The sequence below is a fragment of the Acinetobacter sp. YH12227 genome, from assembly GCF_013417785.1.
Taxonomy (GTDB): Bacteria; Pseudomonadota; Gammaproteobacteria; order Pseudomonadales; family Moraxellaceae; genus Acinetobacter; species Acinetobacter gandensis.
Genome location: NZ_VPDH01000010.1, coordinates 1 through 57671 on the forward strand (window position 1 = coordinate 1; position 57671 = coordinate 57671).

The 57671-nt window shown below is 39.4% G+C and carries 55 protein-coding genes (1 of these 55 running past the window's edge); 25 read left to right on the top strand and 30 right to left on the bottom strand.

Annotated features, from left to right (window positions below):
- Positions 1-85: 85 nt before the first annotated feature.
- From xseB to FTV09_RS03550, 4 genes are all read right to left on the bottom strand, one after another.
- Positions 86-304 (bottom strand): exodeoxyribonuclease VII small subunit, encoded by a 219-nt coding sequence (xseB, locus tag FTV09_RS03535; RefSeq protein ID WP_180056767.1) that lies wholly within the window; start codon positions 302-304, stop codon positions 86-88.
- The gene (gene xseA / locus FTV09_RS03540; protein ID WP_180056814.1) at positions 297-1577 is read right to left on the bottom strand and encodes an exodeoxyribonuclease VII large subunit; all 1281 of its coding nucleotides are present in this window, start codon (positions 1575-1577) and stop codon (positions 297-299) included. The genes xseB and xseA overlap by 8 nt, the downstream gene beginning before the upstream one ends.
- 146 nt (positions 1578-1723) lie before the next feature.
- Positions 1724-3019: a Y-family DNA polymerase gene (locus tag FTV09_RS03545; RefSeq protein ID WP_180056769.1), complete on the bottom strand. Its 1296-nt coding sequence runs from the start codon at positions 3017-3019 to the stop codon at positions 1724-1726.
- Between the two features lie 15 nt (positions 3020-3034).
- The gene (locus FTV09_RS03550) at positions 3035-3673 is read right to left on the bottom strand and encodes a LexA family transcriptional regulator (protein WP_180056771.1); all 639 of its coding nucleotides are present in this window, start codon (positions 3671-3673) and stop codon (positions 3035-3037) included.
- 391 nt (positions 3674-4064) lie between these two features.
- Here FTV09_RS03550 and FTV09_RS03555 point away from each other — a divergent pair, with 391 nt between their 5' ends.
- From FTV09_RS03555 to gltS, 6 genes are all read left to right on the top strand, one after another.
- Positions 4065-4424: a hypothetical protein gene (locus FTV09_RS03555; RefSeq protein ID WP_067767203.1), complete on the top strand. Its 360-nt coding sequence runs from the start codon at positions 4065-4067 to the stop codon at positions 4422-4424.
- Between the two features lie 167 nt (positions 4425-4591).
- Positions 4592-4861, top strand: a complete 270-nt coding sequence (locus FTV09_RS03560) for a hypothetical protein (RefSeq protein ID WP_180056773.1) — start codon at positions 4592-4594, stop codon at positions 4859-4861.
- 297 nt (positions 4862-5158) lie between these two features.
- The gene (locus FTV09_RS03565; protein WP_180056775.1) at positions 5159-7798 is read left to right on the top strand and encodes a bifunctional aconitate hydratase 2/2-methylisocitrate dehydratase; all 2640 of its coding nucleotides are present in this window, start codon (positions 5159-5161) and stop codon (positions 7796-7798) included.
- A 73-nt stretch (positions 7799-7871) separates the two neighbouring features.
- On the top strand, positions 7872-9113 hold the full coding sequence (locus FTV09_RS03570) for a PD-(D/E)XK nuclease family protein (RefSeq protein ID WP_016659079.1): 1242 nt from the start codon (positions 7872-7874) through the stop codon (positions 9111-9113).
- A gap of 396 nt (positions 9114-9509) precedes the next feature.
- Positions 9510-9731, top strand: coding sequence for a hypothetical protein (locus tag FTV09_RS03575; RefSeq protein WP_075166862.1), 222 nt, complete (start codon positions 9510-9512; stop codon positions 9729-9731).
- A gap of 124 nt (positions 9732-9855) precedes the next feature.
- Positions 9856-11079, top strand: coding sequence for a sodium/glutamate symporter (gene gltS, locus FTV09_RS03580; RefSeq protein ID WP_016659076.1), 1224 nt, complete (start codon positions 9856-9858; stop codon positions 11077-11079).
- 139 nt (positions 11080-11218) lie between these two features.
- Here gltS and FTV09_RS03585 read toward each other — a convergent pair whose 3' ends face one another.
- Both FTV09_RS03585 and FTV09_RS03590 read right to left on the bottom strand, forming a co-directional pair.
- Positions 11219-11704 (bottom strand): Lrp/AsnC family transcriptional regulator, encoded by a 486-nt coding sequence (locus FTV09_RS03585; RefSeq protein WP_067767188.1) that lies wholly within the window; start codon positions 11702-11704, stop codon positions 11219-11221.
- A gap of 184 nt (positions 11705-11888) precedes the next feature.
- Positions 11889-12749 (bottom strand): alpha/beta fold hydrolase, encoded by an 861-nt coding sequence (locus FTV09_RS03590; RefSeq protein ID WP_180056777.1) that lies wholly within the window; start codon positions 12747-12749, stop codon positions 11889-11891.
- Positions 12750-12907: 158 nt separating this feature from the next.
- Between FTV09_RS03590 and FTV09_RS03595 the strand changes: the two genes are divergently transcribed.
- Positions 12908-13369: a hypothetical protein gene (locus FTV09_RS03595; protein ID WP_180056816.1), complete on the top strand. Its 462-nt coding sequence runs from the start codon at positions 12908-12910 to the stop codon at positions 13367-13369.
- Between the two features lie 214 nt (positions 13370-13583).
- Here the strand turns inward: FTV09_RS03595 and FTV09_RS03600 are convergent, their stop codons facing one another.
- Both FTV09_RS03600 and brnQ read right to left on the bottom strand, forming a co-directional pair.
- The gene (locus tag FTV09_RS03600; protein WP_067767180.1) at positions 13584-13820 is read right to left on the bottom strand and encodes a hypothetical protein; all 237 of its coding nucleotides are present in this window, start codon (positions 13818-13820) and stop codon (positions 13584-13586) included.
- A 562-nt stretch (positions 13821-14382) separates the two neighbouring features.
- A complete protein-coding gene (gene brnQ, locus FTV09_RS03605; protein WP_067767178.1) occupies positions 14383-15675 on the bottom strand; it encodes a branched-chain amino acid transport system II carrier protein in 1293 nt (430 codons plus the stop codon).
- Positions 15676-16022: 347 nt separating this feature from the next.
- Here brnQ and map point away from each other — a divergent pair, with 347 nt between their 5' ends.
- Positions 16023-16817 (top strand): type I methionyl aminopeptidase, encoded by a 795-nt coding sequence (gene map / locus FTV09_RS03610; protein WP_067767175.1) that lies wholly within the window; start codon positions 16023-16025, stop codon positions 16815-16817.
- 308 nt (positions 16818-17125) lie between these two features.
- On the opposite strand, the gene FTV09_RS03615 is transcribed toward map, so the two are convergent.
- Positions 17126-18025 (bottom strand): LysR substrate-binding domain-containing protein, encoded by a 900-nt coding sequence (locus tag FTV09_RS03615; RefSeq protein ID WP_180056779.1) that lies wholly within the window; start codon positions 18023-18025, stop codon positions 17126-17128.
- Between the two features lie 277 nt (positions 18026-18302).
- Between FTV09_RS03615 and FTV09_RS03620 the strand changes: the two genes are divergently transcribed.
- Positions 18303-19214, top strand: a complete 912-nt coding sequence (locus FTV09_RS03620) for a LysR family transcriptional regulator (protein WP_180056781.1) — start codon at positions 18303-18305, stop codon at positions 19212-19214.
- A 74-nt stretch (positions 19215-19288) separates the two neighbouring features.
- Here FTV09_RS03620 and FTV09_RS03625 read toward each other — a convergent pair whose 3' ends face one another.
- Positions 19289-20203: an alpha/beta fold hydrolase gene (locus tag FTV09_RS03625; protein WP_180056783.1), complete on the bottom strand. Its 915-nt coding sequence runs from the start codon at positions 20201-20203 to the stop codon at positions 19289-19291.
- A 26-nt stretch (positions 20204-20229) separates the two neighbouring features.
- Complete coding sequence (locus FTV09_RS03630; protein ID WP_180056785.1) at positions 20230-20769, bottom strand: PadR family transcriptional regulator; 540 nt, start codon at positions 20767-20769, stop codon at positions 20230-20232.
- A 182-nt stretch (positions 20770-20951) separates the two neighbouring features.
- Here FTV09_RS03630 and FTV09_RS03635 point away from each other — a divergent pair, with 182 nt between their 5' ends.
- The 3 genes from FTV09_RS03635 (at position 20952) to FTV09_RS03645 (ending at position 24808) form a co-directional block, all read left to right on the top strand.
- Positions 20952-22976: an NADPH-dependent 2,4-dienoyl-CoA reductase gene (locus FTV09_RS03635; RefSeq protein WP_067767162.1), complete on the top strand. Its 2025-nt coding sequence runs from the start codon at positions 20952-20954 to the stop codon at positions 22974-22976.
- Between the two features lie 172 nt (positions 22977-23148).
- Positions 23149-23556 carry a nuclear transport factor 2 family protein gene (locus FTV09_RS03640; RefSeq protein ID WP_067767161.1) on the top strand — a complete coding sequence of 136 codons (408 nt, stop codon included), beginning with the start codon at positions 23149-23151 and terminating at the stop codon, positions 23554-23556.
- Between the two features lie 157 nt (positions 23557-23713).
- The gene (locus FTV09_RS03645; RefSeq protein WP_180056787.1) at positions 23714-24808 is read left to right on the top strand and encodes a YheT family hydrolase; all 1095 of its coding nucleotides are present in this window, start codon (positions 23714-23716) and stop codon (positions 24806-24808) included.
- Between the two features lie 56 nt (positions 24809-24864).
- Here FTV09_RS03645 and FTV09_RS03650 read toward each other — a convergent pair whose 3' ends face one another.
- The gene (locus FTV09_RS03650; RefSeq protein WP_180056789.1) at positions 24865-26037 is read right to left on the bottom strand and encodes an MFS transporter; all 1173 of its coding nucleotides are present in this window, start codon (positions 26035-26037) and stop codon (positions 24865-24867) included.
- Position 26038: 1 nt separating this feature from the next.
- Complete coding sequence (gene dkgB, locus FTV09_RS03655) at positions 26039-26845, bottom strand: 2,5-didehydrogluconate reductase DkgB (RefSeq protein ID WP_180056791.1); 807 nt, start codon at positions 26843-26845, stop codon at positions 26039-26041.
- Between the two features lie 110 nt (positions 26846-26955).
- On the opposite strand from dkgB, the gene FTV09_RS03660 reads away from it, so the two are divergent.
- Complete coding sequence (locus tag FTV09_RS03660) at positions 26956-27840, top strand: LysR family transcriptional regulator (protein WP_067767153.1); 885 nt, start codon at positions 26956-26958, stop codon at positions 27838-27840.
- A 111-nt stretch (positions 27841-27951) separates the two neighbouring features.
- On the opposite strand, the gene FTV09_RS03665 is transcribed toward FTV09_RS03660, so the two are convergent.
- The gene (locus tag FTV09_RS03665) at positions 27952-28365 is read right to left on the bottom strand and encodes an internalin (protein ID WP_067767151.1); all 414 of its coding nucleotides are present in this window, start codon (positions 28363-28365) and stop codon (positions 27952-27954) included.
- Between the two features lie 229 nt (positions 28366-28594).
- Between FTV09_RS03665 and FTV09_RS03670 the strand changes: the two genes are divergently transcribed.
- The 6 genes from FTV09_RS03670 (at position 28595) to rodA (ending at position 34802) form a co-directional block, all read left to right on the top strand.
- Positions 28595-30235, top strand: coding sequence for a CTP synthase (locus FTV09_RS03670; RefSeq protein ID WP_180056793.1), 1641 nt, complete (start codon positions 28595-28597; stop codon positions 30233-30235).
- 30 nt (positions 30236-30265) lie between these two features.
- Entirely contained in the window at positions 30266-31123 is an 858-nt protein-coding gene (gene kdsA / locus FTV09_RS03675) for a 3-deoxy-8-phosphooctulonate synthase (RefSeq protein ID WP_067767149.1), read from the top strand.
- 62 nt (positions 31124-31185) lie between these two features.
- Positions 31186-32475 carry a phosphopyruvate hydratase gene (gene eno, locus FTV09_RS03680; RefSeq protein WP_067767147.1) on the top strand — a complete coding sequence of 430 codons (1290 nt, stop codon included), beginning with the start codon at positions 31186-31188 and terminating at the stop codon, positions 32473-32475.
- 16 nt (positions 32476-32491) lie between these two features.
- Complete coding sequence (locus tag FTV09_RS03685) at positions 32492-32884, top strand: septum formation initiator family protein (RefSeq protein ID WP_067767145.1); 393 nt, start codon at positions 32492-32494, stop codon at positions 32882-32884.
- Positions 32847-33569 (top strand): 2-C-methyl-D-erythritol 4-phosphate cytidylyltransferase, encoded by a 723-nt coding sequence (gene ispD / locus FTV09_RS03690; protein ID WP_067767143.1) that lies wholly within the window; start codon positions 32847-32849, stop codon positions 33567-33569. The genes FTV09_RS03685 and ispD overlap by 38 nt, the downstream gene beginning before the upstream one ends.
- A gap of 96 nt (positions 33570-33665) precedes the next feature.
- A complete protein-coding gene (rodA, locus tag FTV09_RS03695; protein ID WP_180056794.1) occupies positions 33666-34802 on the top strand; it encodes a rod shape-determining protein RodA in 1137 nt (378 codons plus the stop codon).
- A gap of 81 nt (positions 34803-34883) precedes the next feature.
- Here the strand turns inward: rodA and FTV09_RS03700 are convergent, their stop codons facing one another.
- The 6 genes from FTV09_RS03700 to betI form a co-directional block, all read right to left on the bottom strand.
- A complete protein-coding gene (locus tag FTV09_RS03700; RefSeq protein ID WP_180056795.1) occupies positions 34884-35369 on the bottom strand; it encodes a hypothetical protein in 486 nt (161 codons plus the stop codon).
- Positions 35370-35425: 56 nt separating this feature from the next.
- Positions 35426-36700: an MFS transporter gene (locus tag FTV09_RS03705; protein ID WP_180056796.1), complete on the bottom strand. Its 1275-nt coding sequence runs from the start codon at positions 36698-36700 to the stop codon at positions 35426-35428.
- A gap of 73 nt (positions 36701-36773) precedes the next feature.
- Positions 36774-38405, bottom strand: coding sequence for a malate dehydrogenase (quinone) (gene mqo / locus FTV09_RS03710; protein ID WP_180056797.1), 1632 nt, complete (start codon positions 38403-38405; stop codon positions 36774-36776).
- Between the two features lie 493 nt (positions 38406-38898).
- Complete coding sequence (gene betA / locus FTV09_RS03715; RefSeq protein ID WP_067767131.1) at positions 38899-40563, bottom strand: choline dehydrogenase; 1665 nt, start codon at positions 40561-40563, stop codon at positions 38899-38901.
- Positions 40564-40682: 119 nt separating this feature from the next.
- Positions 40683-42155, bottom strand: a complete 1473-nt coding sequence (gene betB / locus FTV09_RS03720; protein WP_180056798.1) for a betaine-aldehyde dehydrogenase — start codon at positions 42153-42155, stop codon at positions 40683-40685.
- A complete protein-coding gene (gene betI / locus FTV09_RS03725; protein ID WP_078424925.1) occupies positions 42148-42774 on the bottom strand; it encodes a transcriptional regulator BetI in 627 nt (208 codons plus the stop codon). The genes betB and betI overlap by 8 nt, the downstream gene beginning before the upstream one ends.
- A gap of 545 nt (positions 42775-43319) precedes the next feature.
- Between betI and FTV09_RS03730 the strand changes: the two genes are divergently transcribed.
- Positions 43320-45380: a choline transporter gene (locus tag FTV09_RS03730; RefSeq protein WP_067767122.1), complete on the top strand. Its 2061-nt coding sequence runs from the start codon at positions 43320-43322 to the stop codon at positions 45378-45380.
- Positions 45381-45392: 12 nt separating this feature from the next.
- On the top strand, positions 45393-46007 hold the full coding sequence (locus tag FTV09_RS03735; RefSeq protein ID WP_004981851.1) for a MarC family protein: 615 nt from the start codon (positions 45393-45395) through the stop codon (positions 46005-46007).
- 54 nt (positions 46008-46061) lie between these two features.
- Here the strand turns inward: FTV09_RS03735 and FTV09_RS03740 are convergent, their stop codons facing one another.
- The 10 genes from FTV09_RS03740 to FTV09_RS03785 form a co-directional block, all read right to left on the bottom strand.
- Positions 46062-46364, bottom strand: a complete 303-nt coding sequence (locus FTV09_RS03740) for a cyd operon YbgE family protein (RefSeq protein ID WP_067767119.1) — start codon at positions 46362-46364, stop codon at positions 46062-46064.
- Between the two features lie 3 nt (positions 46365-46367).
- Entirely contained in the window at positions 46368-46469 is a 102-nt protein-coding gene (gene cydX, locus FTV09_RS03745) for a cytochrome bd-I oxidase subunit CydX (RefSeq protein WP_002120988.1), read from the bottom strand.
- Positions 46470-46493: 24 nt separating this feature from the next.
- Positions 46494-47639, bottom strand: a complete 1146-nt coding sequence (gene cydB, locus FTV09_RS03750; protein WP_067767117.1) for a cytochrome d ubiquinol oxidase subunit II — start codon at positions 47637-47639, stop codon at positions 46494-46496.
- A complete protein-coding gene (locus tag FTV09_RS03755; protein ID WP_180056799.1) occupies positions 47636-49222 on the bottom strand; it encodes a cytochrome ubiquinol oxidase subunit I in 1587 nt (528 codons plus the stop codon). The genes cydB and FTV09_RS03755 overlap by 4 nt, the downstream gene beginning before the upstream one ends.
- Positions 49222-49413 (bottom strand): cytochrome oxidase putative small subunit CydP, encoded by a 192-nt coding sequence (cydP, locus tag FTV09_RS03760; RefSeq protein WP_180056800.1) that lies wholly within the window; start codon positions 49411-49413, stop codon positions 49222-49224. The genes FTV09_RS03755 and cydP overlap by 1 nt, the downstream gene beginning before the upstream one ends.
- A 503-nt stretch (positions 49414-49916) precedes the next feature.
- The gene (locus FTV09_RS03765) at positions 49917-50987 is read right to left on the bottom strand and encodes a porin (RefSeq protein ID WP_180056801.1); all 1071 of its coding nucleotides are present in this window, start codon (positions 50985-50987) and stop codon (positions 49917-49919) included.
- A gap of 284 nt (positions 50988-51271) precedes the next feature.
- Positions 51272-51685: an HIT family protein gene (locus FTV09_RS03770; protein ID WP_180056802.1), complete on the bottom strand. Its 414-nt coding sequence runs from the start codon at positions 51683-51685 to the stop codon at positions 51272-51274.
- A 32-nt stretch (positions 51686-51717) separates the two neighbouring features.
- Positions 51718-51987: a YARHG domain-containing protein gene (locus FTV09_RS03775; RefSeq protein ID WP_180056803.1), complete on the bottom strand. Its 270-nt coding sequence runs from the start codon at positions 51985-51987 to the stop codon at positions 51718-51720.
- A gap of 87 nt (positions 51988-52074) precedes the next feature.
- The gene (locus FTV09_RS03780) at positions 52075-52947 is read right to left on the bottom strand and encodes an NAD(P)-dependent oxidoreductase (protein ID WP_180056804.1); all 873 of its coding nucleotides are present in this window, start codon (positions 52945-52947) and stop codon (positions 52075-52077) included.
- A gap of 9 nt (positions 52948-52956) precedes the next feature.
- Positions 52957-54060, bottom strand: coding sequence for an alpha/beta fold hydrolase (locus FTV09_RS03785; RefSeq protein WP_180056818.1), 1104 nt, complete (start codon positions 54058-54060; stop codon positions 52957-52959).
- 142 nt (positions 54061-54202) lie between these two features.
- Here FTV09_RS03785 and FTV09_RS03790 point away from each other — a divergent pair, with 142 nt between their 5' ends.
- The 4 genes from FTV09_RS03790 to FTV09_RS03805 all read left to right on the top strand — a co-directional run.
- A complete protein-coding gene (locus FTV09_RS03790; RefSeq protein WP_180056805.1) occupies positions 54203-55390 on the top strand; it encodes an O-succinylhomoserine sulfhydrylase in 1188 nt (395 codons plus the stop codon).
- Between the two features lie 32 nt (positions 55391-55422).
- Complete coding sequence (locus FTV09_RS03795) at positions 55423-55752, top strand: YbaB/EbfC family nucleoid-associated protein (protein ID WP_067767089.1); 330 nt, start codon at positions 55423-55425, stop codon at positions 55750-55752.
- 12 nt (positions 55753-55764) lie between these two features.
- Positions 55765-56361, top strand: a complete 597-nt coding sequence (gene recR, locus FTV09_RS03800) for a recombination mediator RecR (RefSeq protein ID WP_067767086.1) — start codon at positions 55765-55767, stop codon at positions 56359-56361.
- A gap of 199 nt (positions 56362-56560) precedes the next feature.
- Positions 56561-57671 carry the 5' portion of an HRDC domain-containing protein gene (locus FTV09_RS03805; RefSeq protein ID WP_180056806.1) on the top strand. Its footprint extends 32 nt past the window's final position, so only the first 1111 of its 1143 coding nucleotides appear in the window; it begins with the start codon at positions 56561-56563; its stop codon lies off the right edge, out of view.

Sequence of the window (57671 nt, forward strand, 5' to 3'; positions counted from 1 at the left end):
TCGCAAGAGATGCGATGGATGTCTGGTGATTTGTAGTCATAAATTTTAGTCCCCACTTGTTTTTAAGTGGGGACTAAATTAAGGCTTATAGGATGAATTCATAAGGTGTGTTCAGCGGACGCTTACCGTTCAATGCCTGTTGAACGGCTTCTACACGTGATTTACATGCCTTATAGGCGGTCATGGACTCTTCAACAATTTTCATTAAATTATCAATGTCTGGCTCTTGTTGAGATTCAAGCTGTTCAGCATTTCGTTTTAAGATTTCATAGCCATCTTTAAAGCTTAAAGTTTCATTAGTCATCTGTTGGCACCTGTATCTGTTGAATTTTGGCTGTGATTAAACCGTCTTGCATTTCAATTTGAATGTCTTGCGCGGTTGTTGTTGAGTCCAATTGCTGCGCACTGCGTAACGCTTTACCGTTTTGCCTTACAATGGCATAACCTTTGGATAGTACGTGTGCAGGGTTTTGTAGTAAGGTTTCACGCATTAAGACTTCAATGTTTTGAGCTGCTGTTTTGAGCTGTAATTGGGCAAAATATGCAGTGTTGTCTTTAAACTGTTGAATGAGACGGGAACCATCATTGATCTGAGTTTGCGCTAATGTCTTGATGACTTGCATCAATTGATCATTTTGACTTTGATATTGCGCGATTTGATGCTGTGAATGCAGTTGAATACTTTGCAAAGCATCTAAGACCTCTTGGCTGCGCTCAACGATATGATTGCGAATACCACCTATGACTTTACTGGGTGTGTCGAAAGAGCGATGCGCAATTTCATCTAAAATTGTTCGGTCTTTTTCATGGCCAATGCCCACCCAAATGGGTACTGAACGCTTACACAGTAGGGAGGCCAAGTCATAATCATTTAAATATGCAAGATCATTAACGGCGCCACCACCACGAATAATGGCAATTAAGTCGGGTGCTGTATTGTAATCGTTGGCCCATTGTCTTAAAGCTTGAGCCAAAGCAGTTTGAATGCTCTGAGCTGCGGTATTGCCTTGGAAGGTTGCGGAGTGATAGACAAAGTTACACACCCCAGCATGTTGTAACGCATCTGCATCTTTTTTGAAGTCACCTAAACCTGCTGCATTTTCAGGAGCAATAACCAGTACTTGATTAATATCAAAGGGTGCAGGTAGTTGCTGATTTTTATGTATTAAGCCTTCAATACTGAGTTTTTCGATAATCTGTTGATAACGTCGAGCAAGATCACCCAATGTAAAACTAGAGTCGATTTCTTCAATATTGACAGAAAAACCATATTGCGGGTCAAAGCGGGCACGTACTTTTACCAAGACATTTAAGTCTCGACTGAGTTCAATGCCACTTTCACGTTCAAATTTTCCAACAACTTTGGCTGCCGTAAATTTCCAAATTGTGGCTTTGCAACTGGCGATGACTTTGTCGCTGTCTTGTTCTTTTTCAGCGAGTTCGAGGTAATAATGCCCACCTTTAATATTTAAATTACGAATTTCAGCTTTGACCCAAACCGCATCATCAAAGGCCAATTGAATGACTTCTTTGACTGCAGAGAGGTATTCGCTCAGGCTAAATTGTGCGTCGGACATAAGTTTAAATACGGGAAGATATAAATGAATATTCATTTAAATACTAAATAAATATTAAGCAAAAGCAAATGATCATTTCGGTGAATAAATTACATACATCGCTGAGCCAAGAATTACTTCAACACAAACTAAGCTATAGTCTTGATTTATTTCACGCGCAAAAGTTCATTCCAATTACTTAGGTAAGCCGGTGAGCAGAGATTTTGTTTCATACGCCATGTCGATGCTTCGTTTTGAGACAAGCCTAGAGAAACAAAGTGATGACCAAATCTTTTTTGAATATCGCCAACTGTATTGGATAATTTTTCACGTGCTTGCCGCTGGCTCATATCGCAAAAAAGATCAGGTACGAAACTTTGCTTGGGAATGAGTTCCATTAACACCACACCGGCTTTTTTATATTTAAAGCCCGCTTTAAATATTTTTTCCACCGCATGTGTTGCAGCTTGGGTAATAGTCAGTAAATCATCAGTATGTTCATTTAAGGTGATGGCGGTATAAGGTGCATACTTTTCAGTATTATTGAAACGACCTGTTTGAATATAGACCCCAACCATACGACATAAAGACTGATCTTCTCTTAGGCGAGTTACTGCTCGTGAAATATATAAGCGAATAGAGGCTTTAATATCCTCGAGTTCATAGACCGGTTGACCATAAGAACGACTGCTTAAAATTTGCTGTTTGCGCGGCGTATCTTGTTCAATATCAATGCAGGAAATACCTTGTAATTCACGTACAGTTTTTTCCATTACCACACTAAATTTTTGTCGAATATTTTTCGGATGTGCTTCAATTAAATCTAAAACATGTTGAATGCCCAATTGATTTAGAGCTTTCGTATGATTGCGACCAACACCCCAAACCTCAGATACAGGTGTTTGAGAAAGCAAAAGTTCTGATGAGCAAGGATCCATATCGATTAAATTGCACACCCCATTTAAATAAGCATTTTTTTTTGCTAAATGATTGGCGATCTTTGCCTCCGTTTTTGAACGTCCAATACCAACACAACAGGGCAGTCCTAACCATTTCCATACAGTTTCTTTGATCTGTTCTGCATAAGCAGTCAAATCAAATAGATCTTGATAAGCTGTTAAATCTAAAAAACATTCATCAATAGAATAAATTTCACGGTCTTCTGGGCCGACAAATAAGCCCAAAATATTCATAAAACGTCTCGACATTTCCGTATAAAGGGCATAATTACTGGATAGTACCTGTACTTGATGACGTTGAATCAGATCTTGTATTTGATAGACAGGCACGGCCATTTTAATGCCTAAATCTTTGGCTTCTTGACTACGTGATACAACACAGCCATCGTTATTGGATAAAACCACGACAGGGGATTGATTAAGCTTAGGGTTAAACACACGCTCACAACTGACGTAGCAGTTATTTACGTCAACCAACGCAAATACTTTATTTTCAGCTTTCATATTTAATTCTTATTATTAAGTGTGAGATGAGCGCTTATAGAGTTGCTTTAAGTTAAAAGTCACCACACCTTGTACAACGATAGATTCGCTATCATTGGGAATAATATGCTCATAGGCAGGATTTTCAGCCTTTAGCCAAATATCAGGCAATACTTTGTCGGCATCCCCAAAAATATTGGCGATTTCTTCTTTCGACATTTTTTCAGTCACCATTAGGCGCTTTAAGGTGATTTCACGATTATCAATTAAGGCAACCACAATGTCGCCATGTTTGGCTTTTAGGCTGCGATCAACCAAAAAAGTATCATTAATTTCAAAACCTGCATAAAGCAAAGACTCACTGTCGACATGAGCAATAAAGGTTGCAAGCGGATTAATCACCAGTAAATCATTGAGGTCTAAAGCTTTGTCGAATACGTCCTTGTTGGCAAAAGCAGGGCCAGCAGGAATGCGCTCTAAGGCCACAGGGATTTCAAGGCGAGATTGCTTTTGAATGGCTTGAACATTTAAGGACGAATTGAAAAATACTTGATCGGCAGACTGTTGCTCAAGTAAGGCATTAATGGTTGGACTTGGCTTTCCGTCACTTCCCATAAGCTGTTGTAGAGATGACCAAGCTTCATCCGAAAAATAAATCGGCAGTTTTTTTGACATATTTGCTCCTACGCAACGTGGCGTGTTTGAAGACAATTGATGTATTTAGAATAAGAGTTCAGCAAATGATTTACAAATATAAAAATGTCTTGAAAAACAATAGCACGACAACATAAGTCGTTTAAAAACAGGGCTTTATCTAAGTGATTATTTGGCTGAAATATAGTCGCATGCAAAGGTGTTTTACTGTTTGGAAGCAAGGACTACCGCGCATTTCACCGCTTGTCGTTTTATTCTAAATGAGTCATCTACATCGTGCTGATGTGCATGCTGTTCTAGATATAAATTCATTTAAAAAATGGCGAGACATGGATTAATGCGGTACAGATCAGGTAATTTAAATGACAAATCATGACCAATATTTTATATTGCCTCCTGAAAGGAGAGATTCATGAAAAAGTTGTTTGCTTTATCTGTGATTGCTGCGCTTGTGGGGTGTTCTGAAAAAGCACCATTAACCCCTGAACAGCAGTGGCAAGGCTATTGTAAGAGTGTAGGTAATGCTGCACGAACCATTATGCTAGATCGTCAAAATGCGATTGAAAAAGAAAAAGCTGTTGAACATGCTGCTAAAATTGAAGATGAGACCACTAAAAAGTTCATCATGGAAATTTTAGAAGAAGTTTACGCTTTACCTGAAGCTGAAATTAAGGCTGACGTTGAAGGCGCTCGTGAAAAAATCCGTGCAGAATTTACTGAAAAATGTATTGCGACGCCGCATACAGAAATGCCAGATTACAAACCGTTCTAAGGAACGGTTTTTTTAGGCCTTCAACAACTCAATATCATCTTATTTTAATAAAATAGCCTAAGTAAATTGATTAATAAATTGTCACATTTACTAAATCATAAATATAGAAATACTTATCTTTTTAATGAATAATGAAAAATATAATCAGAAGAAAACAGGAGTATCGAATGGACGTTATTGGATATATGCACCACGCAGATTTACTCCTAGAAGATGAACAGGGAGTCGCTATTATTGGTGGTGGAAATTATGTACTGAGCATCGGCGATAGAGTGGTTCTAAGACAAAAACTTAATGCTGAAAACGAGCGCTATTTAGTCGATATTAGCTTTGCGAGCAACCAACATCAGAGTACATGCCAAGACGAATGGTGTGTGAAATTTACAGGAAATAGAGCAGAACTACAGCAATATTTATCTGCCACCACTGTACACTAAGGTGGAATATGAAACACTATTGAGATCAGGCAACATTTAGTTGCCTTTTTTTACGAACAGATTTCAGCTAAAAGTTTAAAAAGTGATTGTTAAAATATCTATAAGTGCTGATTTTGCTTAATGTATAGGCAATATGACTATCATTTATTTATAAAATAATGGGCATCACGAAGAAACACTCTAGTTGCATTAACTTTTAACTGGAATTTTAGTAAAATTTAGCAGTCCATATTATTTGCGTAGCTTTATTTAAAGCAGGAATGCGTAAATAATTTTTTAAAAAAGAGGAATAACACCGTGCTAGAAGCTTACCGCCAACACGTTGAAGAACGTGCCGCACTCGGAGTCCCACCGAAGCCACTTGACGATGCTCAAACAGCTGCATTAGTTGAATTATTAAAAAACCCACCAGCTGGCGAAGAAGCATTTTTAGTTGATTTACTAGAAAACCGTGTTCCAGCGGGTGTTGACCAAGCTGCATACGTTAAAGCTGCTTTCTTAGCTGCTTTGGCAAAAGGCGAAGCGACTTCTCCACTAGTAACTAAAGAACGTGCGGTTTACCTACTAGGTACTATGCTTGGTGGTTATAACGTTGCTCCTTTAGTTGCACTTCTTGATGATGCAGAGCTTGCTGAATTAGCTGCAGAAGCACTTAAGAAAACTCTTCTTGTATTTGATGCGTTCCACGACATTGCTGATAAAGCAAAAGCGGGTAATGCAAATGCACAAGCAGTTATGCAATCTTGGGCTGACGCTGAATGGTTCACTAGCCGTAAAGATGTTCCTGAAGAAATCAAACTTACAGTTTTCAAAGTAACTGGCGAAACTAACACTGACGACTTGTCACCTGCACAAGACGCGTGGAGCCGTCCAGACATTCCGTTACACGCGAATGCAATGCTTAAAAACGTACGTGACGGTATCAATCCAGAAGTTCCTGGCGAAGTTGGTCCACTTAACCAAATTAAAGACCTTATCGCGAAAGGCAACCAAGTTGCTTACGTAGGTGACGTTGTTGGTACTGGTTCTTCTCGTAAGTCAGCAACTAACTCTGTACTTTGGTTCTTCGGTGACGAAATTGCTCACATCCCGAACAAAAAAGACGGTGGTTACTGCTTAGGTTCTAAAATCGCTCCGATTTTCTTCAACACTATGGAAGACGCTGGTGCGTTACCTGTAGAGATTGACGTTGCGAACATGAACATGGGCGACGAAATCGTTCTTAAGATCGATCACGCTGCTGCTAAAGTAACTGCGTTCAAAGACGGCGCTCAAATCGCTGAATCTGAACTTAAAACTCCAGTTCTTCTAGACGAAGTACGTGCTGGTGGCCGTATCAACCTTATCGTTGGTCGTGGTTTAACAACTAAAGCGCGTGAAGCTCTTGGTCTTGCACCTTCAACTTTATTCCGTACTCCAGTTCAACCTGCAGCTACTGGTAAAGGCTTCACTCAAGCTCAAAAAATGGTTGGTCGCGCTTGTGGTCTTCCTGAAGGTCAAGGTGTACTTCCAGGTACTTACTGCGAACCTAAGATGACGACTGTTGGTTCTCAAGATACAACAGGTCCAATGACTCGTGACGAACTTAAAGATCTTGCTTGCCTAGGCTTCTCTGCTGACCTCGTTATGCAATCTTTCTGTCATACAGCTGCGTATCCAAAACCAGTTGACGTTCAAATGCAGCACACGCTTCCTGATTTCATCATGAACCGTGGCGGTGTTTCTCTACGTCCAGGCGACGGTATTATCCACTCTTGGTTAAACCGTATGCTTCTTCCAGATACAGTTGGTACTGGTGGTGACTCGCATACTCGTTTCCCAATCGGTATTTCATTCCCAGCGGGTTCTGGTCTTGTAGCGTTTGCTGCTGCAACTGGCGTTATGCCACTAGACATGCCTGAGTCTGTACTTGTTAAGTTCAAAGGTAAAATGCAACCTGGTATCACTCTACGTGACCTAGTACATGCGATTCCTTACGTTGCGATCCAAGAAGGCGACTTAACTGTAGAGAAAAAAGGTAAGAAAAACATCTTCTCTGGCCGTATCCTTGAGATCGACCTTACAGAAATGGAAACTGACCTTACTGTTGAGCAAGCGTTCGAACTTTCTGACGCATCTGCTGAACGTTCAGCTGCTGGTTGTTCTATCACGCTTTCTGAAGAGAAAGTTGCTGAATACCTTAAATCAAACATTACTATGTTGAAATGGATGATTTCTGAAGGTTATGGCGATGCTCGTACAATGGCGCGCCGTGTAGAGAACATGGAAAAATGGTTAGCTAACCCATCACTTCTTAAAGCTGATGCTGACGCTGAATACACTAAAGTGTACGAAATCGACCTTTCTACAATTACTGAACCAGTTCTTTGCTGCCCGAATGACCCAGATGACGCTAAATTGCTTTCTGACGTTCAAGGCGTGAAAATTGACGAAGTATTCGTTGGTTCATGTATGACTAACATCGGTCACTTCCGTGCAGCTGGTAAACTTCTAGACAAAGTTCCTGGTGGTTCTTTATCTACTCGTCTATGGTTGGCTCCTCCAACTCGTATGGACGAACGTCAATTGATGGAAGAAGGTTTCTATAACATCTATGGTAAAGCTGGCGCTCGTACAGAAATGCCAGGTTGTTCATTATGTATGGGTAACCAAGCACGTGTAGCTCCGAACACTACTTGTGTATCGACTTCTACTCGTAACTTCCCGAACCGTTTAGGTCAAGGTGCGAACGTTTACTTAGCCTCTGCTGAGCTTGCTTCTGTTGCTGCTGTACTTGGTAAATTACCAACTCCAGCTGAGTACCAAGAATACGCAGCTCAAATTGATAGCATGTCTGCAGACATCTATCAATACTTAAGCTTCGACAAAATGGGCGACTATACTGACGCTGCTAAAGACGTTGATACGAAGAAAATTGCTGCTGCTCAATTGTCTTAATTAATTGATAATTAAGCAATAAGCGGTATAAGATAAGGGCTGAGTAATCAGCCCTTATTTTTTGAGTATTTAAATGCAAGAATACATTGATAAGTTAATAAAGCAGACTGTAGAAATTATTAATAAAAATAAAGCTCATGGGGATTTTTTTAATTTATTGATGTTATCAGGTGTTGGGAGTAGTGAAGTATTTACACATACACCTATTCTTAAAGAATTATTAGATCCAAACGGAACACACGGGCAAAAGGATTTATTTTTAAAAAGTTTCATTAGTTATTTTAAGTTGGATTTTGAGATAGATAATTTCTTTTCTATTAAAAGGGAATTTAGGTGTGCGCAAGGTCAAATTGATTTGTTGTTAGAGAATAAAAATAAGGCGATAATAATAGAAAATAAGATTTATGCAGGGGATCAAAGTAAACAGTTAAATAGATACTATGATTATTGTATTGAGAAGAAAAAAGCACCTTCAATCATATATCTTACTTTACAAGGCAATAAACCTTCTCAATCATCTTTAGGTAAAATAATAAATAAGGATGATAAATACTTTTTAATAACTAACAATGAAATAAATTCTATAGATTTACAATGTTTGAGTTATAAAGAAGATATAACAAAATGGCTTGAAAATCATATTTTATATTTGGTTAAAGAAACTCCTAATATAGAGTCTGCAATTAGACAATATTTAAATTTGTTAAAAATTTTGACTGGCGAATTGATAACAGTAAATAAGGAATTGAAAAAGATGTTAGTTGATATAACACCTGTTGAATTAGAAGCAATCAGAAAGCTATCTACTCAATTTAATAGTAGCGCATATCGTGGCGAATTGCTTTTTAAATTATTTGAATATGTTGAAAGCAAATTTTTAGAAACGGGAAATTTTGAAAAATCATCAGAATTTAAGAGTATCCACTACACAGCTAATAATTGTAAAAAGTGGTTTAAGCAAATTAGTAATTCAAATCCTGCTGCAGAAAGGGATGTTATAGGCTGTGTATTGAAAAGTAAGAAAAGGCCAGACATTAATTTTATATTTGTAGCTGCAACAGATTATTTTCACTATGGAATTGCTTTATCTGAAGAAAGTTCCACTAAATTGGAAGATATATTAAAACTTAACCCGACATGGGGAGAGCCTAAATATTGGAAAAAGATTCCTAACGGATGGGTTAGTAAAGCTATAGGTGATTTAAGAGGCTTTTCGGGCGATGCCTTTAAATTATTATCAATCAAAGATAATAAGGATTTAAATGATTTTATTAATGATTGTTTAAGTGAGTTGGATCTATTAATTCATTTATGAAAATAGGTATATTTTGGTACTTTCAAAACCAAATCATTGGCATTGAACACAATTTTAATCAATCAGATCAAAAATTCCTTGGTCTGATTGATATTACATACAATGATGTTGAGTATTGGAAAACATTAAAACACACTTTTCCAAATCTACAAGAATTTGAATATGAAAATGTTCCACCTATGAAAGTCATATATAACGTCAAAAAAAAACTATGTCTATATGAACATTAAATTACTCAAAGCAGCGATAGCAAAATTGGATGCTGCATTTTTTAACTAGATTTTGAGTTTGCTATTTGGATGTAATCTCCGCACTTTATAACTTAAACTTTACAGTTGGCTCATTCGATCGTTCAATCCACGTATATTTAAATAAATGAAAAGTTGAAGTAAATACATGGCAAAAAAATCCCGTTTCCTCTGTATCGGTGGCTTCCTCAACGGAACTCAAGTCAAAGACCAAGGTGACAGCTTTGTCTGTGTCGAAAATGGTAAACAGGTGAATTACCATAAAAAGGAAATCTTCCATCAAGATGCTTGGGATCATGATTATTATGTTTGTGAAAGTACGACAGACCAGCAAGCACACAATTGGGTTTATGATATTCCATCGTATTAATTGAATCTATTTAGGACATAAATTAAACAATTACTAGAAACAATAACTTGCATAACATTTCTAAAATTGACTTTTCATACTGTTTTCCTAAAACTGTATGAAAATAAAGCTAATAGGGAATGTTATGAATTATGAAATCGATGCCTTTGGCACCTTGGTGATTGCAGTATTTTTTCTTTTTATTGGGCGGTATCTTGTTAGTAAAATTAGCTTCTTTAGAAACTATAACTTACCTGAGCCTGTAATCGGCGGTCTAATCGCAGCGATTACAGCTTTTATTCTCTATAAATTTTTTAATATCAGTGCCACATTTGACTCAGAAATTCAAACCATTCTGATGCTGATGTTCTTTACCTCTGTTGGTTTAAGTGCAGACTTTACCAAGCTCAAAGAAGGTGGGAAATCACTGCTGATCTTTCTGGTCTGTGTCATTCTATTTGTAGTTGTACAAAATGCGGTTGGCATGAGTTTAGCCACAGCACTTGGGCTTGATCCATTGATTGGTCTGATTGTCGGTTCTGTTACCTTAACGGGTGGACATGGTACTGCCGGTGCTTGGGGTGAAGTGCTTGAAACTCAATATGGAATACAGGGGGCAATTGTCCTCGGAATGGCAAGTGCTACTTTTGGTTTGGTTATTGGTGGGCTTGTGGGTGGTCCGGTTGCCAAATTCTTGATTAAACGAAATCAGTTGGCAGAGACAGTAGCGCAAGAGACCAATGAACAACAACTCGATACTAGCATCAACACCGCACCCTTCGAATATCCAAAGAAAACCCGGTTGATTACAGCCAGTAATGCAGTGTCGACTTTGGGGATGTTTGCACTATGTATATTTGTTGCGAATGAAATGACAGAGATCAGTCAGGGAAGATGGTTTGAACTACCGACCTTTGTCTGGGCTTTAGGGACAGGGGTGATTGTACGTAACTTCCTAGAGCATGTACTGAAAGTCGATATTTTCGACCGTGCCATTGATGTATTCGGAAATGCGTCATTATCCCTGTATTTATCTATGGCTTTACTGTCACTGCAACTCTGGTTACTGGCCGATTTGGCAGGCCCGCTCATTACCATTTTGTTTGCGCAGACAGCGGTACTGATTTTATTTACCGCAATTGTGACCTTTAGGATTATGGGAAAAAATTACGATGCAGCCGTATTGGTAGCAGGGCATTGTGGTTTTGGTATGGGAGCAACCCCGACTGCGATTGCCAATATTCAGGCAGTTACCAATAGCTATGGTCCATCGCACAAAGCCTTTTTGATCGTACCGCTATGTGGTGCATTTTTTATTGATATTGTGAATGCTGTGGTGATTCAGAGTATCATTGCATTTTTCGGTTAAATTTTAATACGACTTCAAAATCATATAGACATTAAAAAGCCCCATGGTTAGGGGCTAGTCGTATCACTCGCGTGATACTCATATAAGGCTCATCTCATACTGCGTATATTAAAACACATTGACAAAAAAATTTCAGCATTTACTCAATCATCATCAAGTCAGCACTACTCGCCGATTTTAATTGGCGTAAAGCAAAAATAGAACGTGTATGGCGAATGCCTTTCATTGAATATAATGTTTTACGCAAAAAACGTTCATAGTGTTCTGCATTTTTAACGGCAACTTTCACTAAATAATCATAATCGCCTGTCACCAAATGTGCTTCTACAACTTCTGGCATGTTGGCGAGCGTTTCACTAAATTGATCAAGTATTTCATCATCATGGCGTTCTAAAGTAATTTCAATGAAAAACAGCTCATTAATACCAATGGCTTTGGGATTGATATTTGCAGTGTAGCCATCAATGATTTTCAAATTTTCTAGGCGTTTTAAACGTGTCCAACAAGGGGAGGATGATAATCCTACACGTTCTGAAAGTTGTGCAATTGTGAGTCTTCCATCTACTCTGAGTGCAGATAAAATTAGACGATCAATTCTGTCCAAGTTGTGACGAGTTTCATTCATGCCAAAAAAGAATAAAAATGAGAAAAATAAGTTATAACACTTTTTAAGCTTGAGGATTGTTGAATATAAAGACAGTTAACATTTATCTAAAAAATTAAAAAGTAGAGATGAAGAGAAGATGTTAGGTGAGCGTATATGAGAAAAAGAGCCACCCAGCTGGATTACGAACTGAGTGACTTAAAACTTAAATGTGTAATTCTTTTTCAATAATCGGCCATAAATTTTTATGTGATGATTTAAACATCAGCATATGTCCAATCGCTTTATGACCTGTTGCTTTTGGATTTAGTTCAATCATATCTGTTGGTGCATTGGGGTATAAACGTAGTAGATCTTTTACATTGGCTTTAGTCGCAATTTCATCATCAGTACTCCAAACCGCAGTAATTGGGCAATTTACTTGCGCATGAAAATCCTGTTGCACAGTTTTGCCGAGTGCATTGAGGACATAACCCGGTTTACTACAAAATTGAGCCCATTCACGTGCTACGTCTTTAGGCAGGTTTTCACCCATGCCAATAGCATTGGTTGGGCCATAACCTAAGGTATAGCGTGCAATTGGAAAAATTACATTGAACATCACTGGCGCAAGTAATTTGGTGCGACCCTTTAAGTCTTTTATATGACCGGTTGAACCTGAAACAGCCACGACTTTTGCGACCTTATTATAATTTGGAACAATCCCTAAAAGCTGACCGCCAGCACTATGACCCAATATAATCACTTGTGCTGCTTGTGTTTTATTGATGAGCGTATCAATTGCTGCTGGAATATCAAGTTGACCCCATTGCACAATGCTAGCTGTAGATTGCTTCAATGGACCATGTAGTGATTCACCAATGCCACGAAAGTCAAAAACCAAAACATCATGACCTTGTTCAGTCAACCAAGTTGCATAACTATTGTAAAAGGTCTTGGTAATGCCTGTTGCTGGGCAAATCAAAATAGGTAGAGCATGTTTAGAAGTAGTTTGATGCGGATAGAAACGAGCACTTAGCTCATAACCATCGTTGCAATGTATGGAAAGATTTTCGAAAGAAGACATAATTTCTATCTATAGAAGGTGGTCAATTAATTTATAATTTACATAAGTTCCAAAAAGAAACTTGATTAAAATATGACTCTAAAGTCATGTCAGATCTGAAAATATCAATGACAATGGCTAGTAATGGGAAATTAAATTTAAAAAATAAAGAGTGTGATATGGACCTAACTCAAATGACATGGGCTGTCAAAATTGCAATTATTTTTAGTGGAATATTTTTATGGGTAGGAATGCTAACGGGTGTATGGAAATACATTCAGATTCGTAATTCTGAACAATCAAGAGCACACTATTATGTTGATATTGCACATCGAAGCAGCTTGCTTTACGCACCTGCGAGTTTGATTCTTGCAGTTTTAGCATATTTTTCAATATTTTCAGCTGCACTCAATTTACTATTTGTGCTGATTAATGTCGCATTTTTTAGCTTCTCAATATTGAGCTACATATTGCATGGATTTCTAAAAGATACGACTAATCAATTTAAGACTCCGCATATGGTGGGTAAGTGGCATTTACCGAATATATTAATGAGCTTTGCCATGATCTTACTGATTGTTGCGGAGTTAGGTGGAACATTTGGATTGCTGTTGGGTACGGCGTTGAATTTTATCCGTTAATTAATCAATTGATTGTGTATTTCGCCTAATATTATTGTTTTATAAAATTTTATAAATGGATTTGTGCGTTGAAGCTTAAGAAGTATTGAAAACGAAGAGGGGGATTTTGATTGAGATCTGATGTGAAGTTTAATGTTTTTTATTTATCATTTTTTTAGTTTTTAACTAGAACTTTCTTTTTTCAAGATGGATGATGACTCATCCATCTTCTAACTTAAAATTCTGTTGTTTTACGCTTTCGATACTTATGATCAATGACTGCCCAGAAGTAGAATGCGACCGATACAATCAGCGCGTATGCGAAGTATTCAGGTCTTAAATTTCCTTGAATTAAGCCTTGAATGAGTAACGTTAGCATCAGAGCAATAGTGGTGCTCATATACGTCACCATATTCTTATTGGCCTTCAGAGCGTTAATGAAGAATTGCTTTTTGAAATGTACTGATAACATCTCCACCCCTCCTTATTGTTGTGTACCAAAACCGATGATTTTGGTCTAGATTGATTTACTGTTGTACTTCTTATTCAGAAGTATTTCAATAGCAAATGTCATTATTTTGTCATAAAACTATGTTAGATCATCGTATAAGAATAATAGTTTTATTCATATAATAAATATCGTGTGTCGTATTGTGCTGCAAAGTTGGTGAATGAAATGTTCACGATATTTATAATGATAAATAAAGCAATTAACGTACCAGATATGACCAAGTGTTTATGGCGCGAAACCAATAACTATAAGTCGATATTGTGGATATAGAATGGAGCGTATATTTCAATCTGTATGGTAAAAGTAACTGAATTTTAATAATAAAAATATTTTTTTATTCTGACATGGTGTTGTGTGATGCCATCTTATTAGGTTTGAAGCTGCTTATCACTAACTTTTAGAGGTTCTTCAGTGCTGCAGTTTGGGACAAATAAATGTCTGTTTGGGTAAAACAAGACAATTATGTGTCACATATAAAATCATCATTCGGGTAAAACTCAGATTTTAGACAAGCTATAAAAGGTTATTTTTTAACTTTGTCGAATACGGCAGCAATCACTAACACAATTAGAGATGGGATTAACCATGCTAAATTTTGTTGAGCAAGTGGAAGGTTTGCAATAAAACTTGGTAGCGCATTTTCAAAACCAGCGACTTTTAAACCATCAAAGATACCGAATATGAAAGCAATTGCAGTAACAGGCGCTACAACACGGGCAGGCTTATTCCAAAATTTTGAACAGAAGCTGAGTAGAATAACCGCAATCGCTGGTGGGTAAATTGCACTTAATACAGGTACAGACACCGCAATGAGTTTGGTTAAACCTAAGTTTGAAATGAGTAAAGAGAATCCAACTAAAATAAATACAAATATTTTGTAAGGGATTTTAGTGAGTTCAGAGAAATATTCAGCACATGCGCAAGTTAGGCCAATTGCTGTCACCATACATGCAATAAAAATCATTGCAGAGAGGAAGTAAGCGCCCATATCACCAAAGGCATGTTGTACATAAGCATGTAAAATAACGGCACCATTGGTCGCATTTGGTGCGATTTCATGACTGCCCATGCCCAGCTTAAACAAGCTGATATAAACCAGTATTAAACCAATACCTGAAATAATGCTGGCAATAACTGCGTATTTAGTTACCAGTTTGCTGTCTGTTACACCACGTGAAGTGATGGCTTTGACAATTACAATACCGAATACCAATGCACCAAGCGTATCCATAGTTAAGTAGCCATTTACAACACCTTCAGAGACAGGTGATGCAACATAGTTACCAATTGCAGGTGGGATGATACCAGCAGGGATAAAGAACGCTGAAATACCTAAGATAATTAAACCTAGGATTTTCAATGGTGAAAGGAAGTAACCTACTGTATCCAAAATTTTATTTGGATAAAGTGAAACAATGGTCACTAAAGAAAAATAAATAACACTATAAATTAATAGGCTACTTGATGAGTTGCCAAAGTATGAAGAAAAACCAATTTCATAAGAAACGGTTGCAGTACGAGGTGTAGCAAATAAAGGACCTACAGCTAAGTAGCACGCAACAGTCAGTAAAATACTGGCAGCTTTACCAAGCGGCGAACTTAAAATCTGAATCGAACCTTCTACACGCGACAAAGCAATAATCGTGATCACAGGTAGACCAACTGCAGTAATTAGGAAACCAAATGCAGCTAACCAAACATGTTCACCCGCTTGCTGAGCGACAATCGGTGGGAAAATAATATTGCCCGCACCAATAAACAGTGCGAAGGTCATAAAACCTAAGGCAACAATATCCCGAGTACGGAGACTTGTCATAAAGGGAGATGAACTTAGAAAAAAGGCAATTTTAGTGCAATTGTGTGCTTTTTTGGAGCTTAATTTATAAGTGTTATGCTAAAAATTTATAATATTTTTCATGAATATATTAAAAGTTAAAATTAGTTCTATTTATACATTTGAAAACTAATGGAAAATATTTGAAATATTAATCTTTGGGTGAAATTATCAATATTGTTATATGTTTTTTCGATTAATTGGTTGCTTTAAAAATCATCAATGTATCGCTTAAATAGATCGCTTTGAAAGGTAAAAGCATTGATGAATAAAACAAAAAATATCTAAAAGGTCTATAATTCAGCTTATCAAAATTAGAGGATGTCCAGATGAACGCTTCCAAAATCACGATTAAAACCGAGCAAGACATTGAAAAATTACGTATTTCAGGACGACTTGCCGCACAGGTTTTAGAAATGATCGGGGAGTATGTCAAGCCTGGTGTGACGACAGAATATCTAGATGACATCTGTAATGACTATATTGTAAATACTTTGAAAGTAATTCCTGCCAATGTGGGCTATTATGGTTATACCAAAACCACCTGTATTTCACCGAATGAAGTGATTTGTCATGGTATCCCGTCGAAAGATACGGTTTTGCAAGATGGCGATATTATTAATATCGACGTTGCGATCATTAAAGATGGCTACTATGGCGATACTAGTCGTATGTACTATGTTGGAACAGTTACTCCCGCTGCGAAAAAGTTAGTAGAAACCACTTATGAAGCGATGGTTGCAGGTATTCATGCGGTAAAACCAGGTGCAACATTAGGTGATGTAGGTTTTGCTATTCAAACTGTTGCGCACCGTGAAGGTTATAGTGTTGTGCGTGAATATTGTGGTCACGGTATTGGTAAGGTTTACCATGAGCAACCAAGCGTTTTACATTATGGTCAACCAGGCCAGGGTGTTATTTTGAAAAAAGGTATGGTGTTTACAATCGAACCAATGATCAATTTAGGTAAAGCGCGTACTAAAGAGTTGAAAGATGGTTGGACAGTGGTTACTGCTGACCGTTCGTTATCAGCACAATGGGAACACATGGTTGTTGTAACTGATACAGGCTTTGAATTGTTATCACCTTGGCCAGAAGGTACAGGTAGCTATCCTGCAATTTAATTATACGATCTCGAAATTCTATAATTTGACCCAAAAGGTATTGATTTGATTGAGTTTTAGACTTTAGTCTAAAGTTTGTGTGTCTAATTCACATAAATAGACAAAAACGCTAAATCAAACGCTTAGACGGTTGAATTATCTGGTGTTGAAAGTTTGATCAATTTTAATTAAGAGTTTTTAACGATTTAGCTGAACATCATTGTATCTATACAATGCGATATACAGATTCTGCTGTAGTTTCTGAACTTTTAAAAGTTTCGCTTACCCACCACGTGGGTAAGCTTTTTTTTGTCTCAAATTTGGCAATTTTAATGTTTACTGAGTTTTTCAACTAAATAATCAATAAATACACGTACGGCAGGGAGTAAGCCTCGACGTGAAGGATAAACGGCATGGAAAATTCCGTGTGCAGAACGCCATTCGGGTAGAACTCGCACTAAAGCACCTGATTTGACATGATCTGCGACTATGCTGTCGGGCAATAACACTACGCCACAGTCTTGGCAGGCTAAAGAGGCGAGCATTGAAAGATCAGAGCCCATAACGGTTGGGTTGACTTTAATTTTTTTCTGATGATGATTTGCATCACTGACCACAATGTGTTGGTCGAGATGTTCATCTGCCATGCTCAAAATTTGGTGTTGTGCTAAATCTTCAGGTTGTTTTAAGTCGCCAAATTGGTTGAGATAGGCTTTGCTAGCAAAAAGGTGTTGCTCGATATTTTCAAATTTACGGATAACTAGGTTTGGATCGTCGTCTAGGTTTGAACGCACACGAAGTGCTAAGTCAAAACCTTCGTTAATAATGTCAACTCGACGGTTAGTCACCATCATTTGAACTTTAATTTCAGGATAGCGCTTTAAAAACTCAGGCAAATACTTGGTCATTTCATTTTGTGCAATTGACACTGGAATACTGACTTTGATCAAGCCACGGGGTTGAGTGCTCAAATGATCGACTAAATCATGTGCTGCTTGAGCAGCATTCATCATAACTTGGGCATGGCGGTATATATTCATGCCAATGTCAGTCACTGCAAAATGGCGCGAACTACGTTGAATTAGTCGAACACCTAAACGTTCTTCTAGATTATAGACCCGTCTACTCAACTTGGATTTTGGAATATCCGTTGCACGTTCGGCAGCACTAAATCCACCATGTTCAACCACTTGAGCAAAACAATAAAAATCATCCAGATCGCTGAGCACTTATTTGTATTCCATATTTGCAACAATGTTGTTAATTAACTGGAATTGTTGCATTAAGTCAATTTTCATATTGTTAATTTCACTGTATTTCAAAGCAAGATTTTGCAAGACTAAAGTCGGGTTAACGTCTTAGCACTTTCGCATTAGCATGACTTTAAAATAAATTTGTTGCCAACGTATTCATAATTCTAAACATTCACATCAACTTCAGTGAAATGTATAGAGAGAAAACTCAGCATTTACGAAAAGATTTAAACCGACATTAAAGGACAATGTCATGGAATTAAGACATTTACGTTACTTTGTCGCAGTTGTAGAAGAGCAGAGTTTCACAAAGGCTGCTGAAAAACTATTTATTGCTCAACCGCCTTTAAGTCGCCAAATCCAAAATTTGGAAGAAGAACTAGGTGCACAACTGTTTGAACGAGGTAGCCGACCTTTAAGAACCACAACGATCGGTCGTTTCTTTTATCAGCAAGCGGTCAAGTTGTTGTCAAATGCGGAAGAAATTAAATTAATTACTCAACGTGCCAGTGCAACAGAGCGCACAATCAATATTGGTTATGGTGGTTCGTTGTTGTGTGGGCTATTGCCACGGATTGTGTATCTCTATCGTCAGCAATACCCACATTCAAATATTAATTTAATTGAACTGAACGCCATTGATCAAATTCAGGCTTTAAAAGAAGGTCGTGTGGATGCATGCTTTAGTCGAGTCCGTGTTTCTGATCTAGCTATTAAAAGGGTTTTGCTGCGAGAAGAACCATTGATTGCGGCGGTACATTCGAGTCATCCGCTTTCTACTCAAAAAAGCATTTCTTTGAATAACTTAAAGGATGAGCAAATTTTTGTGTACCCACCAAGTGATGGCCAAAGTTATGCGACACAGATTAAATCTTTATTTTTAGAATATGGAATGGAACCTAAGCGCTTCAGTACTCAAGCAGATTTACAACAATCTTTGGGTATGGTTGCGGCAGGTGAAGGTATTTGTATCGTGCCTGAGTCAGTAAGAATCATGCAATTTAGACATGTTAATTACGTAAAGCTCTCTGATAGCGCTGCGATGAGTCCAATTTACTTAATTGTGCGTAATGATGATGAAGGTGAATTGGCACGCCCATTATTCGATTGTGTTTATCAAGTTTATGATCTTGAAGCAATTGAATATGATCGTCGGGTATTTTAATAAATGATGTAGAAACGCATCTCAATACGTAAATAAAAGGCTCGATCAAAATTGAGCCTTTTTTGATTGGTTCTTTATGCAGTATTACTTTTTCTGAGGAATTTTGAAATTTCACGTTTAAACTTCAGCGGCTCAGTCAGTAAAGGGGTGTGTCCTGATTTTTGAAAAATAACTTGTTCTGCATTGGCTAGTCGATTCGCAATTAGATTTTGCCCCCGTGCAGAATAAAGGATAGATTGCTTGCCTGTGAAAAAAGTCGTGGGTGCGACTAAATCGGCAAGAGCATCCCGATAATCTTCTTTATGATTTAAATAATTTTGAATGTACCAATATAAATACGCCACACTTTGAGAAGGTAACATTAATTTTTGAAGCAATGGTTGATTATAGGCAAAGCGAAAAGCACTCAGTGCATAAGGATTACTATTTTGTAGGTTGATAAAACGCAGCCAAGCATTGATCAATTGTTGTCGGTCTTGTCGGTTTAGATGCTGCGCAAAAGGCGTTGATAAATTTGGTGCGAGGACTTTTGATATGTCTTCTAATATAGCTAAAAATTCAGCATGTCGTTTACCGTATAAACCATACTGCCAATCATCATCTACACTAATTTTAGGCGTTTGATCGATATGCAAGTAATGCTTAATTTTGGATGCGAAATTGCCGTATTTCAGACCATGCATGGTGGTGGTTGCCCCCATCGAATAAGCAATAACGGTAATTCTTTCGACAGGAAGTTGATTGACTAAGCACTCAATATCGCGCCAATGGCTAGAGATTGTATCAAGCTCAGGAATTTTACAGTTTTTTGAACCACCAAAACCCCGCCAGTCTGGAATGATGAATTTAAAGTTTTTACGTTGAGCAAATAGAAAAGGATGCCATTGCCAGCTTTGCATGCCTAAACCAGATAACACCAATATTGGTTCACCTTGGCCGTATTCTCGTACAAATAGCTGTTCGCCATCAGGCATTGTATAGTGCGGCATGTGATTGTCCTTTTTATCTTTTTGTTTTAACGATTAAATTTGTGTAGTTGTGGAATGATGGTTTCTAACCATTTTATCCATCCCATTTCTAAGTCGATACCCAATTGTAAAATCATTTTATGAATATACAGGGTACGGTCATCATCATGCGCATTAGCAAAGTCTTTTGCAAAAATAGACTGGTAGGTTTTTAGTTTTTCTTTGTGAATTTCAAGATGACGCTCTAATTCAGGTAGAACTGCATTACTTTCCAGTTGTGCTTCTGCACGTAAACGCACCATGAGTTCTTCACGTAATTGTGCAGGTGGGCTTTGTTCAACCATCCAATTGGCCAATTCTGTTCGTCCTAAAAGTTCAACCTGATAGGTCTTTTTACGGGTATGGCTTAAGTCATCTTCAATGGTGCTAATCCAGCCTTTTTGCATCATGCCACTGAGTTCACGATAGATTTGTTGATGTGTTGCATTCCAAAAAAAGCCCATAGAGCGATCAAAACGACGGGCGAGGTCAATACCTGTACTCGGTTTTTCCATCAAGCTCGTAAGTAAAACATGGGCCAAAGACATATACAGCTCAGTCAAAAAGTTTTGTGAGATTTATTATGCAACATGTTGCATAAAAATCAAATCTCGCATATAAATTAGTGCAACAAGTTGCATAATGTTTTGTGTTAGATTTAAATAATGGACAAAATCAACAGCAAAGCATCATAAAAATAGCCAGCTTTCCAGCACGCTAAGGAGTAAAAATGTCAAATTATCCAAATTTATTGGCACCACTAGACTTGGGTTTTACCACCCTAAAAAACCGCGTATTAATGGGTTCAATGCATATTGGACTTGAAGAAGCACCAGGTGGTTATGAACGTATGGCTGCTTTTTATGCGGAACGAGCTAAAGGCGGTGTTGGGCTAATTGTGACTGGTGGTATTTCTCCCAATGATGATGGTGTGACCTTTGCTGGTGGCTCAAAATTAGATTCTTTGGCTGAAGCTGAAAAGCATAAAGTGATTACCCAAGCGGTGCATGAGGCTGGCGGTAAAATTGCCATGCAAATTTTGCATACAGGGCGATATTCATATCAAGCAGATAATGTAGCACCATCTGCGATTCAAGCACCGATTAATCCAGTGAAGCCGCATGCACTTACAACAGCAGAAGTTGTACGTACTATTAATGACTTTGCAACTTGCGCAGGCTATGCACAAAAAGCGGGTTATGACGGTGTTGAAATTATGGGATCGGAAGGTTATCTCATTAATGAATTTATTGCTGCACGTACCAACCATCGTGATGATGAATGGGGGGGCAGTTACGAACAACGTATTCGTTTTCCAATTGAGATCGTCCGTCGTACCCGTGAATTGGTCGGCGAAAATTTTATTATTATTTACCGTTTGTCTATGTTGGACTTGGTTGATGGTGGTTCAACATTTGAAGAAGTTGTACAACTGGCGAAAGAAATTGAAAAAGCCGGGGCAACGATTATTAATACTGGCATTGGTTGGCATGAAGCACGTATCCCAACCATTGCGACCAAAGTACCACGAGCGGCATTTACTTGGGTGACAGAAAAATTAAAAGGCGAAGTAAAAGTACCTTTAATTACATCAAATCGTATTAATACGCCTGAAATGGCAGAGCATGTATTGGCATCAGGCCATGCTGATATGGTGTCTATGGCACGTCCAATGTTAGCAGATCCATTCTTTGTTGAAAAAGCTGAACAGGGTCGCAGTGATGAAATCAATACTTGTATTGGTTGTAACCAAGCATGCTTAGATCATATTTTCTCAATGAAAATTGCAACTTGTTTAGTGAATCCACAAGCATGTTATGAAACAGAACTGATTTTTAAAGAAACATCGACAACTAAAAATATTGCAGTCATTGGTGCTGGCCCAGCAGGTTTAAGCTTTGCAACTTATGCTGCCGAACGTGGACATAATGTCACTATTTTTGAAGCATCCAATCAAATTGGTGGTCAGTTTAATATTGCAAAAACCATTCCTGGTAAAGAAGAGTTTTATGAAACCTTACGTTATTTCAAACGTAAAATTGAACTCTTACCGCAAATTAAATTGGTGTTGAACCATACTGCAACTTTTGATGAATTAGTGAAATCTGAGTTTGATGACATTGTGGTCGCAACAGGTGTAACACCGCGTCATCTGCAAATTGAGGGGATTGATCATCCAAAAGTGTTGAGCTATTTACAAGTGTTAAAAGAGCGTCAGCCAGTTGGAAAACGTGTTGCCATTATTGGTGCAGGGGGTATTGGTTTTGATACCGCAGAATACTTAACCCATGAAGGTGAAAGTGGTAGTTTGAACCCACAAAAATTCTATAATGAATGGGGTATTGATACGACCTATGCACAAGTTGGTGGTTTAAAACACCCAGATGTAGAAACCTCACCACGTGAAGTGTATTTATTACAACGTAAGGCTAAGTCTGTAGGTGCAGGCTTGGGTAAAACCACAGGTTGGATTCATCGTACTGGATTAAAACATCGTGATGTAAAAATGATTGCTGGTGCAAGTTACGACAAAATTGATGATCAAGGTTTACATATCACGGTAGATGGTCAGCCGCGTGTGCTGGAAGTCGATAACGTCGTGATTTGTGCGGGTCAGGAATCTTACACGGCGATGTACGAGCAATTACAAGCTGAAGGTAAAAATGTGCATTTAATTGGCGGTGCGAAAGAGGCAGGTGAGCTAGATGCTAAACGCGCAATTCGTCAAGGTGCTGAATTGGCCGCGATTATCTAAGCTGGTTTGGCATAAACAATCGTTTAAATTCTGCTAAATCCTCTGCTTGTTGGCGGAGGATTTAACAACTGTATTGATTTCAATAACTTAGATATTTAATTAAAAATAGGAACTTTTGCACAGTACATTTGTTTTGAATGTGCTGTGCATGAGCAATGATAAGGAAAAATACATGAGCATTGAAACAACAAAAAAATCTCTTGCACGTTGGCATGAAATGTTAAATAACCGAGATATGGCTATTTTGGATGAATTATTAGCAGAGGATGTGGTGTTTCGTTCACCTGTTGCTTTTAATCCTTATCCGGGGAAGCAAGTGGTCACTTTTATTTTGACCAATGTCATTCAAATTTTTGAAAACTTTACTTACCACCGTGAGTTTTATAGTGAAGATGGCCTCAATGTTGTACTTGAGTTTTCTGCGAATGTTGGCGAAAAGAAACTGAAAGGCATAGATATGATTCAATTTAACCAACACGGTCAGATTGTAGATTTTGAAGTAATGTTACGTCCAAAAAGTGGCTTAGAAGCATTAGCTGCAAAAATGGGTGAGCGTTTCGCAAAATACCAGCCACAGTAAACCATGCGTTTATTATTAATGACGCATTCGCATTAAATATGTGAAAAGCATGATATGTGTTGTCATGCTTTTTGCATTGATAATCTAAGGTGTTCGTTATGGGGAATTATAAAGTTAAATCACTATAACCATGGCGCTAGCAAAACAAGGTAAGACGATGAAAAATATTGTTCATTTCGGTCGTAAAGCTGTATTAAATCTTGTAGATCAAGTGACGGGTGCTGAATGCCCTCAGTTGTATTACAGCCCGACAGGCTCAATGGCTCAAGTCTTACCAAAACTAAAACAATTACATGAAAAATATCGGCCAACACCTTGGTTGTCGAATGCCCATGTGCATTTATTGTATTTTGATGTCATTAAAAAACGCACCATTAAACTTCAGTATGATCAAATTGAACAACTAAACATGCCAGATGGCGGTGTAACTGCAATTGCATGGCTAGGTTTAGATTTGCCACCAGATACACCAACTATTGTGTTGATGCATACCATTACAGGCACACCTGAAAGTATGCGTGAATTGGTGCGTGATCTGCATCAATATACAGGATGGCGTATTGCGCTGTGTTTACGTCGAGGTCATGCGAATCTTCCAATGCCTGTTCCACAAATCAACCTTTTTGGTTCAACTCGGGATTTACGTGAGCAAATCAAATCTATACAGCAGAAATTTCCAAAGTCAACGCTATATGGTGTTGGCTCCTCTGCTGGTACGGGCTTGCTTGTGCGGTATTTGGGGGAGGAAGGTGAGGCAACACCATTAAAGGCAGCTTTTGCCTTATGTCCCGGCTATGACACAGAGTTAGGCTTTAAAAATGTGCATCCTTTTTATAGCAAAATGATGACCAAAAAGCTCTTTCAAAAGTTTGTCGAACCTTATGCAGCGACGTGGGAAAATACAGCTTCATTAATGGATGTTTTAAAAAGTCAGTCATTGGAACAGTTTGAGCGAAGGTATTTCCAAATGGCGGGTTTTAGTGATTATGAAAGTTATGCCAAGGCGACAAATCCAATATACGTTTTTCATCAAGTCAAAATTCCGTTGATGATACTAAATGCTGAAGATGATCCAGTTTGCCATATTAAAAATTTTGAACCCTATAAACAGGTGATTGCTGAAATGCCAAATGTCGTAGTGGTTACAACAAAAAAAGGCAGTCATTGTGGTTATTATGAAGGCGCTGTGGATACGCACTCATGGGCATCAAAATTAATGGCAGACTTTTTAAAACTTTATGTCAAAACGTAATTTTAATATTTATCCTTATATCAAAAGCCCACAATTGTGGGCTTTCTCATTAGGCGTTAATGAACGGCACTACAAGGTATAGTCTTGCTGTTTAATTTTATTTGAAGTAGAACCAATCCTAAAGCAGCAAGACTCAGTCCAGCACCTGTGTAGAAAATAGCTGCATAACTAAAATGCATATTGAGAACAGCTGCGCCTGCGACAGCACCTAAGGCATTACCTAAATTAAAAGCACCAATATTCACAGAGGATGCTAGGCCTGGTGCATCATGTGCGACAGACATGACTCGCATTTGTAAAGGTGGTACGACTGCAAAGGCTGCGATACCCCAAATCACTAAAGTGATTGCCGCGCCAATGGATGTCGTTGCCAGAAGTGGGAACAAAAACATCATTAGCATCAGCAACACTAAAAAGCCGATGAGGGTTTTATCGATTGAAATATCTGCAAATTTTCCACCCAAATGGTTACCAATAGAAAATCCTATGCCAATTAAAACCAACATCAAAGTGATAAGTTCTGGAGTCGCGTGGGTAAATATTTTTAGACTGGGTGCGATATAGGTATACAGTGCAAACATCGCGCCTGAACTCATGACTGTAGTGAGTAAGGCCAAGATAACTGGAAGGCGTGTGAGCACTTTTAATTCTTGCTTTACATTAGGCTTAACGCGTTGTTTGTCTTTAGGAAGTGCTTTAAATAGTGCGAAAATAGTCATTAGTCCAAGGATGCTAATTGCTGCAAAAGACATACGCCACCCAATATTTTGACCAACCCAAGTTGCGAGTGGAACACCGCCAATATTCGCAATGGTTAACCCCATAAACATCATCGCAACGGCACTGGCTTGTTTATCTTTTGGAACAACACTTGCCGCGACGACAGAGCCTAAGCCAAAAAAGGCGCCGTGGTTCAAACTAGTCACTAAACGCGCAGCCATTAAACCTAAATAATCTGGCGCAACTGTGGCAAGCAGATTGCCAAGGGTGAAAATTGTCATTAATAACATGAGTGCTGTACGTTTTGAAAAACGTGCAAGCCATAAAGTCATAACGGGTGCGCCAATCATGACACCGATAGCATAGGCACTAATCAACAAACCGGCTTGCGGTATTGATACCGATAGATCCTCTGCAATTTCAGGTAAGAAGCCCATTGGTGAAAATTCTGTTGTGCCAATTGCAAAAGCACCTACGGCTAATGCAATTAATGGAAAATTGAATTTCATATTAAATATCCCACACTGGAGCAAGTTCAGGTGGGTTCACTTCACGCGCATTTCTGTCTAGTGTGGCAATGGCCTGCATCTGTTCTGGTGTTAAATGAATCTCTTGAGCTTTTAAATTACTGATTAAATGTTCACGTTTGGTTGATGATGGAATCACGGCATAACCTTTTTGCAGTGCCCATGCGAGTGCAATTTGGGCCGAAGTGACTTGGTGTTGTGCTGCAATATCAGAAAGTATTGGGTCATTTAGCACTTTGCCATAAGCCAAGGTCATATAAGAGGTGACATCAATATTTTGCTGTTTTAAGTAAGTCGCAAGTCGTTCATTTTGAAGATAAGGACTCAGTTCAATTTGATTGGTTGCAATCTGCTCAGCACCAATACTGTCAATAGCTTGCTGAGTAAGCTCAATATTAAAATTAGATACGCCAATATGCTCAGTCAAACCTTGTTTTTTTGCCTCAAGTAAATGTCCCATTAATTCTGGAATATTGACTCCAAGTACAGGTGCAGGCCAATGAATAAGTGAGAGGTTAACTGCATCCGTTCTTAATTTAATTAAGCTGTCTTTTAGACTGGGTATCAGTTTGTCGGCAGCATAATTTTCAGTCCAAATTTTCGTGGTTAAGAAAATATCAGCTCTATTGACCTGACTTTCATGGATTGCTTGGCCTACTTCTGCTTCATTAGCGTATATTTGTGCGGTGTCTACAGCACGATATCCAACTTCTAAGGCAGTTTTAACTGAATGAATGACAGTGTCACCTGTTAAGCGGAAGGTGCCGACACCAAATTGGGGAACAATCATCTGGAATTCTCTTTTTTTGAATTGATGCTATTGTGCTGCTAATTTTAATGAAGAAAAATGCATGAATTTGGAATATATTATTGATTAAAAATCACGAATTCGAATAAGCAATGAAATCGACAATTGAGGAACTGCAGGCTTTTACTGTCATTGTAGATAGCGGCTCTATTATCAAAGCAGCAGAAAGACTGGATCAAACAGCATCTGGTGTAAGCCGCGCATTACAGCGTCTGGAATCTAAATTAAATGTAACCTTGTTGGAACGAACTACCCGCAAAATTAAGCTGACGCAAGAGGGGCAATTGTTTTTAGCAAAAACACGGCGGATATTGAATGATTTGAGCGAAGCGGAAGATTCCCTGCTGAAATTAGATGCAGATACTTCGGGGTTAGTGCGGGTCGATTCTGCGATTTCGTTTATTCTGCATATGATCGTTCCCTTGATTCCAGAATTTAATGCACGTTATCCGCATATACAGATTGAATTGGTAAATCATGATCAAGTGATTGATTTATTGGAGCATAAAGCAGATGTCGCAATTCGCTTTGGAAAATTAAACGACTCCAGTTTACATGCAAAACTTATCTACAAGAGTCGACTGTGTTTGGTGGCGAGTCCTGAATATCTTCATCAGCATGGACGTCCGCACAATGTTGATGAGCTAACCGCACATACTTTACTTGGATTTAGTCAAATTACCCATATGAATACTTGGCCAATCCAAGTCGCAGGGAAACCTTTGACGATCCGACCAAATATTAAGGCATCAAATGGTGAAACCATCCGCGAGCTTGCAATTCATGGGATGGGTATCGCTTGTCTATCAATTTTTATGGTAGATAAAGATATTGCAGAAGGGCGATTGGTACAACTTTTAGACGATCAAATTGAGCCACATGAACAGCTTATTCATGCTGTCTATTATCAACAAGAGCATTTACCGAAACGTGTTCGTTTATTTATTGAATATATAGCTGAAAAATTACAAGAATAGTTATGAGAAAAACAGTGCATTGTTGAGTACAGATTTTTCTTTACATAGAAACAATAAAAAACCCGACAATTGCCGGGTTTTTTTGATCATTTGTTTGATAAAACTTCGATCTTAGTTCTCTAAAGCTGGTGTTGCAGCAGCAATGGCAGCAGCAACGGCGTCATCTTCAGACTGTGCAGAACCTGAGTTTTGTTTAGGTTGAGCAGCTTGTGCAGGTTTTTCTGCCGCTTTAGGCGCTTCTGCTTTTGGAGCAGGAGTTTCTGCAGGTGTTGTAGGTTCACGACGAATTTCAGTTGTTGTATTCGGTGTTTCTTCACGAATCACTTCAACTTGCTGTTGAGTCGGCTCTTCAACAACTGGTTGTTCTTCAACTGGTTCTAGTTGTGTAGGTACAGATGCTGTTGGTTCAGATGCTGCAACTTCAACCTGTTCCTGTTCTTCTTCTTTTGGTGCTTCTTTTTTTACACATGCTGTAAGAAGTAGACCTGTTGCGATTGCACCGCAGATTAAAAGTTTCTTATTCATAGTTACACAAAACAAAAAAGTGTGGATTGGATGGCGACATTATAACAGTAAATAAGAATATAGAAATGATAAGAACTTACTCTAAATTTTTATCATAATTGCTGTTACAATAACCAATTGTTTATTGTTCTATGAATTGATGCCGATTGACTTTGCTTTATTGGTACAAGGTAAAGTAAAATTGCGCAACATTGCAGGCCGATTTAGGCTCGATTGTACGAGAAACCCAATGACCCATTTTATTTTCGTGACTGGTGGTGTAGTTTCATCACTAGGTAAAGGTATTTCAGCTGCTTCTGTTGCTGCACTTTTAGAAGCTCGTGGTTTAAAAGTGACCATGGTAAAAATGGATCCATACATTAATGTCGATCCAGGGACAATGAGCCCATTCCAACATGGTGAAGTTTTTGTTACAGAAGACGGCGCTGAAACAGACTTAGACTTGGGTTACTACGAACGTTTCTTACGTCGTGCGAAAATGACCAAATTGAATAACTTCACATCAGGTCGTGTTTACCAAGATGTTCTAAATAAAGAACGTCGTGGTGATTACCTTGGTGGTACTGTGCAAGTTATTCCACACATTACTGACAACATTAAAGAACGTGTCCTTCGCGCAGGTGAAGGTTATGACGTTGCGATCGTTGAGATCGGCGGTACAGTAGGTGACATTGAATCTCTCCCATTCATGGAATCTGTACGTCAGTTAATGGTTGAACTTGGTCACAAGCGTACGATGCTTATGCACTTAACGTTACTCCCATACATTAAGTCTGCAGCTGAATTAAAAACTAAACCAACTCAGCACTCAGTAAAAGAACTTCTGTCTATCGGTATTCAGCCAGACATTTTGATCTGCCGTACTGAGCATGATGTTGATGCAGATACAACACGCAAAATTGCACTGTTCACTAACGTTGAAGCACGTGCAGTTGTGGTTTGTAAAGATGCACGCTCGATTTATCAAATTCCACGTACATTCTACGAACAAAACGTTGATGATTTAATTTGTGAACGTTTTGGCTATAACGATCTTCCTGAAGCTGATTTAACAGATTGGGATAATGTTGTAGAAGCATTACTTAACCCTGAATACACAGTACGTGTCGCAATGGTTGGTAAATACGTTGAACTTCCAGATGCTTACAAATCTGTAAACGAAGCACTTTTACATGCCGGCATTCAAAACCGTGTGAAAGTGCAAATCGACTACGTAAACGCTGAAGAGCTTGAAAGCCAAGATGTAGCAGAAGTATTGAAAGATGCAGATGCAATCTTAGTTCCGGGTGGTTTCGGTGAACGTGGTACAGAAGGTAAAATGAAAGCGATTCGTTTTGCACGTGAAAACGGTGTGCCTTTCCTTGGTATCTGTTTAGGTATGCAGCTTGCTGTAATCGAATACGCACGTAATGTTGCAGGTATTAGCGACGCGACTTCAACTGAATTTAACCGTTCTACAAAATCACCATTGATTGGTTTGATTACTGAATGGTTAGATGAGCGTGGTGAGGTTCAGCAACGTAATGCAGATTCTGACCTTGGCGGTACAATGCGTTTAGGTGCTCAAAAATCTGAATTGGTTGCAGGTACAAAAACTGCTGAAGTTTATGGTTCTGAAGAGATCATTGAACGTCATCGTCACCGTTACGAAATGAACAATCGCTATATTCCAGTGCTTGAAGAAAAAGGCATGAAGATTTCGGGTTATTCTCCAGTACAACGTCTTGTTGAAACTGTTGAAATTCCTGAACATCCTTGGTTTATTGCTGTACAATTCCACCCAGAATTTACAAGTTCACCGCGTGATGGACACCCATTATTTGCTGGCTTCATTGATGCTGCTAAAAAGCAGTACAAAAAAGCAAAATAATGTGTTTTGACTAAACCAGGAAGAGTTTAAATGTCGCAATTAAAACCACAGGAAATTGTACGTTTAGGCGATATACAAATGGCAAATCATTTGCCATTTGTACTATTCGGCGGAATGAATGTACTTGAATCTAAAGATCTTGCTTTTGAGATTGCTGAAACATACGTAGATATCTGCAAACGCCTTGATATTCCCTATGTATTTAAAGCTAGTTTTGATAAAGCCAATCGTTCAAGCTTGAACTCTTTTCGCGGCCCAGGCCTAGAAAAAGGGATCGAGTGGTTAGCTGACATTAAAAAACACTTTAATGTGCCGATTATTACTGACGTGCATGAGCCATACCAAGCGGCACCTGTGGCAGAAGTGGCGGATATTATCCAACTTCCAGCATTCTTAAGTCGTCAGACTGACCTTGTTGAAGCAATGGCGAAAACTGATGCCATTATCAATATCAAAAAAGCACAGTTCCTAGCGCCACACGAAATGCGTCATATTTTGCATAAGTGTTTAGAAGCGGGAAATGACAAACTGATTCTTTGTGAACGTGGTTCGGCATTTGGCTACAACAACTTAGTTGTAGACATGTTGGGCTTTGACATCATGAAGGAAATGAATGTTCCTGTGTTTTTTGATGTGACTCATGCGCTTCAAACACCAGGTGGTCGTGCAGATTCTGCTGGCGGACGTCGTGCGCAAATCACCACGCTTGCACGTGCGGGTATGGCAACTGGTTTAGCTGGTTTGTTCTTAGAAGCTCATCCTGACCCAGAAAAAGCCAAATGCGATGGCCCATGCGCACTTCGTATGTCACAGCTTGAACCATTCTTGGCACAGCTAAAAGAACTGGATACCTTAGTGAAAGGTTTCAGCAAGTTAGATACACATTAATTTGAAACACTTGATAGGTCATTTTTGGCCTATCTTATTATTAATCAACTGAGGAATTGTTCATGAGCCAAATCGTTGACATTCGTGCACGTGAAATTTTGGACTCTCGTGGTAACCCTACCATCGAAGCAGACGTAATCTTAGCCTCTGGCGTAGTAGGCCGTGCATGTGCACCATCTGGTGCTTCAACTGGTTCTCGTGAAGCTTTAGAACTTCGTGACGGCGACAAAGCACGTTACTTAGGTAAAGGCGTTAAAACTGCTGTTAACAACGTTAACACAGTAATTCGTGATGCATTGTTGGGTAAATCAGTATTCGAACAAAAAGACATTGATAACACAATGATCGCGCTTGACGGTACTGAAAACAAAGAAAAATTAGGTGCGAATGCAACTTTGGCAGTTTCTCTTGCTGCTGCGCGTGCTGCTGCTGATGAAAAGAAAATTCCTCTTTTCCAATACATCGCAGATCTTCGTAACAACAGCATTTTAACTATGCCTGTTCCAATGATGAACATCCTTAACGGTGGTTCACATGCAGACAACAACGTAGATATTCAAGAATTTATGATTGAGCCAGTTGGCTTCACTTCATTCTCTGAAGCTTTACGTGCTGGTGCTGAAATTTTCCATTCTTTAAAATCAGTTTTAAAGAAACAAGGTTTAAATACTGCAGTTGGTGATGAAGGTGGTTTTGCACCGAATCTTCGTTCTAACGAAGAAGCAATTACAGTTATTCTAGAAGCGATTGAAAAAACTGGCTACAAAGCTGGTTCTGATATTATGCTTGCGCTTGACTGTGCATCTTCAGAATTCTACAAAGATGGTCAATACATTCTTGCAGGTGAGGGTAACAAAGCGTTCACAAGCAACCAATTCTCTGACTATCTTGCAGGTTTTGTAAACCAATACCCAATTATCTCAATTGAAGATGGTTTGGATGAGTCAGATTGGGAAGGTTGGTCTTACCTGACTTCTATTCTTGGCGACAAGATCCAATTGGTTGGTGATGATCTATTTGTTACGAATCCGAAGATTCTTCAACGTGGTATCAACGAAAAAGTTGCTAACTCGATTCTGATCAAATACAACCAAATCGGTACTTTGACTGAAACACTTGATGCTATCTATCTTGCTAAAGCAAATGGTTACTCTACAGTAATTTCACACCGTTCTGGTGAAACTGAAGATTCTACAATTGCGGATCTTGCAGTGGGTACTGGCGCTGGTCAAATCAAAACTGGTTCACTTTGCCGTTCTGACCGTGTAGCGAAATATAACCAATTACTTCGTATTGAAGAATTGACTAATGCTGCATATCGCGGTAAAGCTGAGTTCAAAGGTTTGAACTAAGCAGATCATGCTATCTATGTTAAATGTATTTGACTCCAAAGCGAGTAAAGCATTGTTGGGCCTTGCGATCTTTTTGATCGCAGGGTTTCAATATTTATATTGGTTTGGTGAAGGTGGCTATCATGAGCACCAGCAACTCAGCCAAAAAGTTCAGCAACAAGTTGAACTTAATGATGAATTAAAAGAACGGAATCGCGTACTCGCAGCAGAAGTATACGACTTAAAAAATGGTGTGGAAGCTATTGAAGAACACGCACGACTTGATTTGGGTTTAATTAAACCTCACGAAACATTTGTACAGATGAGTACAATTAGTACCCAGTATAAACCCATTTATATCGATCCAAACGCACAAGTAGATTTACGTACTAATGAATCAGAACCAGCAGAGTTACCACCAGAGCCTTAATTTGTGGGCAATTATTCCAGCTGCTGGGTCTGGAAGTCGTTTTTCCAAAACAGAACTTAAACAATATCAAAGCATTGATGGTCAAACAGTGCTTGAGCATACTGTTGCTCGTTTAAACCAACTTAAATTAACAGGTTATGTATTGGCTATTGGCGCAGAAGACCATGTGGCCAAAACCTTACCTTTAGCGCAGCTAGAGAAAGCTCACTTTTGTAATGGTGGGGCCGAGCGTGTGAATTCAGTTTTAAACGCTTTAAATTATTTATCTACCATTGCCAGTGAAGATGATTGGGTTTTTGTGCATGATGCGGCACGTCCTTGTGTTGCGCAGCTAAATCTTGAAACGTTGGTGCAAACAGCTGTTACGACATCTCAAAGTGCAATTTTAGCTATACCAGTCCGAGATACCTTAAAGCGAGTTGAGACGGCGCCACAAATATTAACAACGGTAGATCGTTCAACATTGTGGCAAGCGCAAACCCCTCAAATTGCTAAATTAGGTGTGCTGAAGAAAGCCATTGAGCAGGCACTTGCTGCAGGTGTGAATATTACCGATGAAGCGAGTGCTTTAGAGTATATGGGGGAACCTGTGCAAGTGGTGCAAAGTCGCTCTGACAATATTAAAATTACCTATCCTGATGATTTAGAGTTAGCGCGATTAATATTGGCTTCTCAGTCAGCTTAAATTTTTAATTATTTAATGGAATATTTTGGAGACACTGATTCATTCGATGTCGCTTTAATCTATAATTCCTAAATTATTTTTTAGATCTGTTTCGCAATGATCCCTTCTCAGCAGTATCGTTTTTTACGTCAGTCATTACGTGACGGCAGAAGTATAAAACACGATTCTTCCCGATGGGCTAAACTTCATTTAGACCCATGGTTACTTTGCTTTCTAGTTCTCAATGCTGTGTTGGGGCTAATGGTTGTCTACAGTGCAACAGCAGAGGATTCGGGAATGGTGCTGCGCCAAGCAACGAGTTTTGGTGTTGGTTTTATTGTGATGCTGATTTGTGCACAAATTCCGCCAAAAGTTTACCAGTCCATGAGTCCTTACCTTTACGGGTTGGGGTTATTGTTATTAATGCTGGTATTGGTGATTGGTGAAAAGCGCATGGGGGCAAAGCGTTGGATTAGTTTGCCGGGTATTGGGAGTATGCAGCCCAGTGAGTTTATGAAATTTGCGATGCCTTTGATGATGGCATGGTATTTTGCTCGTAAACCCTTTCCTCCTAAGTTTTTACAAATTGTTGGTGCGCTCATCCTGCTAATGATTCCATTTGTTTTGGTGGCTTTGCAGCCCGATTTAAACATTGGTTTAATTATTCCGGGCATTTTTGTATTGTTTCTGAGTGGCATGTCATGGCGTTTGATCACGGGGGCATTAGCAGCTTTTGCAATTGCCGCTCCGGTGCTCTGGATGTTTTTTTTACAGGAATATCAAAAGAAACGTGTATTGACCTTGTTTGATCCTGAGTCTGATGCATTAGGTGCGGGATGGAATATTATTCAATCAAAAATTGCGATTGGGTCGGGGGGGCTGACAGGTAAAGGATACACCGAAGGAACACAGTCGCACTTGGGTTATCTTCCAGAGCATCATACTGACTTCATTATGTCGACTTATGCTGAAGAATTTGGCTTTATTGGAGTCTTTCTTTTATTCAGCTTGTTTACTGCAATTATTGTTCGTTGTTTGATGATTGGATTGAATAGCTTCCACAACTTTGGTCGTTTATATGCAGGTGCAACAGGACTCACTTTCTTCTTCTTTGTATTCTTAAACTCGGGCATGGTGAGTGGTATTTTACCGGTCACAGGTGATCCACTACCGTTGATGAGTTATGGTGGCACAGCTGTGATAGCAATGCTGGCTGGTATGGGTATTGTGATGTCGATACATACGCATCGCTAAAGTCTAGAAGAATCAAGCCAGCGATATTGCTGGCTTTTTTGTGCTTAAAATAACAAGAAAACTCTAACGTTTTTTTGATCTTTATAAAGCACCATATTGTTGCCATGTTTCGCCTGTATGCAGGCTGTCATAATAGTTTTGCAGAGTGTTTAAGTCATGGTGTTGCGTATAAGCCAGTACTAAAAACCCAAAAATTAAAGCTGCCTTCAATAGATTTAAACGCGAATGTTGCTGTGAAAAATAGCCTAAGCTAAGTAAGGTGAGTATGACTGAGGGAAGAATGGCAATACTCTCAGGCTGAGAAAGAAACCTCCAATGATTGAGATAAACCAGACTTAAAATGAGTCCAATTAATCCCATATAGTTATAGATCTTTTTATTTACCGATGCTTTAAAAACATTAATGGTTTGAAATATTAAAATCAGACTACTGAAAAGGTATGCACTTTTTCCACCAATAATCACACTATAGATTGCATTGAATAGGCAATAAGCCAACAACATGGATAGTACTAAAGAATAGAGTTTGACATAGAGAGTGTGTGAAAAGGGGAGAATCTGTTTCATAATTTGCTCTATTGAAAACTCACATCATATTAAAAGGAGATTTGAAGCTTAACATGCTATTCGATTTTTGTGACGGTGACATGTTTTTGTTGTGTTGGAGATGGATTGAGTAAATGTCGCGTACGAGTAGAGCTTAGACCACAGATTATTAAACACAGCGTCCCGCCAATAAGTACTGCTGGCACTACCGAAAAATAGCGCGTCATCAGGCTCATGTGTAGGGCACCGAGTTGATTACCTGAAGTCACTAAGATGCCATTTAAAGCGGCTACACGTCCTAATAGTGCTTTTGGGGGGAGTTGCTGTAATAAAGTTTGTCGAATGATCATGCTGATGCTATCAAAGGCGCCAATCAAAACAAGGAAGAAGACTGAGAGCCAAACATGGGGGGATAGTGCAAAGGCCAAAGTGCACAAAGCAATTGCAAAACTACTATAGAGCATGTTTCTCCATGCATTTTTCATCGGAGAATAACAGGTCAATATCAACATCATGATACAGGCGCCAATGGCTGGAGCCGCTCTGAGTATACCTAAGCCTTCAACGCCTAGATGAAGGATATCGTGTGCAAAAATAGGCAGTAAGATAATGACACTACAAAAAAGCATAGCGCTGAGATCCAGCAACATACTCCAAAACATCAGTGGATGTTTAAAGATAAATAAATAGGCCTCTTTTAAGCTTTTGCTTAAATGCTGTTTATGCGTGCTAGGGAAGTCGCGAGCGCTTAATCCGAATAAGCAGATGCTACCCACGCAACACAAGAAAAAAACAATCAAGAGGGTTTTTTTAAGCCCAAGTTGGCCGAGTAAAAGTCCTGCGCATAAGGGCGCTAAAATGCCGCCCATTTGCCAAATGAGGGCGGTCCATGTGGCTGCATTGCTATAGGTTGACTCTGGGGTTAGAAAAGGGCGTAATGAATTAAAAGATGGGCTGTAAATACCTCTAAGTATGCCTAAGCAAAAAATGAGGCTATAAATGCCGCATAAAAGTGTATATTGTTGAATGTGCTGTTGTTGGTACTGAGAAAAAAGAACAATAAACAATAAGGGAATTAGTGTGCTACAGCTAAAACTCCACTGCACAATTTTTTGTCGGTTATAGCGGTCAGCCCAGTCGCCACTAATCAGGGAGAGGCAAATAAAGGGGAGCAACTCAATTAAGGCAATCATGCCAAGGCTGAGTGGATTCTGAGTAAGTTGGTAGACGCTATAGGCAATGACGACTTCTTGAATCATGATGGCTAGAATTAAGCACAACTGATTGACACTCAGAAGTGAAAAATCACGTGAACGAAAAGCCAAAAATGCGTCGGAATGGAAAAGCGACATAAACAGAATAGTTTCAAATATGAATTAAAAAAAGGATAGCGCAAAGTCCATCCTTTTTAGGGTTTAAAGCAGATTACTGTGCTTTTGCTACCGCAACAGTTTCGTCATTTGCAGCCTTAGCCATAGGTGTATATTTCAAACCCAAAGTTGTGCTGGTGTATTGGCGAACTTGGTCAAGAAGAACAGGATTGGTGCTGAGTTCTTGTTGGTACGATTTTACAATTTCATGTAATTTCGGATTCCATTTACCTTCTACTTGTTGTGGGAATGCTTTCTCAAGCAAGCTCAACATAATGTAAGGAGAGGTCGAAGCACCTGGTGAAGCACCTAATAGGGCAGTCACAGCACCGTCTTGTGATGCAAAAATCTCGGTACCAAATTGTAAGCTTGCAGGTTTGCCTGGTTCTTTCTTAATGATTTGAACACGTTGACCACCTTGATTCATGCGCCAGTCTTCTGGTTTTGCATCAGGGTAGTATTTTTTCAACTCATTAAAACGGTCGGCATCGGTCATCATTACTTGGCTCACCAAGTATTTCACCAAATCAAGATTTTCCATACCCACAGCAGTCATTGGTAAAACGTTGTTCTTAGTGGTTGATTTCAATAAATCAAGCTGAGAACCTTGTTTTAAGAACTTGTTTGAATAAGTCGCAAATGGGCCAAACAACACATATTTTTTACCGTCGATATAACGTGTATCAATATGTGGAACAGACATTGGAGGTGCGCCTAATTCAGCACGGCCATAAACTTTTGCAGTATGACCTTCAGTGACTTTCGGGTTGTCGGTCATTAAGAACACGCCACCTACAGGGAAGCCAGCATATTGCTTCGCTTCTGGTAAGCCTGTCATTTGTAAAAGTTTAACTGCTGCACCGCCTGCACCAATGAAGACAAAGCGCGTTTTCACGTGATCTGTTTTACCTGTAGTGAGGTTTTTAAACGCAACAGTCCAAGTTTTATCATCGTTTTGGCTAATGCCAGTCACTTCAGTTGATGTTTGTAGTTTGAAGTTAGATTGTTTTTTAAGGTGATCGACCAATTGAGTGGTGATCGAACCATAGTTCACATCCGAACCTACATCCATACGTGTTGCAGCTACTTTCTGTGCAGCATCACGGCCATTCATCACTAAAGGCGCCCATTGTTTAATTTCAGCAGGATTCTCAGAGAATTTCATGCCATAGAACATTGGGTTTTTAACCATTGCAGCATAACGTTTTTCGAGGAAATTCACGTTATCGCCCCAAACGAAGGCAATGTGCGGTACAGGGTTGATAAAGCTATTTGGTTCCAAAACACCTTCTTTCACCTGATAAGACCAGAACTGTTTTGCAACTTCAAATTGTTCCGCAACGTTCACAGCTTTAGAAATGTCCATTTTTCCATCTTTTTCAGAGGTATAGTTCATTTCCATAAAGCCAGAGTGGCCTGTACCAGCATTGTTGAAGCCGTTTGAGCTTTCTTGGGCAACATTGTCTAGGCGTTCATACATGCGAATTTGCCAGTTTGGCTCAAGCTCGCTTAGATATGTGCCTAAAGTTGCACTCATGATCCCACCGCCCACTAAGACTGCGTCAACAACAGGCTCATTGCTGGTGGTTTGAATTTTTTTAGACGTGATAGGTCTAAATAAGAAAATTACGACTGCAATCATAAGCAGTACGATTAATACCAAAAGGTATTTTAAAAATTTGTTCATGCGATTATGACCTTGGGGAGCAGGTTTTGGATCGCTTTATAGCGAAGAGAAAATAACAATTATGGTGATAGAGGTGCTTGTAAAAAATTAGCTTGGCAGAATTGAAGTAATACTTAAAATCTCAAGTAGCCAAAGCTTAACTTTTTAAGCTATCACGCATCTTGACTTATGGGTATTTTAGACTAAATATGTATTGACTTAGTAATTTTTATTGTAAATGGTTTGGGTTGAATTATAAATATCAGTGATGTTTGTTTTTAGCTCTTGTTTTTATTGGGTTTTATTTAGGTGTAATTTCTGTATTTAAAATACAGACGTTGAATATCTATACAAGAGCATAATCTTTTTAACGTTTAAATGTAGTAAGTTGAGATGGAAAGTAAGTCCTAAAGATAAAGCAAGTTGTGATTATGGTGTTTTAGAAAATATGAATAATTGCCTGACCTAATTATTCTAAAGTTGAATAAAAGGTCAGGTTTTACACCATTAAGAGTTATGCGATTTCGGTGCGGTAAAATGGAGCAGTTGAACGTGGTAAAGCTTGATGACCACGTATTTGATCCGCGATTTTCTCAGCCATCATAATGGTGGTAGCATTTAAGTTACCTGTGATAATCAGCGGCATAATCGATGCATCCACCACACGTAAACTTTGCAGGCCATGCACGCGACCTTGTCCATCAACTACCGCCATATCATCTTCACCCATTTTACAACTACAGGATGGATGATAAGCCGTTTCAGCATGATTACGCACAAATTCGTCTAATTCAGCATCGCTACTCACATCTTTTCCAGGGCTAATTTCTTCGCCACGGTAAGGATCAAGCGCAGGTTGCTGCATGATTTCGCGGGTGATTCGAATCGCGTCACGAAATTCCTGCCAGTCTTGTTCGGTCGACATGTAGTTAAATAAAATACTTGGATGGTCGAAAGGGTTTTTAGATGTCACATGTACTCGACCGCGTGAAGGTGAGCGCATCGAACCGACATGGGCTTGGAAGCCATGCTCTTTGACAGCATTGCTACCATTATAGTTAATTGCAACAGGCAAAAAGTGATATTGAATATTTGGCCAAGCAAACTCTTTGGAGGATCTAATAAAGCCGCCTGCTTCAAACTGGTTGCTTGCTCCAATCCCAGTACCGTTAAATAGCCACTCTGCACCAATCGCAGGTTGATTTTGCCATTTTAAAGCAGGGTAGAGAGAAACAGGTTGCTTACACTTATATTGTAAGTACATTTCTAAATGGTCTTGCAGGTTTTCACCGACACCCGGTAAGTCATGCACCACTGGAATGTCGAGAGACTGAAGTAAAGTACTTGAACCCACACCCGAGCGTTGCAAAATTTGCGGTGATGCAATCGCTCCAGCACAGAGTAGAACTTCCTTATCGGCATAGACCTGAAGCAAGTTGTTTTGATTAGCACCTTGAATATATTCAACTCCAATCGCTTGTTTGCCATTGAACAAAATTTGATTGGTCATGGCGTGGGTAATAATGGTTAGATTCGTTCGACCTTTGGCCATATCTAAATAGCCACGTGCAGTGCTTGAGCGTCGGCCTTTGGGGGTTACGGTTCGATCCATTGGGCCGAAACCTTCTTGTTGATAACCATTTAAGTCATCAGTGCGTGGATAGCCTGCTTGCACACCCGCTTCGACCATGGCGTGGAATAAAACATTGTTGTCTGCTTTAGGCGTGGCGACAGAAACAGGGCCAGCATCGCCATGATAGTCATTGCCACCGATATCACGGGTTTCTGCTTTTTTGTAGTAAGGCAGACAGTCGGCATAGCTCCAATTTTCAAGGCCTTTCAAGCTAGCCCATTGTTCTAAGTCCATGGCATTACCACGGATATAGCACATGCCATTAATGAGGGACGAACCGCCTAAGCCTTTGCCGCGACCACATTCCATGCGGCGGTTATTCATATGGGGTTCTGGGTCGGTTAAATACGCCCAATTATAACGACGACCTTGCAAGGGATAGGCTAAGGCAGCAGGCATCTGAGTACGGAAGTCGAGACGATAATCAGGTCCGCCTGCTTCGAGTAAGAGCACGGAAACATCGGGGTCTTCAGTTAAGCGAGCAGCCAGTACATTACCTGCTGAACCTGCGCCAATAATAATATAATCGTAGTGTTGAGAATGCATAATGATCCTTTTTCTATGGCAGGACCACGTTGCATGAGAACGTGGCCACATGTTGAGTTGAGGATGAAAAAAATAATAAATAAAAGGAAGTAAGGATTTAGATGGCTAAAATTCAGACTTTAAAAAATACTTTGGTATGCGCCCAGTTCAACTTGAACTGATTTGATGCGGGTATAGTGTTCAAGTGTGGTGATACCATTTTCACGTCCAACGCCTGACTGTTTATAACCACCTACAGGCATTTCAGCAGGGGATTCGCCCCATGTATTGATCCAACAAATACCTGCCTCAAGCTGATGAATAATGCGATGTGCTTGGGAAATATCTTGTGTGACCACACCTGCGGCTAAACCATAACTGGTGTTGTTGGCACGTTGAATAGCTTCTTCAATACTGTCATAGCTTAAAATGCTCATGACTGGACCAAAGATTTCATCTTGCACAATGTGCATGTCGTCATGACAGTCGGTGAACACGGTCGGTAAAACATATGCGCCCTGAGCAAGTGCTGCTTCAGTGCCACGTTGTCCACCAATCAATAAAGTCGCACCTTGTTGTTTGCCCGACTCAATATAAGACAAGACTTTTTCCATGTGCGGAAAGCTGACTAAAGGTCCAAAGTTGGTTTCAGCCTGCATCGGGTCACCTATGCGGATACGTTTGACACGCTCAATTACTGCCTGTTCAAATGCTGCCTTGAGGGTTTGTGGTACAAATACACGGGTGCCATTAGTACACACTTGGCCTGAACTAAAGAAGTTCGCCATCACTGCAATGTCGGCTGCGCGTTCAAGGTCGGCATCGGCACAAATAATGAGAGGTGATTTGCCACCGAGCTCCATGGTGACTTCTTTGAGACTAGAAGCCGCAGCACTGGCCATGACCTTTTTACCCGTTGCCACACCACCTGTGAACGAAATTTTTTGAATGTCGGGGTGTTCAGTCAACCATTGACCCACTTCAGCACCAAAACCTTGTACCACGTTGAAAACACCAGCAGGTACGCCTGCTTCAGTGTAGATCTCTGCCAACTTTAAGGCGGTAAGAGGGGTCACTTCGCTAGGTTTAAAAATCATGGCATTCCCTGCGGCGAGGGCCGGAGCTGATTTCCAAAGTGCTATTTGGATTGGATAATTCCAAGCACCAATCCCTGCCACTACACCTAAAGGTTCACGGCGTGTGTAGAAAAAACTACTTTCACGTAGTGGTACTTGTTCACCTTGAATGGCCGTTGCAAGTCCTGCGTAGTACTCTAAAACATCTGCACCAGTGACAATGTCCACAGTAGAAGTTTCACTGAAGGCTTTCCCTGTATCGAGTGTTTCAAGGCGAGCTAACTCGTCATTACGTGCGCGTAAAATATCGACTGCACGATGTAAAATACGGGCACGCTCGACCGCAGTTTTGGCAGCCCATTCACGCTGCCCTTGTACAGCACTTTGCACAGCTGAATCGACATCAGCTTTAGAGGCTTGCTGAATAGTGGCAATGACTTGACCTGTGGCAGGATTGATACTGTCAAAGGTTTGACCACTGGTGGCATTGAAATATTGTCCGTGAATATAAAGCGAGTGAAGCTGTACATTATTCATTTTGTTGTTCCTGCCGTATCTGTTGAATTAAGCGAAGTTGCATATCGACATAGTCGTATGCAATAGAACGTGCCAAATCACGATCAAATGCTTGATGACCACTTAAACTTCCACGTAACCATAATCCATCAATCAGTGCTGCTAGCCCTTTAGCGGCTTGGCTTGCTTGGGCCTTTGGCATGAGCTGCAAGAAATGAAACTTCAAATTTGAATAAAGCCGTTGGTCATTAATTCGTTGCAGTCGACCTAAATCGGCTAGGTGCATACTGGCAGACCAAAAATCCAGCCAAACCCGCATAGCAGTGTTGTTGACCTGACTGATGTCAAAGTTGGCATCAATAATGGCTTTGAGCGAATGTTCTGGACTGGGCTGCGTCACCTTTGCTTTATAGCTCGCCGTAGTCTTGGCTAAGACATTCAGCATTTGGCGCATGCAACTGTGAATGAGGCCTTGTTTATCGCCAAAATAATGACTCACAATGCCCGTAGAAAGCTGTGCTTTTTTCGCAATTTGAGCAATAGTGGTGTTGGATAAGCCCACTTCATAAATGACTGCATAGGCAGCATTAATGATTTCTTCACGGCGCTCATGCTCAGGTTTTACTCTACGTTTATTCATGACAATCCAGAACAATTTGCCTTAAATTTAAAGGCGTTAGATTCAATAACTTACATGGAAAGCATCATAGCATTTTTTTATGATACTTTTTATTGATTGAACGTTCAATCAATAAAAAGTACACTTATGGTTACATTCAAAGCAAAATACTGCTAAATTGCTTTGGATATTCCACATAACTGTTTATTTATCAAAAGGATGTGTCATAAGGTTTAATCTCAGGACATCTTTCAGAAAAGTGAGCTGATGAGCTATAGGCTTACGGTTTTATACTTTTCTCGAGTTGAGAAAGCTCTTATAGTCATGTTGAAGGGAGACATGTGTAAGATTCCTATCAAAATATCGATGAACAAGGGTGGCTCACATTTTAAAACTGTGTAGCAAATGTACCGCATAAATGATTTAGACCTTCAGGTTTAAAGAAGATAGCGTTTTTATTCCTGATAAAAATACTGTCGTTTTCGTTAGTCGATTTTTAAGCTCTCGACCACGAGAAGTTTAAAAATTGGCTTTTGTCTTTTTTTATTTACTTTCTTGAGGATTGTATGGCGACAGATAATCCAAGAGCAGTTGATGATCAAACATTAGCGCCTAAAGACCGTTTAAATGGTGTGGTCTTTTATATTTCAGCTCTCATTATTTTAATTTTTTCTATTACCACCATTTTGTTTAATGACTTTGCTAACCGAACCTTGAATACGGTTTTGGCGTGGGTAAGTTCAACTTTTAGTTGGTATTACTTACTCGCAGCGACCTTGTATATGGTCTTTGTCATTTTTATTGCCTGTTCTCGCTACGGCAACATTAAATTAGGCCCCAAACATTCCAAGCCAGAATTTAGCCTTTTAAGCTGGTCTGCAATGTTGTTCTCAGCTGGGATAGGCATCGATTTGATGTTTTTCTCGGTAGCGGAGCCTTTATCCCACTATATGCATCCACCTGTGGGTGAGGGTCAGACCCTAGAAGCTGCACGTCAAGGCATGGTGTGGACCCTGTTTCACTATGGTCTAACGGGATGGTGTATGTATGCCTTGATTGGCATGGCATTAGGGTATTTTAGTTATCGCTATAACTTACCACTGACCATTCGCTCTGCTTTATATCCAATCTTTGGCAATAAGATTCATGGGCCGATCGGTCATAGTGTTGATACCGCTGCGGTCATTGGGACTATTTTTGGTATTGCGACAACCTGCGGGATTGGGGTAGTACAGCTGAACTATGGCTTACATGTGTTGTTCGATTTACCTGAAAACCTCTGGATGCAAACCGCATTAATTGTGGTTGCGGTGGCAATGACGATTATTTCAGTGACTTCAGGGGTGAATAAGGGACTGCGAGTTCTCTCTGAGATCAATATTTATGTTTCTGTCGGGTTGATGCTATTTATTTTGTTTTTAGGCAATACCGAGTTTTTACTGAATGCTTTTGTGCAAAATATTGGGGATTACATTAACCGTTTTCCAAGTATGACTTTGGAGAGTTTTGCCTTTCAACAACCGAAAGAATGGATGAACAGTTGGACATTATTCTTTTGGGCATGGTGGGTGGCTTGGTCACCATTTGTAGGTTTGTTTTTAGCACGTATTTCACGTGGTCGAACCATTCGTGAGTTTGTTAGTGGAACTCTCATTATTCCTCTGTTTTTCACACTTACGTGGTTATCAATTTTTGGAAATAGTGCACTACATAGTGTGATTTTTGATGGTAATTTAGCCCTTGCACAAAGTGTCATTGCCAACCCAGCACATGGTTTTTATGACTTGCTAGCACAGTATCCATGGTTTCCGTTTATTGCAGGTGTAGCCACAATTACTGGTTTACTATTTTATGTGACCTCAGCGGACTCTGGTGCACTGGTATTGGGTAATTTCACCACTCAATTTACCAATGTCGATCATGATGCACCGCGATGGTTGAGCGTGTTCTGGGCAATAGCGATTGGTTTATTGACCCTTGCAATGTTGATGGCTAACGGGATTACGGCACTACAAAATGCCACGATTATTATGGGGTTGCCGTTTAGTTTTGTGATGTTCTTGGTGATGGCAGGTTTGTATAAATCACTGCGGTTAGAAGACTATCGACAAGCCAGTAGCAGCTTAAATGCCGCACCCGTGGTGGGCAATGTCGACATCCTCAACTGGAAAAAGCGTTTGTCCCGAGTCATGCACCATCCAGGAACAACTGATACTCGGCGTATGCTCGATGACATCTGCCGACCTGCGGTAATGGCCGTTGCAGAAGAAATGCAAAAACGAGGTATCGACATCAGTGTTCAAGAAAGTGCGCTAGAAGAAGACCCAAATCTGTATCATTTAGATTTGATGATTCATTTGGAAGAAGAGCAAAACTTTGTCTATCAAATTTGGCCAGTGCGTTATATCGCGCCGACCTTTAGTGAGCGTGGCAAACTGGGTAAACGCTTCTATTACCGTCTTGAAACTTATTTGTATGAAGGTTCTCAAGGCAACGACTTAGTCGGGTACACCAAAGAGCAAGTGATTAATGATGTGCTGGATCGTTATGAACGTCACATGACCTTCTTACACATCAATCGAATCAGTCCGGGGAATCGTCCCTTATTTCCAGACCCTCAAGGATAATTAGGAGGAACCATGTTGACCTCATATTTACATGCTTTTGCTTTGTTTTTCTCATTGCTGAATCCGTTTTTAATGAGTATTTACATGATTGGCATGATTCGGAACTCCGAAGCTAAAGTGTTTAATAAGGCCTTGATTCAGGGCTGTCTCATTGCTTTTATAGTATTTATGCTGTTCGCATGGGGTGGGGAAGCGATTTTTAGTAAATATTTAAATGTACGCTTTGAAGCCTTTCAAATATTTGGTGGTCTGATCTTCTTGGTGATTGGTTATCGCTACGTGTTTCAGGGAGCAGATACCATTGGTGAAATGCGTGGTGCGCCTGAGCATTTGGCAGGAACTATTGCCATGCCTTTTATGATTGGTCCAGGAACCATCAGTGCTGCTGTGGTGACCGGTATGGCACTGCCAATCAGCGGCGCGGCCATGATTATTTTCCTGACTTTGGCGTTGACCTGTGGCTTGATGATTTTAATGAAATTTGCGCATGACCATTTGCGTTACAAGCATGCCAAATATATTGACCGTTATGTTGATATTGTGGGGCGACTGTCGGCCTTACTGATTGGGACTATTGCGGTAGATATGATTATTAATGGGATTATTGGTGTCATGGCTGAAATGTAGAATCCAAGAAAAACGAACCATAAAAAAGCCCTCAGTCAATGAGGGCTTTTTTATTTAACTGAAGAACCAAGTGTAATAACCCCAGATCATCAGTGGCCACGATAGAAACGGGCTAAACAGCCATTTCCAAAACCAATGGTGTGGTGTAAAGCCAACACCATGGACAAAACCACCAGAAATACCAATCATGATGAACATTAGTGCACGATGACTATATCCACCTTGATCGTCCAGCATTGCAGCTGGATGTACAAGTAACACGGCTGCCAAAGGAAAAGCCAATAGGCAGGAAATGACCATTGCAAACTTATTTGGTTTTTTTTCTACACGAGGTTTTTCGATTGCAGCTTCAGTCATTTGTTATTCCTCATCTAGATCTTGATGATGTTCAATATACAAGGCACTGAGTACGCCAGCAAAGCAGGCCATCAAAATACCGAGAATCCAAGCAAAATACCACATTGTTTTATCTCCTTAGACACAGCCTTAGTAGAGGCTGTGTGAATTCTCTTCAATATGTTTGTTAGTGACCACGCCCCACATTTTGTAATAACACCAAGTGGTGTAACACAAAATAAGTGGTACGAAAATACATGCAGCAACTGTCATTACAGTCAGCGTATTTTTACTTGATACCGCATCCCACATAGTCAAACTTACAGTTGGATTAAGGCTTGAAGGCATTAGGAAAGGGAATAGTGCAAAACCAGCAGTTAGAATCGCACCTGTTACTGCTAGGCTTGAACCAAGGAAACTAAAACCAGCTTTACCTTTACCAGCGGCAAGGATGACTATTAAAGCGCCCAAAATTGCCATGATTGGAGCAATCATAGTAATTGGATATGTGCTGTAGTTGTTCATCCAACCCGGATTAGCATTAGTAATGACTTCTTTGGCTAATGGGTTAGCAACGCCATTGGTATCAAAAGGTTGAACCAAAGTGTAACCTTGAATGTTGCCGAAGTATAACCAAGCCCCTGCTAACAAGAAGCAAACCAAGAAAACGATACCCATAATTTGAGTCGCTTTAGCAGAACGTGCACGTAAGTCGCCATCTGTACGTAGCATGAGCCATGCACCACCGTGCGCGCAAAGCATAGATAAACTTACAATACCGCATACCAAGGCAAATGGATTAAGTAGCGCGAAAAAGCTCCCTGTATAAGTTGAGCGTACAGTTTCATCTAGTGTAAAAGGAACACCGAGGAACATATTACCAAAAGCTACACCGAATACTAATGCAGGAACAGCGCCACCTACAGCTAGGCCCCAGTCCCAAGAGTTACGCCATTTGGTGTTCTCAAGTTTAGAACGGTAGTCAAAGCCAACTGGGCGTAAGAACAGGGCAAATAAAACCAGTAATAGTGCCCAATACATGCCTGAGAATGCTGTTGCATAAACCATAGGCCATGCAGCAAATAACGCACCACCTGCAGTAATGAACCAAACTTGGTTACCGTCCCAATGTGGGGCAATCGTATTGATTGCCGCACGACGTTCTTCGTCTTTTTTACCTACGAATGGCATGATTGCCATTGAACCCATATCGAAGCCATCTGTAAGGGCAAAGCCAATGAGTAGTACACCCACAAGCACCCACCAGATTATTTTGAGTAATTCATATTCGATCATGCTTGTGACTCCTCAGTTGCCTTTTTCGCAGCTTCAAGTTTTTCAAAATGGTATTTACCAGTGTGAAGTGAGCTTGGGCCAAGACGTGAGAATTTGATCATTAAATACATTTCAATGATAAGAAGTACAGTATAGAACGCGGCCAATGCAAGGATTGAACCCCATACATCACCAGTGCTTAAGCTAGAAGCTGAAAGGTGAGTTGGTAGGACTTCACCAATAGTCCATGGTTGACGGCCAACTTCAGCAACATACCAACCTGTTTGAGCAGCAATCCAAGGTAGTGGAAGTGCAAACAAGGCAAATTTCAATAACCATGGTTTGTTTTCAGCATTGCGTTTACCTACAGCAAATGTTGCAAGTACGAATAACAGTAGCATCAAGAAGCCAGAAGCAACCATTGCACGGAATGCCCAGAACAAACTTGGAACGTGCGGAATAGTGTCTTTCGCAGCGGCTTTAATTTGCGCGTCAGATGCATCAACTACGTTGTCAGTGTATTTCTTAAGCAATAAGCCGTAGCCCAAATCTTTTTGTGATTCAGCAAATGCAGCTTTTAATTCAGGAGAGGTATCACCTGCACGAAGTTTTTCTAGCTGAGAGTATGCAACCATACCGTTACGAATACGTTCTTCATGTTGAACGATCAGGTCTTTAATACCTGTCACTTCTTTGGTTGTTGAACGTGTTGCAATGATACCCATCACATAAGGAATTTTGATGGCATAATCTGTAGACATAGTTTCTTTGTTTGGAATACCAAATAAAGTAAACGGTGCTGGTGCAGGGTGAGTATCCCATTCTGCTTCAATTGCAGCGAGTTTTGTTTTTTGAACGTCGCCAATTTCGTAACCAGATTCGTCACCCAGTAAAATTACTGAAAGTGTAGACGCTAAACCAAAGATTGCAGCGATGGCGAAAGAGCGACGCGCAAATGGTAAATCACGTTTTTTCAGTAAGTAGTAACTTGAAATGGCTAGAACGAAAATTGCGCCAGTTACGTAGCCAGCAGAAACAGTATGGACAAATTTAACCTGAGCAACAGGGTTGAAAATGAGTGCACCAAAGTCCACCATTTCCATACGCATGGTTTCATAGTTAAATGCAGAACCAACAGGGTTTTGCATCCAGCCATTTGCAACCAAAATCCATAAGGCTGACATATTCGAACCGAGTGCGACCAGCCAAGTCACAGCCAAATGCTGAACTTTAGATAAACGATCCCAGCCGAAGAAGAATAAACCAATAAAAGTTGATTCAAGGAAGAATGCCATTAAACCTTCAATGGCCAATGGAGCACCGAATATATCACCGACATAGTGTGAGTAATATGCCCAGTTAGTACCGAACTGAAATTCCATGGTCAAACCGGTAGTAACACCTAATGCGAAGTTAATACCGAAGAGTTTTCCCCAGAATTTAGTCATGTCTTTATAAATTTCTTTACCTGAAATCACATACGTGGTTTCCATAATGGCAAGAATAAAAGCCAGACCTAAAGTCAGTGGAACAAAAATAAAGTGATACATCGCGGTCATTGCAAATTGGAACCGCGAAAGATCGACCACGCTTTCAGAAATCATCAACGTGTCTCCTTGATTTGAGAAGGACTGCCAGCAATATGCTCGGCAACTTGATTGTCAAAATTTTTGGGAATAGTTGGGGCGTCGAACCAGATGTTCTTAATGATCATTAAAAGAATGACTTTAATTATTAGAATTGCAGTTATTTCTTTGACCACACGACGATTTAAATCTTTGAAGGTTAAGCTCATTGAGACAAGCCTATTTCTTGAAGTTGTTTTATATTATTAACAAAATGACACAAAAAGGAAATAGCTAGAACAGTTAAAATAAAAATATATTATTAACTTAAATTAAAACAATGGCTTATGATTTTAAATAGTTAAAAAATAAACTAATTTTATGTGAAAAATATCCAAGTAAAATACTTGTGTATAAATGATATATTCTGACTGTTTTAGTCATATTTTATTGGAAAATTAATCCTGACTAAATTACTTATATTTACTTAAAATGAACATCTAATTAATATAAAAATACAATGAAATTAATACCAACTAATTTAGTCATGATTAATGTGTCTTAATATTTTATAGCTGGGGTTTGGCTAAATATTATTCTAAGTTGCTGAAAAATATAAAGTAATATGCATCACACTTTTTTGTATAAATTTGAAATAATTTACATTTAATAAATTTTCTCAATAAAAAAAAGACATAGCGAGGTATGTCTTTTTTAAGCCATCAAGAAGAAATTAGAAGTTGTATTCCATACCTAGACCCAATACGGTTTTTGTATCATCTTCTTCAGGTCCATTTTTCCAATCGCGCTCTTGTTGTGCAAGAACACCGTACAGACGTGCTTGTTTGTTGAAGCTGTAATCTACGCCAATGCCGTATTGATCGATTGTACGATCTTTTATGTTGTCCGCTGTTGTTTCAGCAGATTGATATTGACCTTTTACAGCCCAAGGGGTGTTTGGAATGCTATAGGTCGCAGAAACTAACCAAGCTTGTTCTTCTAAACCTTTATAGTCTATTACATCATCAGTTGGTTCAGCTTGTTGGTAAAGAGCACCGACCACTAACCCATCAACACCTGCTTTACCTAAGTCGTACGATCCAGTCACACGTACTGCATTTGAAAAATATTTTTTTCCATCAAGACCATTGTATTTTCCTTGAGCACCGAAGTTTCCAGCCAGCGCCGCAGCTAAACCTAGATGTTTATTTTCATAAGTTAAAGATGTTGAGATTGCATCACCAAAGCCATTGCGCTTGCTATCATTGCCTGTAGTGCCTTCAGTCGCTTCAGTAGAGCTTTCACCTTGTTCAGCCATAATGTTGAATTGAAGGCCTGCAAGTAATTTCTTGTCTGTTTCAAAACCAATGCTGTTATTTAAACGATCTTCACCATACATTGTGCTTGTGATGTCGAGGTGGTTGTGATCATTAAAGATATCTTGATATTTGCCTGCTGCTGTTTTGAAGTATGAGTCATAACGACCAGCTTTTAATGTACCAATATCTGCAAATTTAAGACCTAAAAAGCGGTTACGCATACCCCAGTCTTTATCATCGTTGCCATCAGTGGATACTTCCCACTCAGCTAAATATACTGCTGAAATTTTATCTGTTAATTTTTCTTCGCCTTTCACCCCAAGACGTGAAGCATTTGAGTTTATTTCTGTAACGTTGTTGCCTTTGAAATCAGAGTTGTCAACTTGGTCAATGGTAACGTTTAACTTACCATATAAAGTTGGCGCTGCTTGCACTGCGCTAATACTTAAGGTTGTAACTGCTGCAGCGAGAAGCAATTTTTTCATTGAGATTTCTCCAAAACTATTTTAAATGGCATGTGCCTAGCTGACTCTTTTTTTATAGTTTGCTTATGTACAAATCTTTACAGAAGCTCACTAACTTGCTAAGCAGTATCTGCAATCTTTGTGACAGTGAGGTGAAGAATAAGTGACAGTTTTATGACGTGAAATGTATGAGGGTAAATTTAAAAAATATTAAAATTTAATATGTTATTTTTATTTTTGATCTATGGGAACACAAAAAATGGAGCCGAAGCTCCATTTATGACACTTTAAAATTCGTGTGAATTTTAAAGTGCAGCTTTAATTTTTTCACCAATTGCTTTGATTTTTTCCATATCGCCCAGTTGAGCGGCATGTTTGCCTAACTCATGGACTGACGTTGGAATAAGGTGGAAATGAACATGCGGAACGGTTTGGCCCGCCGCTGCACCAGAGAGCTGCATTAAGACAATACCTTTTACATCCAAAGCTTTTTCCATTGCTTTCGCAACTTTTTGTACAATTTGGATGGTATATGCAGCAGCCTCTGGATCTAGGTCGAGGAGAGTAACAGCAGGAGTTTTCGGAATGACTAGAGTATGACCTTCAGCCTGAGGCATTACATCCATAAAAGCGAGTACTTGCTCGTCTTCATAAACTTTAAATGCGGGAAGTTCACCACGTAAAATACGTGCAAAAATATTTTGATCATCATAAGTCATTGCTAAATTCCTTGAGCTAAACTGAATCGTAATTATTTACAGTTCAATTCTTTCTGACGTTCTTTGATGGCGTCAAGTCGTTGTTGCTCTTTTTCTGAAAATTTAGGCTTAGTTGTGTAGCAATTGTCATTGCCGAACTTCGCTTTCGCATCAGGATCTTTAAAGCAGAAACCTTTTGAAGCATAAATCACATCATGGTCATTTTTTAACTTCTGGCATTCTTGCTCTGAAGCAAGTACAGCAGTTGAAGCCCCGATTAGCGTTACAGCACCTAGCAAAGTTGCGAGGGTAAATTTGTTCATGAGAGTTTCCTCAGTCATTTGTAACAATGTGTGTTTGACACTAGAGTACAATATTATGGTTATTTATCTTTATTCAATGGCGAGATATTACTCAATTGTAATTTTACTCCATTTTTCATACATAGTTACGGCAGTGGAAAAGTCACTATTTTCTTCAGATAAATCACTGGCTGCCTGTATTAGATTCTGTGTTAATGATAACACGGGTGCGGACAGTTTTGCTTGGCGAACAAGATCAACTGCAATGCCAGTATCTTTTGCAAGTAACGGAAGTGCAAAGGTTAATGGAAATTGACGATTTAATATACGCTGCGGTAAAACGGTTTCAGTGACCATACTTTTGCCACTTGATGCATTAATACAGTCTAAGGCTTCATTGAGATTAACGCCATGTGCTTTGAGTGTAGTAAAGCCTTCTGCGACGGCACAAAGATTTACAGCCATTAACATGTTGTTTACAGCTTTTACAGCGAATCCTGCACCAGATGCCCCTACATGTTTAATCAATTTTCCAAAGCACTGCATTGCTGGAAGTGCACGTTCAAAAGCTTTTATATCACCACCGACCATTACAGTAAGTGTGCCATTTTCTGCACCAATGGTTTGACCACTGACAGGTGCATCTAAAAAATCTACTCCTTGTGATTTAACAATTTGAGCAAGCTTTTGTGCTGATTCAGGCACACCGCTGGTACAATCTACCCAAATAGAACCAGCTTTGAGTTGAACACTTGCAATTAGATTATCGACATCTTGGCTGATCGGTAAGCATGAAAAAATCACGTCGGCTTGAACGGCTTGCTCTAGTGAGACTGCTTGTGTGCCAAACTCAGATGCATGCTGTTCTGCTTTAGCAAAATTACGATTCCATACGTAGACAGTATCAAATTGCTTTGGCAAGTGCGCTGCCATTCGATAACCCATTACACCTAAGCCGATAAATGCTACTGACTGAATCATAATTACCCTCTAAATATTGTCTTTCACTAAACTTGATCGTTGTTCTAACCATGTGGTCATTTCAGGCCAGAAAATATTCGCGCTTTTAGAACTCGACATTAAACCAAGATGACCACCGGGAATCAGAGTAAACGTGACATCATGACTATTTGTCAATTCGCTTAAAGGCTTTGCTGCATCTGCAGTCACAATCTGATCGGTTTTACCGGCACCAATAAGTAAAGAGCAATTGATATTTTTAAGTTCAATTTTTTGTTCTTTTAACTGAATCACGCCAGTCTTTAGTGGATTTTGCAGCCAGACATTAAACACCATGTCCTGATTAATACCGCCAGGATAGTCGATCATGTGGTTGAGAAAGTTGCCCATGGTTGCGTGTTCATATAAATCATGCACATTGTCTAAATTAGATAAAAATTGTTTTTGGCTCTTAAACCATCCGACAGGGTCCACAATTTTAAAGCCGAGCGCATTGACTAGGCCTGGTGTATGCAGAAAATGCTTCGGAATTTTACCTGTATAAAAGGTGTCTTGAAGTCGTTTATTACGCGAGATGATTTGATTGGTTTTTTTAAATAAAGTACCAATTTTACCCGAAGCATAACTGTCTATTGGTGCACCCATTACCATCAGGTTTTTGACATGTTCAGGTTGGTGAAGTGCTGTATAAAGTGTGACAAAAACGCCTGCCATGCTCCAACCATGTAAAGAAATATAACGGCTATCGGCATGTTCACAGATTTGATCAATGCAGTATGGAATGACGTCGTCAATAAAAGACATAAAGTTTAAGAATCGATCCTGATAGCTGAGTTTGCCCCATTCCAAAAGGTAAACATCAAATCCACTATGCTGAAAATGTTTAACAAGAGAACGATAAGGATACAGGTCATAAATTGACATATTTATGGCAAGAGGTGCGACAAAAACCAAAGGTTCTTTAAACTTACGTTCTGGTGAAGCGTAATATCGAACTTTGGCATGTTTATATTCGGTAATGACTTCAAAAGGCGTGGATTGTGAAAGTATGAGCGATTTAGCATTAAATACCCGAGTAGACAGGTGCTTAAATTTTTTCTGCTGCGTCATAAATTTTTGTTTGAATGGGTGCATAACTGTCAATTGCCTGAGTCCTTGTAGGATTGATCGAAGTCTAAGCGATATTTGCGTATTATTCCTTGACCTTAAATAGCTTAGACGCTCAAAATATTGGCAATTCTTCACAAAAGGCAGTCCCAGAGACTGAGTAATGCAGATGAGCCAACAAGACGACATCGAATATCAATTAGAAACGCTTGCGATTCGTACAGGTCATACTCGTACTTTTGAGGGTGAGCATAGTGAGCCAATTTTCCTGACTTCATCTTTTGTTTGTGAAAGCGCCGCAGACGCAGCCGCAAAATTTTCAGGTCAAATTGAAGGCAATACTTATTCACGCTATACCAACCCGACTGTTCAAGCGTTTGAAAAACGTTTAGCTGTTTTAGATGGTGCTGAGGCAGCCGTTGCCACAAGTTCGGGTATGGCAGGTGTACATGCGATTACTTTGGCCTATTTAAAGTCTGGTGACCATGTTGTTTGTTCACGTGCAGTCTTTGGTTCAATCATTTCTCTATTTGAAAAATATGTCATCAAATTTGGTGTAGACGTTACATTTGTAGATTTAGAAGATTTAGATGCTTGGAAACAAGCAATCAAACCGAATACGCGCCTTTTATTTATTGAAACACCATCAAATCCATTAGCGCAAGTAGGCGACCTACAAGCGATTGCTGATATTGCACATGCACATGGTGCTTTATTTGCAGTAGATAACACGTTCTGTACACCTGTATTACAACAGCCAATTAAATTTGGTGCAGATCTCGTGATTTACTCATCAACCAAATATATTGATGGTCAAGGTCGTGCTTTAGGTGGCGCGGTTGTGGGTAGTGCAAAATTAATGGAAGAAATTACTGGTGTAATTCGTACACTTGGTAATTCTATGAGTCCATTTAATGCATGGATCTTTTTAAAAGGCTTAGAAACACTCAGTCTACGTATGAAAGCACATTGCGAAAGTGCACAAGTTTTGGCTGAATGGTTGGATGCACATCCAAAAGTTGAAAAAGTTTATTATGCAGGTCTTCCAAATCATGAAGGTCATGCTTTGGCGAAAAAGCAACAAAAAGGTTTCGGCGGTGTCGTATCATTTGTTGTAAAAGGTGAGCGTGAAGGTGCTTGGACTGTAATTGATAATACTAAATTCCTTTCAATTACAAGTAACTTGGGCGATGTGAAATCAACCATTACACACCCAGCAACGACATCACATGGTCGTATGTCAGCAGAAGCGAAGAAAGTTGCAGGTATTAGCGAAGGTTTAATTCGCGTATCTGTTGGTTTAGAAGATATTAATGATATTATTCGCGATATTTCACGCGGTTTAGATCTTATCTAAACTCAATTAGTCAGTTTTGTTCGGAGATTTTTATGAACATTAATATGCTCATGCAGCAAGCTCAGCGCATGCAAAAAGAAGCTGAAAGCAACATTAAAAAAGCCAAGGAACAGCTTGCACAAGTCGAAGTTCATGCTGAAGCAGGTGGTGGCCTGGTGAAAGTAACGATGACTGCACGCCATGTTGTTAAACGTATCGAAATCAACCCTGAATTACTTCAAGATGATGCTGATATGATTGAAGACTTAATTGCAGCAGCAATGAATGATGCTTCTCGTCAAGCTGAAGCGGTGGCAGAAGAAAAAATGAAATCTGCAAATTCAGGTATGGGTCTACCACCAGGTCTAGCTGGTCTATTCTAAGGAAATATCCCAATGTTTAGTGATCGTTTTGATCAACTTGTACAGGCATTGCGGATTTTGCCAAGCGTTGGGCCGAAATCGGCTCAGCGTATGGCACTCCACTTAATCATGAAAAATAGAGAAGGGGCAATTGGTCTAGCGCATGCATTGACTGAAGCTACGAACTATATTCATGAGTGTTCAATCTGTCATTCGTTGACTGAAGATGAAGTATGTAATATTTGTTTATCTACAGAGCGAGATGAGCAATTATTATGTGTAGTTGAGTCACCAGCAGATGTCATGGCGATTGAACAAAGTGGAAGCTTTAGAGGGAAATATCATGTCCTTGGCGGGCATCTATCACCACTCGATGGTATTGGGCCAGATGAAATTGGTATTCCACACTTGGTACATCGTTTAAGTGATGGAAAGGTTCAGGAAGTTATTTTGGCGACAAATGCCACGGTTGAAGGTCAGGCAACAGCACATTATCTTGTTGAAGCAACCAAGCATTTACCAGTGCAAATGACACGTATTGCGCAAGGTGTACCACAAGGCGGTGAGTTAGAATATGTTGATAGCCATACACTCAGTCAGGCTGTACACAACCGCATGAGAATGAAATAAAGGTAGAGCGAAATTCGTTTCGCTTTTCTTAAATTATTAAATTAGTTATAGTTTATAACGATAACAGAAAAACGAATTATTTTATAAAAAACCGATATAACGGAAATAAATACTCAAAATTTAATCAACCCTTATAGAAAAATATTATATATCGGTTAAGATAAGCTCAAAGAGCATCTAATATTAGACTCAGCAATTTATGTATCAATTTATTCAAAAGCAAACGGACTTAGATACAGTTCTAAATCTGATGAACCAGAACTCAATTTATGGACTCGATACCGAGTTTATTAAAGTTGATACCTTGTGGCCAAAACTGGGACTTTTTCAAATCAATGTGCAAAATCAGGTGTATTTACTTGATGGTACAACCCTTGATTTGACTCAGTTTTGGGACAAATTGTTTAACGCACAGCAAAATATTTTTCACGCATGCAGTGAAGATATTGATTTGATCTATCATTATGCACAGAACAAGTCTTTGCAAAATGTATTTGATACTCAAGTTGGAATGTCATTCCTAGGACATGGTTTGCAAGTGAGTTATCAAAATGCGCTTAAAACCATGCTCAATGTTGATATTGATAAAGATCAAACACGCTCTGATTGGTTAGCTCGACCACTAACACCTGAACAAATGATGTATGCAGCGAATGATGTGCATTATTTAATGAATTTGAGTCAAAATATCCAAAAAGATTTGGCTGAAAAAAGTTTATTAACTTGTGTGCTTGAAGACTGTAAAAATTTAACGCGTGAAATTGGTACAGAAACACCAATCCATCAGCTTTATCATGATATTGGTAATTATCGCCATTCGCGTCGTCAGCTTATGCAAATTCAGCATTTAGCGGTATGGCGTGAGCAAATGGTGAAGGCGTTAAATCAGCCGCGTAGTTTTATTTTAAAAAATTCAACTATTATTGATATGGTTGAAAAAAATCCACGTAATAATTTTCAGTTGAGTTCAATTAAAGACATTCGTGCCAATATCGTGCGCGAACATGGCAAGACTATTTTGGATTTATTGAAGTTCTTACCTGAGCAAGCAGAATGGCCACTACGTATGGCGCGTCCTATTCGTCACTCTTCGCAGGATATTGGTGCGCGTGTAGATGAAGTGATTCAGCAGGCTGTGCATGAAACCACTGTTCCGAAAGAAGTGCTGATGCGTAAAAAATGGCTAAATGCTTTGTATCAACACGTGGTCTTTCACAATGATGAACAAGATTTGCCAAACTATTTATTGGGCTGGCGTTATGATTTGTTAACTAAGCCTTTAATAGAGGTGTTACATGCAGATGAAACGT

Bases quoted from the DNA above. Each gene is read 5' to 3' on its own strand.
- FTV09_RS03730 (WP_067767122.1), top strand. From the start codon at position 43,320: ATGGCGACAGATAATCCAAGAGCAGTTGATGATCAAACATTAGCGCCT.
- FTV09_RS03770 (WP_180056802.1), bottom strand. From the start codon at position 51,685: ATGACTTATGATGATCAAAATATTTTTGCACGTATTTTACGTGGTGAA.
- FTV09_RS03545 (WP_180056769.1), bottom strand. From the start codon at position 3,019: ATGAAAGCTGAAAATAAAGTATTTGCGTTGGTTGACGTAAATAACTGC.
- FTV09_RS03625 (WP_180056783.1), bottom strand. From the start codon at position 20,203: ATGCCGCACTATACAATGCCTGATGGCGAACAGCTATTTGTACGAGAA.
- FTV09_RS03630 (WP_180056785.1), bottom strand. From the start codon at position 20,769: ATGTCTTTGGCCCATGTTTTACTTACGAGCTTGATGGAAAAACCGAGT.
- FTV09_RS03560 (WP_180056773.1), top strand. From the start codon at position 4,592: ATGGACGTTATTGGATATATGCACCACGCAGATTTACTCCTAGAAGAT.
- xseA (WP_180056814.1), bottom strand. From the start codon at position 1,577: ATGTCCGACGCACAATTTAGCCTGAGCGAATACCTCTCTGCAGTCAAA.
- mqo (WP_180056797.1), bottom strand. From the start codon at position 38,405: ATGAACAAATTTTTAAAATACCTTTTGGTATTAATCGTACTGCTTATG.
- FTV09_RS03620 (WP_180056781.1), top strand. From the start codon at position 18,303: ATGGAATTAAGACATTTACGTTACTTTGTCGCAGTTGTAGAAGAGCAG.
- FTV09_RS03765 (WP_180056801.1), bottom strand. From the start codon at position 50,987: ATGAAAAAATTGCTTCTCGCTGCAGCAGTTACAACCTTAAGTATTAGC.
- FTV09_RS03755 (WP_180056799.1), bottom strand. From the start codon at position 49,222: ATGATTTCTGAAAGCGTGGTCGATCTTTCGCGGTTCCAATTTGCAATG.
- recR (WP_067767086.1), top strand. From the start codon at position 55,765: ATGTTTAGTGATCGTTTTGATCAACTTGTACAGGCATTGCGGATTTTG.
- FTV09_RS03645 (WP_180056787.1), top strand. From the start codon at position 23,714: ATGAAAAATATTGTTCATTTCGGTCGTAAAGCTGTATTAAATCTTGTA.
- cydB (WP_067767117.1), bottom strand. From the start codon at position 47,639: ATGATCGAATATGAATTACTCAAAATAATCTGGTGGGTGCTTGTGGGT.
- FTV09_RS03555 (WP_067767203.1), top strand. From the start codon at position 4,065: ATGAAAAAGTTGTTTGCTTTATCTGTGATTGCTGCGCTTGTGGGGTGT.
- FTV09_RS03670 (WP_180056793.1), top strand. From the start codon at position 28,595: ATGACCCATTTTATTTTCGTGACTGGTGGTGTAGTTTCATCACTAGGT.
- FTV09_RS03570 (WP_016659079.1), top strand. From the start codon at position 7,872: ATGCAAGAATACATTGATAAGTTAATAAAGCAGACTGTAGAAATTATT.
- FTV09_RS03795 (WP_067767089.1), top strand. From the start codon at position 55,423: ATGAACATTAATATGCTCATGCAGCAAGCTCAGCGCATGCAAAAAGAA.
- FTV09_RS03665 (WP_067767151.1), bottom strand. From the start codon at position 28,365: ATGAATAAGAAACTTTTAATCTGCGGTGCAATCGCAACAGGTCTACTT.
- FTV09_RS03650 (WP_180056789.1), bottom strand. From the start codon at position 26,037: ATGAAATTCAATTTTCCATTAATTGCATTAGCCGTAGGTGCTTTTGCA.
- FTV09_RS03635 (WP_067767162.1), top strand. From the start codon at position 20,952: ATGTCAAATTATCCAAATTTATTGGCACCACTAGACTTGGGTTTTACC.
- FTV09_RS03595 (WP_180056816.1), top strand. From the start codon at position 12,908: ATGGACCTAACTCAAATGACATGGGCTGTCAAAATTGCAATTATTTTT.
- betA (WP_067767131.1), bottom strand. From the start codon at position 40,563: ATGCATTCTCAACACTACGATTATATTATTATTGGCGCAGGTTCAGCA.
- FTV09_RS03600 (WP_067767180.1), bottom strand. From the start codon at position 13,820: ATGTTATCAGTACATTTCAAAAAGCAATTCTTCATTAACGCTCTGAAG.
- dkgB (WP_180056791.1), bottom strand. From the start codon at position 26,845: ATGATTGTTCCCCAATTTGGTGTCGGCACCTTCCGCTTAACAGGTGAC.
- FTV09_RS03775 (WP_180056803.1), bottom strand. From the start codon at position 51,987: ATGAACAAATTTACCCTCGCAACTTTGCTAGGTGCTGTAACGCTAATC.
- gltS (WP_016659076.1), top strand. From the start codon at position 9,856: ATGAATTATGAAATCGATGCCTTTGGCACCTTGGTGATTGCAGTATTT.
- FTV09_RS03780 (WP_180056804.1), bottom strand. From the start codon at position 52,947: ATGATTCAGTCAGTAGCATTTATCGGCTTAGGTGTAATGGGTTATCGA.
- FTV09_RS03685 (WP_067767145.1), top strand. From the start codon at position 32,492: ATGTTAAATGTATTTGACTCCAAAGCGAGTAAAGCATTGTTGGGCCTT.
- cydP (WP_180056800.1), bottom strand. From the start codon at position 49,413: ATGAGCTTAACCTTCAAAGATTTAAATCGTCGTGTGGTCAAAGAAATA.
- eno (WP_067767147.1), top strand. From the start codon at position 31,186: ATGAGCCAAATCGTTGACATTCGTGCACGTGAAATTTTGGACTCTCGT.
- brnQ (WP_067767178.1), bottom strand. From the start codon at position 15,675: ATGACAAGTCTCCGTACTCGGGATATTGTTGCCTTAGGTTTTATGACC.
- FTV09_RS03660 (WP_067767153.1), top strand. From the start codon at position 26,956: ATGAAATCGACAATTGAGGAACTGCAGGCTTTTACTGTCATTGTAGAT.
- xseB (WP_180056767.1), bottom strand. From the start codon at position 304: ATGACTAATGAAACTTTAAGCTTTAAAGATGGCTATGAAATCTTAAAA.
- FTV09_RS03550 (WP_180056771.1), bottom strand. From the start codon at position 3,673: ATGTCAAAAAAACTGCCGATTTATTTTTCGGATGAAGCTTGGTCATCT.
- map (WP_067767175.1), top strand. From the start codon at position 16,023: ATGAACGCTTCCAAAATCACGATTAAAACCGAGCAAGACATTGAAAAA.
- FTV09_RS03575 (WP_075166862.1), top strand. From the start codon at position 9,510: ATGGCAAAAAAATCCCGTTTCCTCTGTATCGGTGGCTTCCTCAACGGA.
- betB (WP_180056798.1), bottom strand. From the start codon at position 42,155: ATGAATAATGTACAGCTTCACTCGCTTTATATTCACGGACAATATTTC.
- kdsA (WP_067767149.1), top strand. From the start codon at position 30,266: ATGTCGCAATTAAAACCACAGGAAATTGTACGTTTAGGCGATATACAA.
- rodA (WP_180056794.1), top strand. From the start codon at position 33,666: ATGATCCCTTCTCAGCAGTATCGTTTTTTACGTCAGTCATTACGTGAC.
- FTV09_RS03705 (WP_180056796.1), bottom strand. From the start codon at position 36,700: ATGTCGCTTTTCCATTCCGACGCATTTTTGGCTTTTCGTTCACGTGAT.
- FTV09_RS03790 (WP_180056805.1), top strand. From the start codon at position 54,203: ATGAGCCAACAAGACGACATCGAATATCAATTAGAAACGCTTGCGATT.
- FTV09_RS03785 (WP_180056818.1), bottom strand. From the start codon at position 54,060: ATGCACCCATTCAAACAAAAATTTATGACGCAGCAGAAAAAATTTAAG.
- FTV09_RS03590 (WP_180056777.1), bottom strand. From the start codon at position 12,749: ATGTCTTCTTTCGAAAATCTTTCCATACATTGCAACGATGGTTATGAG.
- FTV09_RS03735 (WP_004981851.1), top strand. From the start codon at position 45,393: ATGTTGACCTCATATTTACATGCTTTTGCTTTGTTTTTCTCATTGCTG.
- FTV09_RS03585 (WP_067767188.1), bottom strand. From the start codon at position 11,704: ATGAATGAAACTCGTCACAACTTGGACAGAATTGATCGTCTAATTTTA.
- FTV09_RS03740 (WP_067767119.1), bottom strand. From the start codon at position 46,364: ATGACTGAAGCTGCAATCGAAAAACCTCGTGTAGAAAAAAAACCAAAT.
- ispD (WP_067767143.1), top strand. From the start codon at position 32,847: ATGAATCAGAACCAGCAGAGTTACCACCAGAGCCTTAATTTGTGGGCA.
- betI (WP_078424925.1), bottom strand. From the start codon at position 42,774: ATGAATAAACGTAGAGTAAAACCTGAGCATGAGCGCCGTGAAGAAATC.
- cydX (WP_002120988.1), bottom strand. From the start codon at position 46,469: ATGTGGTATTTTGCTTGGATTCTCGGTATTTTGATGGCCTGCTTTGCT.
- FTV09_RS03700 (WP_180056795.1), bottom strand. From the start codon at position 35,369: ATGAAACAGATTCTCCCCTTTTCACACACTCTCTATGTCAAACTCTAT.
- FTV09_RS03640 (WP_067767161.1), top strand. From the start codon at position 23,149: ATGAGCATTGAAACAACAAAAAAATCTCTTGCACGTTGGCATGAAATG.